52 protein-coding genes (2 of these 52 cut by a window edge) are annotated in these 56,762 nt (G+C 59.6%); 28 read left to right on the plus strand and 24 right to left on the minus strand.

The window, feature by feature from the left end; all coding sequences use genetic code 11:
• The 3 genes from ACP7BN_RS18205 to ACP7BN_RS18215 all read left to right on the plus strand — a co-directional run.
• On the plus strand, nucleotides 1-173 hold the 3' end of the coding sequence (locus tag ACP7BN_RS18205; protein ID WP_420648224.1) for an OmpA family protein. It extends 550 nt beyond the left edge of the window; the window shows 173 of its 723 coding nt (coding positions 551-723); its start codon lies off the left edge, out of view; the stop codon is at nucleotides 171-173.
• 161 nt (nucleotides 174-334) lie between these two features.
• Nucleotides 335-613: a DUF1145 domain-containing protein gene (locus ACP7BN_RS18210; RefSeq protein WP_426205512.1), complete on the plus strand. Its 279-nt coding sequence runs from the start codon at nucleotides 335-337 to the stop codon at nucleotides 611-613.
• Nucleotides 606-1,364 (plus strand): collagen-like protein, encoded by a 759-nt coding sequence (locus ACP7BN_RS18215; RefSeq protein WP_426205513.1) that lies wholly within the window; start codon nucleotides 606-608, stop codon nucleotides 1,362-1,364. The genes ACP7BN_RS18210 and ACP7BN_RS18215 overlap by 8 nt, the downstream gene beginning before the upstream one ends.
• A 200-nt stretch (nucleotides 1,365-1,564) precedes the next feature.
• Here the strand turns inward: ACP7BN_RS18215 and ACP7BN_RS18220 are convergent, their stop codons facing one another.
• Nucleotides 1,565-2,029, minus strand: coding sequence for a CopD family protein (locus tag ACP7BN_RS18220; RefSeq protein WP_426205514.1), 465 nt, complete (start codon nucleotides 2,027-2,029; stop codon nucleotides 1,565-1,567).
• 98 nt (nucleotides 2,030-2,127) lie between these two features.
• On the opposite strand from ACP7BN_RS18220, the gene dinG reads away from it, so the two are divergent.
• The 6 genes from dinG to ACP7BN_RS18250 all read left to right on the plus strand — a co-directional run bounded on the left by dinG (nucleotide 2,128) and on the right by ACP7BN_RS18250 (nucleotide 10,658).
• Nucleotides 2,128-4,272 (plus strand): ATP-dependent DNA helicase DinG, encoded by a 2,145-nt coding sequence (dinG, locus tag ACP7BN_RS18225; protein ID WP_426205515.1) that lies wholly within the window; start codon nucleotides 2,128-2,130, stop codon nucleotides 4,270-4,272.
• 95 nt (nucleotides 4,273-4,367) lie between these two features.
• Complete coding sequence (locus ACP7BN_RS18230; protein WP_426205516.1) at nucleotides 4,368-6,854, plus strand: beta-galactosidase; 2,487 nt, start codon at nucleotides 4,368-4,370, stop codon at nucleotides 6,852-6,854.
• Nucleotides 6,855-6,970: 116 nt separating this feature from the next.
• Entirely contained in the window at nucleotides 6,971-8,116 is a 1,146-nt protein-coding gene (locus ACP7BN_RS18235; protein WP_426205517.1) for a serine hydrolase domain-containing protein, read from the plus strand.
• Between the two features lie 113 nt (nucleotides 8,117-8,229).
• A complete protein-coding gene (locus ACP7BN_RS18240) occupies nucleotides 8,230-9,330 on the plus strand; it encodes an OmpA family protein (protein WP_426205518.1) in 1,101 nt (366 codons plus the stop codon).
• Nucleotides 9,331-9,354: 24 nt separating this feature from the next.
• Nucleotides 9,355-10,002 (plus strand): pyridoxamine 5'-phosphate oxidase, encoded by a 648-nt coding sequence (gene pdxH, locus ACP7BN_RS18245; protein ID WP_426205519.1) that lies wholly within the window; start codon nucleotides 9,355-9,357, stop codon nucleotides 10,000-10,002.
• Between the two features lie 191 nt (nucleotides 10,003-10,193).
• Nucleotides 10,194-10,658: a glycine zipper 2TM domain-containing protein gene (locus ACP7BN_RS18250; protein WP_420648215.1), complete on the plus strand. Its 465-nt coding sequence runs from the start codon at nucleotides 10,194-10,196 to the stop codon at nucleotides 10,656-10,658.
• Nucleotides 10,659-10,971: 313 nt separating this feature from the next.
• Here ACP7BN_RS18250 and ACP7BN_RS18255 read toward each other — a convergent pair whose 3' ends face one another.
• The 5 genes from ACP7BN_RS18255 to nhaA form a co-directional block, all read right to left on the minus strand.
• Nucleotides 10,972-12,156, minus strand: coding sequence for a colicin E3/pyocin S6 family cytotoxin (locus ACP7BN_RS18255; protein WP_426205520.1), 1,185 nt, complete (start codon nucleotides 12,154-12,156; stop codon nucleotides 10,972-10,974).
• 133 nt (nucleotides 12,157-12,289) lie between these two features.
• Nucleotides 12,290-12,787: a hypothetical protein gene (locus ACP7BN_RS18260; protein WP_426205521.1), complete on the minus strand. Its 498-nt coding sequence runs from the start codon at nucleotides 12,785-12,787 to the stop codon at nucleotides 12,290-12,292.
• A gap of 116 nt (nucleotides 12,788-12,903) precedes the next feature.
• Entirely contained in the window at nucleotides 12,904-13,158 is a 255-nt protein-coding gene (locus ACP7BN_RS18265; RefSeq protein ID WP_426205522.1) for a colicin E3-like toxin immunity protein, read from the minus strand.
• A gap of 7 nt (nucleotides 13,159-13,165) precedes the next feature.
• Nucleotides 13,166-14,386 carry an S-type pyocin domain-containing protein gene (locus ACP7BN_RS18270; RefSeq protein ID WP_426205523.1) on the minus strand — a complete coding sequence of 407 codons (1,221 nt, stop codon included), beginning with the start codon at nucleotides 14,384-14,386 and terminating at the stop codon, nucleotides 13,166-13,168.
• A 120-nt stretch (nucleotides 14,387-14,506) separates the two neighbouring features.
• Nucleotides 14,507-15,694, minus strand: a complete 1,188-nt coding sequence (gene nhaA, locus ACP7BN_RS18275; protein ID WP_426205524.1) for a Na+/H+ antiporter NhaA — start codon at nucleotides 15,692-15,694, stop codon at nucleotides 14,507-14,509.
• Between the two features lie 249 nt (nucleotides 15,695-15,943).
• On the opposite strand from nhaA, the gene ACP7BN_RS18280 reads away from it, so the two are divergent.
• Nucleotides 15,944-17,038, plus strand: coding sequence for a PLP-dependent cysteine synthase family protein (locus tag ACP7BN_RS18280; RefSeq protein ID WP_426205525.1), 1,095 nt, complete (start codon nucleotides 15,944-15,946; stop codon nucleotides 17,036-17,038).
• Between the two features lie 151 nt (nucleotides 17,039-17,189).
• Here ACP7BN_RS18280 and ACP7BN_RS18285 read toward each other — a convergent pair whose 3' ends face one another.
• The 3 genes from ACP7BN_RS18285 to ACP7BN_RS18295 form a co-directional block, all read right to left on the minus strand.
• A complete protein-coding gene (locus ACP7BN_RS18285) occupies nucleotides 17,190-18,803 on the minus strand; it encodes an NAD(P)/FAD-dependent oxidoreductase (RefSeq protein WP_426205526.1) in 1,614 nt (537 codons plus the stop codon).
• Nucleotides 18,804-18,898: 95 nt separating this feature from the next.
• Nucleotides 18,899-19,552, minus strand: a complete 654-nt coding sequence (locus ACP7BN_RS18290; protein ID WP_426205527.1) for a COG3650 family protein — start codon at nucleotides 19,550-19,552, stop codon at nucleotides 18,899-18,901.
• Between the two features lie 59 nt (nucleotides 19,553-19,611).
• On the minus strand, nucleotides 19,612-20,211 hold the full coding sequence (locus ACP7BN_RS18295; protein ID WP_426205528.1) for a short chain dehydrogenase: 600 nt from the start codon (nucleotides 20,209-20,211) through the stop codon (nucleotides 19,612-19,614).
• 104 nt (nucleotides 20,212-20,315) lie between these two features.
• Between ACP7BN_RS18295 and ACP7BN_RS18300 the strand changes: the two genes are divergently transcribed.
• Entirely contained in the window at nucleotides 20,316-21,224 is a 909-nt protein-coding gene (locus ACP7BN_RS18300) for a LysR family transcriptional regulator (RefSeq protein ID WP_426205529.1), read from the plus strand.
• On the opposite strand, the gene ACP7BN_RS18305 is transcribed toward ACP7BN_RS18300, so the two are convergent.
• The 4 genes from ACP7BN_RS18305 to ACP7BN_RS18320 are packed head-to-tail and all read right to left on the minus strand — an operon-like array spanning nucleotide 21,173 to nucleotide 23,659.
• Nucleotides 21,173-21,688: a DoxX family protein gene (locus tag ACP7BN_RS18305; RefSeq protein ID WP_426205530.1), complete on the minus strand. Its 516-nt coding sequence runs from the start codon at nucleotides 21,686-21,688 to the stop codon at nucleotides 21,173-21,175. The two genes, ACP7BN_RS18300 and ACP7BN_RS18305, sit on opposite strands and share 52 nt — an antisense overlap.
• Complete coding sequence (locus ACP7BN_RS18310) at nucleotides 21,685-22,443, minus strand: putative DNA-binding domain-containing protein (protein ID WP_426205531.1); 759 nt, start codon at nucleotides 22,441-22,443, stop codon at nucleotides 21,685-21,687. Before ACP7BN_RS18310 ends, ACP7BN_RS18305 begins: the two co-directional genes overlap by 4 nt.
• Complete coding sequence (locus ACP7BN_RS18315) at nucleotides 22,440-23,327, minus strand: DUF692 domain-containing protein (RefSeq protein WP_426205532.1); 888 nt, start codon at nucleotides 23,325-23,327, stop codon at nucleotides 22,440-22,442. The genes ACP7BN_RS18310 and ACP7BN_RS18315 overlap by 4 nt, the downstream gene beginning before the upstream one ends.
• Nucleotides 23,328-23,353: 26 nt before the next feature.
• Complete coding sequence (locus tag ACP7BN_RS18320; RefSeq protein WP_426205533.1) at nucleotides 23,354-23,659, minus strand: DUF2282 domain-containing protein; 306 nt, start codon at nucleotides 23,657-23,659, stop codon at nucleotides 23,354-23,356.
• A gap of 231 nt (nucleotides 23,660-23,890) precedes the next feature.
• Between ACP7BN_RS18320 and ACP7BN_RS18325 the strand changes: the two genes are divergently transcribed.
• Both ACP7BN_RS18325 and ACP7BN_RS18330 read left to right on the plus strand, forming a co-directional pair.
• Nucleotides 23,891-25,294, plus strand: a complete 1,404-nt coding sequence (locus ACP7BN_RS18325) for a DUF2599 domain-containing protein (RefSeq protein WP_426205534.1) — start codon at nucleotides 23,891-23,893, stop codon at nucleotides 25,292-25,294.
• A 34-nt stretch (nucleotides 25,295-25,328) separates the two neighbouring features.
• Complete coding sequence (locus ACP7BN_RS18330) at nucleotides 25,329-26,567, plus strand: DUF2599 domain-containing protein (protein ID WP_426205535.1); 1,239 nt, start codon at nucleotides 25,329-25,331, stop codon at nucleotides 26,565-26,567.
• A gap of 61 nt (nucleotides 26,568-26,628) precedes the next feature.
• Here the strand turns inward: ACP7BN_RS18330 and ACP7BN_RS18335 are convergent, their stop codons facing one another.
• From ACP7BN_RS18335 to ACP7BN_RS18355, 5 genes are all read right to left on the minus strand, one after another.
• Nucleotides 26,629-27,330, minus strand: a complete 702-nt coding sequence (locus ACP7BN_RS18335; RefSeq protein ID WP_420648203.1) for an ABC transporter ATP-binding protein — start codon at nucleotides 27,328-27,330, stop codon at nucleotides 26,629-26,631.
• A complete protein-coding gene (gene livG / locus ACP7BN_RS18340) occupies nucleotides 27,331-28,098 on the minus strand; it encodes a high-affinity branched-chain amino acid ABC transporter ATP-binding protein LivG (RefSeq protein WP_420648202.1) in 768 nt (255 codons plus the stop codon).
• Nucleotides 28,095-29,351: a high-affinity branched-chain amino acid ABC transporter permease LivM gene (locus ACP7BN_RS18345; protein ID WP_420648201.1), complete on the minus strand. Its 1,257-nt coding sequence runs from the start codon at nucleotides 29,349-29,351 to the stop codon at nucleotides 28,095-28,097. Before ACP7BN_RS18345 ends, livG begins: the two co-directional genes overlap by 4 nt.
• Nucleotides 29,348-30,271, minus strand: coding sequence for a high-affinity branched-chain amino acid ABC transporter permease LivH (gene livH, locus ACP7BN_RS18350; RefSeq protein WP_420648200.1), 924 nt, complete (start codon nucleotides 30,269-30,271; stop codon nucleotides 29,348-29,350). The genes ACP7BN_RS18345 and livH overlap by 4 nt, the downstream gene beginning before the upstream one ends.
• A gap of 230 nt (nucleotides 30,272-30,501) precedes the next feature.
• Nucleotides 30,502-31,629, minus strand: coding sequence for a branched-chain amino acid ABC transporter substrate-binding protein (locus ACP7BN_RS18355; RefSeq protein WP_426205536.1), 1,128 nt, complete (start codon nucleotides 31,627-31,629; stop codon nucleotides 30,502-30,504).
• A gap of 353 nt (nucleotides 31,630-31,982) precedes the next feature.
• Between ACP7BN_RS18355 and ACP7BN_RS18360 the strand changes: the two genes are divergently transcribed.
• A complete protein-coding gene (locus tag ACP7BN_RS18360; protein ID WP_426205537.1) occupies nucleotides 31,983-32,288 on the plus strand; it encodes a DUF2288 domain-containing protein in 306 nt (101 codons plus the stop codon).
• 319 nt (nucleotides 32,289-32,607) lie between these two features.
• On the opposite strand, the gene ACP7BN_RS18365 is transcribed toward ACP7BN_RS18360, so the two are convergent.
• The gene (locus ACP7BN_RS18365) at nucleotides 32,608-34,809 is read right to left on the minus strand and encodes a hypothetical protein (protein WP_426205538.1); all 2,202 of its coding nucleotides are present in this window, start codon (nucleotides 34,807-34,809) and stop codon (nucleotides 32,608-32,610) included.
• A 197-nt stretch (nucleotides 34,810-35,006) separates the two neighbouring features.
• Here ACP7BN_RS18365 and ACP7BN_RS18370 point away from each other — a divergent pair, with 197 nt between their 5' ends.
• On the plus strand, nucleotides 35,007-35,903 hold the full coding sequence (locus tag ACP7BN_RS18370; RefSeq protein ID WP_426205539.1) for an NAD(P)-dependent oxidoreductase: 897 nt from the start codon (nucleotides 35,007-35,009) through the stop codon (nucleotides 35,901-35,903).
• On the opposite strand, the gene ACP7BN_RS18375 is transcribed toward ACP7BN_RS18370, so the two are convergent.
• Together ACP7BN_RS18375 and ACP7BN_RS18380 are read right to left on the minus strand one after the other, a co-directional pair.
• Entirely contained in the window at nucleotides 35,794-38,076 is a 2,283-nt protein-coding gene (locus ACP7BN_RS18375; protein WP_426205540.1) for a putative bifunctional diguanylate cyclase/phosphodiesterase, read from the minus strand. The genes ACP7BN_RS18370 and ACP7BN_RS18375 overlap by 110 nt on opposite strands.
• A 147-nt stretch (nucleotides 38,077-38,223) precedes the next feature.
• Entirely contained in the window at nucleotides 38,224-38,592 is a 369-nt protein-coding gene (locus ACP7BN_RS18380; protein WP_426205541.1) for a YkgJ family cysteine cluster protein, read from the minus strand.
• Nucleotides 38,593-38,894: 302 nt separating this feature from the next.
• Between ACP7BN_RS18380 and ACP7BN_RS18385 the strand changes: the two genes are divergently transcribed.
• Complete coding sequence (locus ACP7BN_RS18385; protein ID WP_426205542.1) at nucleotides 38,895-40,244, plus strand: spinster family MFS transporter; 1,350 nt, start codon at nucleotides 38,895-38,897, stop codon at nucleotides 40,242-40,244.
• Nucleotides 40,245-40,443: 199 nt separating this feature from the next.
• Here the strand turns inward: ACP7BN_RS18385 and rapA are convergent, their stop codons facing one another.
• Entirely contained in the window at nucleotides 40,444-43,290 is a 2,847-nt protein-coding gene (gene rapA / locus ACP7BN_RS18390) for an RNA polymerase-associated protein RapA (protein WP_426205543.1), read from the minus strand.
• Nucleotides 43,291-43,531: 241 nt separating this feature from the next.
• Between rapA and ACP7BN_RS18395 the strand changes: the two genes are divergently transcribed.
• The 3 genes from ACP7BN_RS18395 to ccoM all read left to right on the plus strand — a co-directional run bounded on the left by ACP7BN_RS18395 (nucleotide 43,532) and on the right by ccoM (nucleotide 44,431).
• Nucleotides 43,532-43,873, plus strand: a complete 342-nt coding sequence (locus ACP7BN_RS18395; protein WP_426205544.1) for an aspartate-semialdehyde dehydrogenase — start codon at nucleotides 43,532-43,534, stop codon at nucleotides 43,871-43,873.
• 135 nt (nucleotides 43,874-44,008) lie between these two features.
• Nucleotides 44,009-44,167, plus strand: coding sequence for a hypothetical protein (locus ACP7BN_RS18400; protein ID WP_420648190.1), 159 nt, complete (start codon nucleotides 44,009-44,011; stop codon nucleotides 44,165-44,167).
• Nucleotides 44,168-44,317: 150 nt separating this feature from the next.
• Nucleotides 44,318-44,431 (plus strand): cytochrome c oxidase subunit CcoM, encoded by a 114-nt coding sequence (gene ccoM / locus ACP7BN_RS18405; RefSeq protein WP_003222396.1) that lies wholly within the window; start codon nucleotides 44,318-44,320, stop codon nucleotides 44,429-44,431.
• Between the two features lie 972 nt (nucleotides 44,432-45,403).
• Here the strand turns inward: ccoM and ACP7BN_RS18410 are convergent.
• Complete coding sequence (locus ACP7BN_RS18410; protein ID WP_420648189.1) at nucleotides 45,404-46,879, minus strand: inorganic phosphate transporter; 1,476 nt, start codon at nucleotides 46,877-46,879, stop codon at nucleotides 45,404-45,406.
• A 260-nt stretch (nucleotides 46,880-47,139) separates the two neighbouring features.
• The gene (locus ACP7BN_RS18415) at nucleotides 47,140-47,340 is read right to left on the minus strand and encodes a hypothetical protein (RefSeq protein ID WP_420648188.1); all 201 of its coding nucleotides are present in this window, start codon (nucleotides 47,338-47,340) and stop codon (nucleotides 47,140-47,142) included.
• 616 nt (nucleotides 47,341-47,956) lie between these two features.
• On the opposite strand from ACP7BN_RS18415, the gene pcaR reads away from it, so the two are divergent.
• The 9 genes from pcaR to ACP7BN_RS18460 form a co-directional block, all read left to right on the plus strand.
• Complete coding sequence (gene pcaR / locus ACP7BN_RS18420) at nucleotides 47,957-48,799, plus strand: pca regulon transcriptional regulator PcaR (protein ID WP_420648187.1); 843 nt, start codon at nucleotides 47,957-47,959, stop codon at nucleotides 48,797-48,799.
• Nucleotides 48,800-49,069: 270 nt separating this feature from the next.
• A complete protein-coding gene (locus tag ACP7BN_RS18425) occupies nucleotides 49,070-50,416 on the plus strand; it encodes an MFS transporter (RefSeq protein ID WP_420648186.1) in 1,347 nt (448 codons plus the stop codon).
• A gap of 160 nt (nucleotides 50,417-50,576) precedes the next feature.
• Nucleotides 50,577-51,434, plus strand: coding sequence for a CoA transferase subunit A (locus ACP7BN_RS18430; RefSeq protein WP_426205545.1), 858 nt, complete (start codon nucleotides 50,577-50,579; stop codon nucleotides 51,432-51,434).
• A complete protein-coding gene (locus tag ACP7BN_RS18435) occupies nucleotides 51,434-52,213 on the plus strand; it encodes a CoA-transferase subunit beta (protein WP_426205546.1) in 780 nt (259 codons plus the stop codon). The genes ACP7BN_RS18430 and ACP7BN_RS18435 overlap by 1 nt, the downstream gene beginning before the upstream one ends.
• On the plus strand, nucleotides 52,210-53,415 hold the full coding sequence (gene pcaF, locus ACP7BN_RS18440) for a 3-oxoadipyl-CoA thiolase (RefSeq protein ID WP_426205547.1): 1,206 nt from the start codon (nucleotides 52,210-52,212) through the stop codon (nucleotides 53,413-53,415). The genes ACP7BN_RS18435 and pcaF overlap by 4 nt, the downstream gene beginning before the upstream one ends.
• 36 nt (nucleotides 53,416-53,451) lie before the next feature.
• A complete protein-coding gene (gene pcaH / locus ACP7BN_RS18445; RefSeq protein WP_426205548.1) occupies nucleotides 53,452-54,156 on the plus strand; it encodes a protocatechuate 3,4-dioxygenase subunit beta in 705 nt (234 codons plus the stop codon).
• Between the two features lies 1 nt (nucleotide 54,157).
• Complete coding sequence (gene pcaG / locus ACP7BN_RS18450; protein WP_426205549.1) at nucleotides 54,158-54,724, plus strand: protocatechuate 3,4-dioxygenase subunit alpha; 567 nt, start codon at nucleotides 54,158-54,160, stop codon at nucleotides 54,722-54,724.
• Between the two features lie 253 nt (nucleotides 54,725-54,977).
• Entirely contained in the window at nucleotides 54,978-56,273 is a 1,296-nt protein-coding gene (locus ACP7BN_RS18455; protein ID WP_426205550.1) for an MFS family transporter, read from the plus strand.
• A gap of 45 nt (nucleotides 56,274-56,318) precedes the next feature.
• Nucleotides 56,319-56,762 carry the beginning of a 3-carboxy-cis,cis-muconate cycloisomerase gene (locus ACP7BN_RS18460; protein WP_426205551.1) on the plus strand. 921 nt of this gene lie beyond the right edge of the window, so only the first 444 of its 1,365 coding nucleotides appear in the window; it begins with the start codon at nucleotides 56,319-56,321; its stop codon lies off the right edge, out of view.

The raw sequence follows: 56,762 nt of genomic DNA on the forward strand, positions 1-56,762 counted from the left end.
AGGCATTGTCCGAACGTCGCGCGAGCAGCGTGGCTGAATATTTGCTGAGCCAGGGGCTGTCGCCGAGCAAGCTGACCAGTGAAGGGCGCGGTGAAAGCGAACCGGTTGCTGATAACGCCACTGACGAGGGGCGTTCGCAAAACCGTCGGGTAGAGTTGCACATCAATCGTTAGGATTTGTCTGTAGTACGCAGGCTAGAGCTGTCGGGCGCCGATCATCGGCGTGCCGGCAGCCTTCTGGCGATCGTAAGGGATTTTTATTTTTGCCTCTGGCTTATCGCCCGCAGAAGCGTTTACTGTGCGCCCAAAGAATAATTCGCAACACGGGGGCGCGTATGAAGGTTTTCTGGGGACTGGGGCGGTTGTTGACCCTGCTGTTCTGTTGTGTGGTGCTGGTCAATCAACTGGTGCCATTTGTCCATCCGCTGCACCTGCTGGTCAATCTGGCTGGCGGTCTGTTGTTGCTGATCCATGTATTCGAAGTGCTGCTGTGCAATCGCAGCCTCAAAGGTCGTCCGCATCCGTGGCGCGATCGTGGCCGAATTCTGCTGTTCGGCGTTTTCCACTTGCAAACCATCCCGGCCCCGGCCGCTCCGGAGGCTTCCCATGCGTAAACTTTGCCTGCTCGCTGCATTCATCAGCCCTTTGGCCTGTGCTCAAGTGGTCAGTGTTGAAACCAACTCGCTGATGCGTTTGCCCAACACCGCCAGCACCCTGCAGCTGGAAAGACTCGAAGTCGCCGATTACGGCACGCTGCTGGTTCCGTCGAATGTCACTGAGCTGAATGTGGGTGAATTGCGTCTGGGCCATGAGGCGCGGATTGCCATTGTGCCGAGTGAACAGGCGCTGGACATGAAGGTTGTGCGTGCCGAGTTGAGCGAAGGCAGCCAGATCACCGCGCGCGGTGCGCCGGGGACTTATCTGAAGGCCGCGCGCTCGGGGCGCAATCTGAACCTGCAATTCAAGGCGTTGAAAGCGCCGCTGTTGTTGGTGGATGCCCGAGGCGGCACCGGGGCGCCGGGTTTTGTCGGACTCGACGGCGCGAATGGCCAGGAGCCGGGTTGCACTTGGGGCCAGGCAGGTCGCGGGTTCGATGGTAGCAACGGCAGCGATGGCCAGCCGGGTGCTGCGGGCGCGTTGGTGCGACTGGAAGTGCCGCGTGATTTCCCGGCGGAATTGATCAAGGTTGACGTCGCTGGCGGTGCCGGTGGCGCGGCGGGTCCGGGCGGTAAGCCGGGGGCGGGGGGCAAGTCCAAGGGATGTGTGGTTTATCGGGCCGATGGTGGCAAGAGTGGCAAGCCTGGGGTGGATGGGCAGCCGGGGCCTGCGGGTGCGGCGGGTTCTGTGACCGTGCAACGCCTCTAGACGCTTGCCCTCACCCCAGCCCTCTCCCGGAGGGAGAGGGGGCCGACCGAAGTGTCTGGCGTCAAACATAGACCTGAAAAATCGTGGCGATTATGGATTCGGCAGATTTCATTCAAGTCGGCGTACTTCCTGAATATCCCCCAATCAGTTCCCTCTCCCTCCGGGAGAGGGCTAGGGTGAGGGGCTTTTGCTTTTGATTGTCAAAACATCGGCCGCGCACCAGCCATCGCCACCAACACCACCCCCACCAACAAATTAATCCCCACCACCCGCCGAATCCGCCCGAGCACCGCCGCACCCGCCGGCCAGTCCTTCGCTTCAACCGCCACGCGCAACTCCGGCAGCATCAAGCCCTGAATCCGGATGAACAGCGCCGTCATGACGATGTACAGCCCGATCATCACCTGCACATATTTCGGCGCGGTCTCAAATCCGACGCCCTGCAAATGCAACATGCCCACGCCGCTGATCGGCAACACGATCACCGCGACCCACACCCAACGGAAAAAACCTTGAAACACTTGCACCCACAGCGTCAGTCGGGCGGGGCCGTCCAGAGCCTTCATAGCCGCGGGGCGCAAGACCATCCAGGCGAAAAACATGCCGCCGACCCACACCAGCGCCGCCAGCAAATGGATCGGATAAACGATGCTAAAAGGTGTCATTGGGGTACTCCGTTCTGCGCAGGATCGATTCGCGGGGTATGATAGCCGCCGATCCGAACCACTGAAAATTTATCCAGCGTTTTTGCGCCCGACGACACATGATCAGCACTGAACTCAAAACCACGATCCAGGGCGCCTATTCGCGTTTTCTTGAAGCCAAGAGCCTCAAACCGCGTTACGGCCAGCGCCTGATGATCGCCGAAATCGCCAAAGTCCTCGGGGATATCGACACCGACGACGAAGGCCGGCGCAGTGGCGACCCCGCGATTGTCGCGGTGGAAGCCGGCACCGGTACCGGCAAGACCGTGGCCTACAGCATGGCGGCGATTCCTACGGCCAAAGCCGCCGGCAAGCGTCTGGTGATTGCCACCGCGACCGTCGCCCTGCAAGAGCAGATCGTCTACAAGGATCTGCCCGACCTGATGCGCAACAGCGGGCTGAATTTCACCTTCGCCCTGGCCAAGGGCCGTGGCCGTTACATGTGCTTGTCCAAACTCGACATGTTGCTGCAGGAAGGCCACGCACAAACCGCCACCGCGCAGCTGTTCGAAGAAGAAGGCTTCAAGATCGAGGTCGACGAGGCCAGTCAGAAGCTGTTCACCAGCATGATCGAGAAGCTCGCCGGCAATAAGTGGGACGGCGACCGCGACAGTTGGTCGACCGCGCTGGAAGACGCCGACTGGGCGCGCCTGACCACCGATCACAGCCAGTGCACCAACCGCCATTGCCCGAACTTCGGCCAGTGCGCCTTCTACAAGGCCCGCGAAGGCATGGGCAAGGTTGACGTGATCGTCACCAACCACGACATGGTGCTGGCCGACCTGGCCCTCGGTGGCGGGGCAGTGTTGCCCGATCCGCGCGACACCATTTACGTGTTTGACGAAGGCCACCATTTGCCGGACAAGGCCATCGGTCACTTCGCCCACTACACGCGCCTGCGCTCGACCGCCGACTGGCTGGAAACCACCGCCAAGAACCTCACCAAATTGCTCGCCCAGCATCCGCTGCCGGGTGATCTGGGCAAGTTGATCGAGCAAGTGCCGGAGCTGGCGCGCGAGATCAAGACTCAGCAGCAATTCATGTTCAGTGCCTGCGAGCAGGTCGCCGATTTCAAGCCCGGTGAAGACGTCGAAGGCCGCGAGCGGCCGCGCCACCGCTTTGTCGGCGGGGTGATCCCTGACCATATGCGCGAAATGGGCATCGAGCTGAAAAAGGGCTTTTCCCGTCTCACCGATCTGTTTACGCGTCTTACCGACCTGCTCAAGGAAGGCATGGACGGCGAGGTCAACATCGGCATCGCCAGCAATCAGGCCGAGGAATGGTATCCGCTGTTCGGCAGCCTGCTGTCGCGCGCCTCCGGCAATTGGGAGTTGTGGACGGCGTTCACCGTCGAAGACCCGGAAGACAACCCGCCGATGGCGCGTTGGCTGACCTTGGCTGAAAGCGGTTCGCTGTTCGACATCGAGGTCAATGCCAGCCCGATCCTTGCGGCGGAAATGCTCCGGCGCAATCTGTGGAACGTGGCGTATGGCTGTCTGGTGACCTCGGCGACTCTTACTGCCTTGGGCACCTTCGACCGCTTCCGCATGCGCGCCGGTCTGCCGAAAAAAGCTGTCACCGCTGTCGTGCCGAGCCCGTTCCATCATGCTGATGCCGGCGTGCTGCGGGTGCCGGATCTGAAGGCCGATCCGCGCGATGCCGCCGCGCACACCGCGGCGATCATTCGTGATCTGCCGGATCTGGTCGAAGGCTCGCGCGGCACGCTGGTGCTGTTCTCTTCACGCAAACAGATGCAGGACGTGTTCGACGGCCTCGACCGTGACTGGCGCAAGCAAGTGTTCATTCAAGGCAACCTGTCGAAACAGGAAACCCTGAACAAGCACAAGGCGCGGGTCGATGGCGGCGATTCCAGCGTACTGTTCGGCCTCGCCAGTTTTGCCGAAGGCGTCGACTTGCCCGGCGCCTATTGCGAGCACGTAGTGATCGCGAAGATCCCGTTCTCGGTGCCGGACGATCCGGTCGAAGCCGCGCTGGCCGAGTGGATCGAAGCCCGTGGCGGCAATCCGTTCATGGAGATCTCGGTGCCGGATGCCTCGCTGAAACTGGTTCAGGCCTGCGGCCGACTGCTGCGCACCGAAGAAGATCGCGGCACCATCACCTTGCTTGATCGGCGGCTGGTCACCCAGCGCTATGGCAAGGCGATCCTCAATGCATTGCCTCCTTTCCGTCGTGAAATATCCTGAGACATCGGTGGGCAGTTTTGCCCGCCGCGTTGTCTATCTCTCTGCCATCGCTTTTCCATTGGCCATTGTTGGTCGTTAGGGAGAACTCCGTTCTTATGATCCGCCGTTCGCTGCCTGCCGTTTTTGCCTTGATCTTCGCCGCCCCTCTGCTGGCAGCGCCTGCCGCTCAGCAGACGCTGTTCAACTTTGTGCGCCCGGCCGATGTGGTCAAAGTGGTCACCGAAAACGCCGATCTGCCACAGGCCAATGCCGAGCAGACCGCCGAGGGCGAAGTGCTGCGCCGGGTCACGTTCAATCCGGTCGAGCGGCCAACCTTGCGTCTGACGCCGCAGACTGGTGCGTGGGACTGGTCGCAGTCGGGGATGATGAGTCTGCGTGTGCAGAGTGCGATGAACTGGGCGGTGACGGTTTACGTGCAGATTCAGAGCAACGATGGCAAGACCTTGGTCAGCCGCGTCGATCTGCCGGCTGGCCCGGCGCAGACGTTGCTGGTGCCATTGGTTGCGAACTCGCCGCTCAGCCAGGGGATGAAGGCCGGGCCGCCGATGCCGATCACCCTCGATGGACAGCGGATTTTGCTGGCAAGCAGCAGCGGTGAACTGGATCGCAGCAATGTGGTGTCGGTCAGCCTGTGGATGGATCAACCGAAAGCCGCGCAGAGTCTGCTGCTCGAGCGCTTCGGCGTGCAGGACGGCGATGCGGTGATCAAAGCTGCGTATGGCAATCTGGTCGACGCCTACGGTCAGTCGACCCGCAGCAAGTGGCCGGAAAAAGTCGCCAGTGACGAACAACTGAAATCCGCCGCCAGCAAAGAACAGCAACAGCTGAAAACCTGGCTGGCCGAGCGCGAAAAATCCTCGCTGGACAAGTTTGGCGGCTGGAGCAAAGGCCCGGCGTTCAAGGCCAGCGGCTTCTTCCGTACGGAAAAACGTGACGGCCGCTGGTATCTGGTGACGCCGGAAGGCCATCCGTTCTATTCCCTTGGCGTGAATACCGTCAGCCCTGAGGTCAACCAGACTTTCGTGGCCGGGCGCGAGTGGATGTTCGAATCACTGCCCAAAGCCGATGAGCCACTGGCCAGCCACTTCGGCGAAGGCGACAACCGTGGCGGCAACGGCGTCGATCAGGGGCGCAGCTATAACGCCGGGCGCTGGTACGATTTCTACGGCGCCAACCTGCAACGCCTGTATGGCGAACCGTGCAAATCCGATAGCGACAGCAAGGCCGGGGTTGCCGCAGCGGCCGAGGCCAGCGCGGTCGAGGAAACGGCGGTCAACGCCGCCGAGCCGGTGGCCGCGTCTGAACAACCGAATGCCGGAGTCGCCGAGTCGGCCAAGACTGCGACACCTCAGCCGCCCGCCGCCGCGCCGTGCAAAGCCACGTTCGACGAACCGCGCTGGACCCATCACACCCTTGATCGCTTGCAAGCCTGGGGTTTCAACACCGTAGGCAACTGGAGTGAGGAAACGCTCGGCGACGCCGAACGCGTGCCTTACACCTTGCCGCTGTCGATCGTCGGCGACTACACCAGCATCAGCACCGGCAACGACTGGTGGGGGGCGATGCCTGATCCGTTCGACCCGCGCTTCGCCATGGCCACCGAACGCGCCGTGGCCATCGCCGCCCGCGATCACCGCGACGATCCGTGGCTGATCGGTTACTTCGCCGACAACGAGCTGGCCTGGGCCGGCGCGGGCGACGATCCGAAAGCCCGTTATGCGCTGGCTTATGGCACCTTGAAGATGACCACCGACGTGCCGGCCAAGCGTGCGTTCCTCAAGCAGTTGCGCGACAAGTACCGCAATCAGGCGGGATTGTCCAAGGCTTGGGGCATCGATCTGCCGGCGTGGGAATTAATGGAAGATCCGGGCTTCGTGCCGCCGCTGCCGAGCGCCGAACACCCGGAAATCGAAGCCGACTTCAAATACTTCCAGCAGGTATTTGCCGATACCTACTTCAAGACCATTTCCGACTCGCTGAAATGGCACGCACCGAATCAGTTGCTGCTCGGCGGCCGCTTCGCCAGCAGCACCCCGGAAGCCGTGAACGCCTGTGCGCAATATTGCGACGTGCTGAGTTTCAACATGTACACCCTGCAACCGCAGGACGGTTACGACTTCGCCGTGCTGCGCAATCTGGACAAACCGGTGCTGATCACCGAGTTCAACTTCGGCTCGACTGATCGTGGTCCGTTCTGGGGCGGCGTGACGCAATTGGCCAAAGAAGAAGATCGTGGCGCGGCCTATGCGAACTTCCTCAAGCATGCCTTGAGTGAACCGTCGATTGTCGGCGTGCACTGGTTCCAGTATCTCGATCAACCAGTGACCGGGCGTTTGCTCGATGGCGAGAATGGCCACTTTGGCCTGGTGGGCGTGACCGATCTGCCGTTCCAGAGCTTTGTCGAGGCAGTGCGCAAGAGCAATCTGGCGACGGTCGATCAGTTGGCGAAAGAAGCTGAAAAAGCCGCGCAGACCGCCGACAAGGCCAGCCACGACGCCGAGGGCGGACGCAAAGCCGACGCCGGAAAGGGCCCGGGGCAGGGTGCCGGGCACGTCGGTGGGCATTCGGGCAAAGGCCACTGATCACAAATGGCGCAGGCTCAGGCCTGCGACCGCCCGGCCCACAGCTGTTCCCAAAACCCTCAAGGGCTGGAACAATGCGGGCCACTTTGTAGAGCGTTTTCGAAGGGGAGTTGCGGGTGCAGATTCAGGGACATTACGAGCTTCAGTTCGAAGCAGTGCGCGAAGCTTTCGCCGCACTGTTCGAAGATCCCCAGGAACGCGGTGCAGCCTTGTGCATTCAGGTTGGCGGGGAAACTGTACTCGACCTCTGGGCCGGCACGTCCGACAAGGACGGCGCCGAGGCCTGGCACAGCGATACCATCGCCAATCTGTTCTCCTGTACCAAGACTTTCACTGCCGTCACCGCGCTGCAACTGGTCGCCGAAGGCAAGCTGCAACTCGACGCTCCGGTCGCTCGTTATTGGCCGGAATTCGCTGCTGCCGGCAAAGAATCTGTAACCCTGCGCCAATTGCTCTGCCACCAGGCCGGACTGCCAGCCCTGCGTGAACTGCTGGCGCCAGAAGCCTTGTACGAGTGGCAAACCATGGTCGATGCCCTCGCGGCCGAAGCGCCATGGTGGACGCCGGGTACTGGTCATGGTTATGCCGCGATCACTTACGGTTGGCTGGTCGGCGAATTGTTGCGTCGCGCTGATGGCCGTGGGCCGGGCGAATCGATCGTCGCGCGAGTGGCCAAACCGCTGGGGCTGGATTTCCATGTCGGCCTGGCTGACGAAGAATTCCACCGCGTGGCCCACATCGCCCGCGGCAAGGGCAATAGCGGCGACGCCGCGGCCCAGCGCCTGTTGCAAGTGACCATGCGCGAACCGACTGCCATGACTACCCGTGCCTTCACCAATCCGCCTTCAGTGCTCACCAGCACCAACAAAGCGGAATGGCGGCGCATGCAGCAACCGGCGGCCAACGGCCACGGCAATGCGCGCAGTCTGGCCGGGTTCTACGCCGGTCTGCTCGATGGCAGCCTGCTGGAAAGCGAAATGCTCGACGAGCTGACCCGCGAACACAGCCTCGGCGCAGACAAGACTTTACTGACGCAGACACGCTTCGGCCTCGGCTGCATGCTCGATCAACCTGACGTGCCAAACGCGACTTACGGCCTCGGCCCGCGCGCGTTCGGTCACCCGGGGGCGGGCGGGTCCATCGGTTTTGCTGATCCGGAGCATGATGTCGCCTTCGGTTTCGTGACAAATACCCTTGGGCCATACGTTTTGATGGATCCGCGTGCGCAGAAGCTTGCGCGGGTACTTGCCACTTGTCTGTAAAGTTTCAACTGAGGCTCCAGGGCCGGAACCTCATGCAGTTTTTCGATTCAAAGCGTCTGTTTATCCGGGCGAAAGTGCTCTGATTTTCCTTTACTTCATTTTGTGGGTTTCCAATGTCGTCCAAACAAACTCTCGCCCTGGCCCTGTGTTTTGCGATTACCGGTTGTGCTCAGACCCCAGCGAATGACGCCGATGGCGGCAGCTGGTGGCCGTTCGGTTCTTCCGACAAGGTCGCGGCCAAAGAGCCAGCAGCGACTCCGGCTCCGCTGAAGCCTGCCGCTACCGCGCCTGTGGCCAAGGCTGAAAGCAGCAATCCTTGGTACTGGCCGTTTGGTTCGGACGACACAGCAAAGGCCGATGCCAAGCCTGAAGTGAAACCCGAAGCCCAACCGGTCGCCGTCGCCAAGGCTGAAGCCGACGCCGGTGGCAAATGGTGGTGGCCGTTCGGTGGTAAAGATCAGCCGACCGCCAAAGTCGTGCCGATGCCGGATCCGAAAGTTACCCAAGCCTGGCTTGACGATTACGAGCCGCGTCTGCGTACCGCGATCAAGGACAGCAATCTGCAGCTCGAGCGCCGTGACAACGTGCTGGTGGTGACTGCGCCGGTCGAAGGCTCGTTCAACCCGGACCGCCCGGCCATGCTGCTGCCGGTCACCCTTGGCCCGTTCACGCGCGTGGCAAAAATCCTTGAAGCCGATCCGAAAACCGCGGTACTGGTGCTCGGTCACAGCGACAGCTCTGGCGCGGCACCGGCCAACACTAAATTGAGCCAGGAGCGTGCCCAGGCCATCGCGGCGATTTTCCGTCTCAGCGGCTTGCAGCGTGATCGCCTGATGTTGCGTGGCATGGGTTCCGAAGCGCCGCGTGCGGCCAACGACAGCGTTGAAGGCCGTGCCCTGAATCGTCGAGTCGAATTGCTGGTAACCCCGCAAAACACCATGGTTGCGCTGCTCAGCAAGTACAACATGCCAGCCCCGAAACCAGTGACCATGGTCGCTGCGCAGGACGTCAAGCCAGTCGCCAAACCAGTGACCCCGGCACCGGCCGTCAAGAAAGCCGCTGTGCCAGCCACGAAAAAGGCTCCAGCGAAGAAGGCCGCAGCCAAGGCTCCAGCCAAGAAGGCCCCGGCCAAAGCGCCAGCGAAAAAGACCGCTCCAGCCAAAGCCGCCGCGACCGACAAGAAAGTCGCCGCTGCCGATGCCGCGAAGAAGTAATCCGCTAACGAAAAGGAATGCGCCATGACCCAGGCCCTGGCAGATATGCGTCGTGATTACACCCGTGATGGCCTGACCGAGGCGCAAGCCCCGGCCGAGCCGTTCGCGCTGTTTCACCAGTGGTTCGCCGACGCGGTGAAAACCGAACAGGCGCCGGTGGAGGCCAATGCCATGACCTTGGCCACGGTCGATGCGGACGGGCGTCCGCATTGTCGCATTCTGCTGCTCAAGGGCCTGGACGCGCAGGGCTTCACGTTCTTCACCAACTACGAAAGCGCCAAGGGTCAGCATCTGGCGGCCAATCCGTTTGCCGCCATGACGTTCTTCTGGCCGACGCTGGAACGTCAGGTGCGCATCGAGGGGCGGGTGGTCAAGGTCACGCCTGAAGAGTCCGATGCTTATTATCAGGTACGCCCGCTGGGCAGCCGTCTCGGCGCCTGGGCTTCACCGCAGAGCCGGGTGATCAACGGCCGTGGTGAACTGGAAGATCTGCTCAAGGCTACCGAGCAACGCTTCAGCGATACCCAGCCCGACTGCCCGCAACATTGGGGCGGGTACCGTTTGCTGCCTGAGCGCATCGAGTTCTGGCAGGGCCGTTCGAGCCGCCTGCATGATCGCCTCAACTACCGCTCGCAGGGCACCAACTGGATTCTTGAACGACTGGCACCCTGAGCAGTCTACCGAGCGGGATAGCCTTAACAGCGGCTCGCAACGGTGCAGGTTGTCGAATTTGGCGCTACTGTTGGGTGACTTCGTGCAAGGCCCTGTACCAGGCCTGAATGAAACCCATTTTATCCGCGCAGCGCCGTGACACGCGCCAAGCTGCGGAGTTTAATGAATACCTGTCCTTTGGAGTTGATGCTATGCGTAAGTCTGTTCTGCTGGTTGCTTCTTTTTCCACGATGGCGATGTTGCTCACTGGCTGCCAATCGAGCCTGACCGGTGACTCCTATTCCCGTGACGAAGCGCGTCGTGTGCAGTCGATTCGCATGGGCACCATCGAATCCCTGCGACCGGTAAAAATCGAAGGCACCAAGACTCCGATTGGCGGCGCAGCCGGTGCAGTGGTCGGCGGCGTTGGCGGCAGCGCCATCGGCGGTGGTCGCGGCAGTATCGTTGCAGCGGTGATCGGCGCAGTGGCCGGTGGTCTGCTGGGTTCGGCTACCGAAGAAGGCCTGACCCGCACGCAAGGCGTGGAAATCACCGTGCGCGAAGACGACGGCAGCATGCGCGCCTACGTGCAGCAGGTTCAGGAAAATGAAGTGTTCCGCGTTGGCGAGCGGGTACGGATTTCGACTGTTGACGGGACCAGCCGCGTTTCGCACTAAGCGGGAACGAGCGGTAAAAGAAAACCCCGATCAGGTGACTGGTCGGGGTTTTTGTTTGTTCAAGCTTTCGATGTCAGTGAGTATCAGTCCGCTCAGAGTTGTGATGTTAGGTACAAGTCAAGATCTGGCGGAAGACTCAAGGCGCATGCTTTTTCAATATCAATAATCTGTTGTGACGTCAGTTTGTAGTCATGCAGAGAATCCTCATCATCCCTCCAACCCATAATTCGCTTCAGGTCCAAAGTAGCGATGGAGATGGTCTGCTCATAGAGAGGAAAATCCTCCCCCGTTTTAACTCCCATTATTCGATGTGTCATGGTTCTACCCACCTCGTCGGATCCGCTGGTTTCGTCTGTTCTCCTGTTTCGTGGTTGAACTCACCCAAATGTTTTCCACGCTTTGTGTATTTTTCAATTGCCCCATGTCGAAAGTCCCATTCATAAATTATGCCGCCTCTATCTTTCCAGCGCGGACGTAACCCACCACCACCTTTTATTGGCGTTTTTGGAGTAGCCCAGCGGGCATCGGGATATGCAGGCAAGTTGTTGGGTTTTTGGTGGTAGTCGCCATGTGACAAATTCACCACAATGTAAACCGGCCGAACTCCTGATCCCACCGGAAAAACCAATATGAAATCCCGGTACTCCGGCGGATAAACCGGATTAACCAGAATCCCGTCCGCCGCCTTCGTCGGCGGATAAACCCAGATATGCGGCGCTTGCGGAGCCGCTTCGAGGGCGGGGATGCCGAGGATGTCTGAGCCATCCACAGCAGGCGTCCAGATCAGTTCGATGCCTTCGCCAAGGTTGGCGATGAACCGGTTGCCGTGCTCGGTGAACTGCACCACATCGACCATTTCCCAGTCGCGATTCTTGCCGGTGTAGAAGCCGTAGCCTTTCAGGCTGCCGTCGGTTTGTTGTTCGACGCGCAGGCGTACGCGGCTGCGGGCTTGTTTGAGGGCGAGCAGTTGGTCGTCGGTATAGAGCGCGCTGTCATCCAGGCTCGACGGCATGAACAACGCCACCAGCCCGACCAAAGGTGTGATAACCGCAGCGGAAGCTATGGTAGGCAATGCCTTGAACGCCTCACCGGCAAGCGCGAAAGTGCCCAAACCTGCCGGAATGGCGGTACCGCTGATCTTCGTGAGAGGAACTCCGCCGTTTTCATCGGCCTCGCGGGCGCCCAGCAGGATCAGATCGCCGTAGTCCTTCAGGCTGTCAGTCGGCACCATCCCCGAAGGATTCGAGTAATCGATGATCGCGTCCGGCAGTTTGCAGGACTTGGCAAACACGCAGCCGGCGCGCTCCGGCGCAGGCTTTTTCGCCGCTATCTCGCGGCTGCGCTCGAAAGCTTCCTGCCGTGCCAGCATGGCGTCATAGGTGTTTTGAAGTTGTTCGCGCTCGGCCAGTTCGCTGGCCGTCATATAGCGGTGGGTGACGAAATGTCCGTCGCCCTCACCGGGTTTGGGGATGCGGGGAATGTCCTTTTGACCAGCCACTGATTGTCCTTTCGTTCATGCATCGGCAACCCCTCGGAAGGGGCTGCACGACGTTAACGAAGCGGGAAATCTGTGGCTGTAGGACGCGTCTCTAAAGACGTGGGGATTGTTCGACTTGTTGTCGTGTGGGAGGTCAGGTCGACGGTGTGATGTAATTTCTAGCAGAGCCCTGTTCCTTCAAAGCAATATCGATCACTTGCTCCGGTGTCAGCTCCCGCATGTTGTCTCCGTCGCCGAAATACTCCCCAGGCCAGTAAATAAGGTCACTGATTCGTTCGTTGGGCAGGTTGAGTTCAAGCATGTTCAACCAAAAGCCAATTGCGTGCTCAGCGCCATCACATTCCATAATCCTTCGAGCGAGCTCTACCAGCTCAGGCACGGTGATGTCTGTCAGGTGTTTCTCATAGGGTTGAGCGAGAATCTGACGGACCCATGTGTCGTGATCCTGCCCTCCATATATGCCCTGAAAGTCTATGAACCTCAGGTTTGTCATTGCCCGCCGATTGAACTCTGCTAACTTAACGACGGTTTGGTGTTCACATCCACCATCAATCTCGGCTGCAAGTTCTGCGAGCTCCGTTACGGCCGATTCATCGAGCTGTGGTGGCATTAACTCAAGACGTAGTTCCATTACCTATCCTTACGTTTTACCAGGTTTCGCTGTATTCATAGCGTCTTCGCATTAAGCGGGAGCAAGCGGTGCAAGAAAATCCCGATCAGGTGACTGGTCGGGTTTTTTTTTGATTCCTACCAACGATCGCGATAGACAAACGATATCTGGTAGTCGTAAGACGAAAATTCGATTGCATGCTTGAAGTGGGTCTGGAGAACATCGATCCATTCGTTTTTAACATTAAATCCGCCAATGTTGATGTTATTGGCGATCGGCAGCCCCAATGCTTCGATCAAAGAGCCATCGTCACCAAAATCTTTGGATAACTCTTCTCCTTCCCCTATCTCGGTTTTCTTGTCGTACCACTCAAGTCTGGCTTTGAGTCCCATGTATTCCTCACAAGTATTTTTTGATACTGCGGTTCTTTTTTGGCGGATCTATTTGCTCGCCGGTTATGTGGTCGAAGGAACCCAAGTGGCTGCCATCACTTGAGCGGTAGGCTTCAAGTTCTCCATGCAGATAGTCCCATTCGTAGATTATTCGGCCCTTTGCATTGATCCAGCGATCACGAAGCCCACCGTTGAAAGGTGTTTTCTTTTTTGCTCTTTTCAAGTCAGGAAATGCGGTGATTTCCTCCGTTTCTGGGGCCGGATGATAGGTGTGTCCCGCCTCTGCGGTGCCCTTCGCCCGAGTGTTAACAACAATATAAAGCGGCCGCACCCCCGATCCCACCGGAAAAACCAGTATGAAATCCTTGTACTCCGGCGGATAAACCGGATTAACCAGAATCCCGTCCGCCGCTTTCGTCGGTGGATACACCCAGATATGCGGCGCTTGCGGAGCCGCTTCGAGGGCGGGGATGCCGAGGATGTCGGCGCCGTCCACGGCGGGTGTCCAGATCAGTTCAATACCTTCGCCAAGGTCTGCAACAAAGCGGCTGTCGCGTGGCGTGAAATGCACCACATCGACCATTTCCCAGTCGCGATTCTTACCCGTGTAGAAACCATAGCCCTTGAGGGTGCCGTCAGCCTGTTGTTCGATCCTCAGGCGAACGCGTGTCCGCGCCTGTTTCAGACTGCGCAGTTGCTCTTCGGTATAGAGGGCGCTGTCGCCAAGGGGTGGCGCCCAGAACAAAGCGACCAGACCGGCGAGTGCAGCGGCTCCGCCTGCGCCGAGCGCTGCAATGTTTGATGTTGCGAGCGCCGGGGTTCGCAGGGCGAGCCTGCCGAGTTCCAATGGAACGGTGCTGCCACTGATCGCTTCCAGGTTCAGCAGGCCCGCTTCATCCACTTCGCGGGCGCCGAGCCAGGCGATTTCGCCGTAGTCTTTCAGGCTATCGGTCGGCACCATCCCTGAAGGATTCGAGTAATCAATGATCGCGTCCGGCAGTTTGCAGGACTTGGCAAACACGCACCCGGCGCGCTCCGGCGCAGGCTTTTTCGCCGCTATCTCGCGGCTGCGCTCGAAAGCTTCCTGCCGTGCCAGCATGGCGTCATAGGTGTTTTGACGTTGTTCGCGCTCGGCCAGTTCGCTGGCCGTCATATAGCGGTGGGTGACGAAATGTCCGTCGCCCTCACCGGGTTTGGGGATCCGGGGAATGTCCTTTTGACCAGCCACTGATTGTCCTTTCGTTCATGCATCGGCAACCCCTCGAAAGGGGCTGCACGACGTTAACGAAGCGGGAAATCTGTGGCTGTAGGACGCGTCTCTAAAGGCGTAGGGATTGTTCGCTAGAGATCAAGAAAGCCGCGCTGTGTTCTTTCGACTCGCCGCCGCCGTCACCGCATAACCAATCAACGCAGCGAATAGCGAGCCGGTCAAAATGCCCATCCGATCCATCCCGGCAAACTCGCTGACGCCGGGCACGAAGGCCAGGGAGCCGACAAACAGGCTCATGGTGAAGCCAATGCCGCAGAGGATCGCCACGCCCAACACCTGGCCCCAGTTGGCGCCTTGGGGCAGGGAAGCGATACCGATTTTGACCGCGAGCCAGGTCAGGCCGAACACACCGACGGTCTTGCCCAGCAGCAGGCCGACGGCAATGCCCATCGGCACATGATGGGTGAAGCTTTCGACGGTCACGCCGCTCAGCGACAGGCCGGCGTTGGCGAAGGCGAACAGCGGCAGAATGCCGTAAGCGACCCACGGATGCAGCGCGTGTTCGAGTGTCAGCAGCGGCGAAGGCTCGGCGTTTTTCGTGCGCAGCGGGATGCAGAATGCCAGCGTCACACCGGCCAGCGTGGCGTGGACGCCGCTCTTCAATACGCAGACCCATAGAATCAGACCGATGATCATGTACGGCCCGAGCTTGACCACCCCGAGCCGGTTCATCGCCACCAGTGACGCGATGCACGCCGCCGCCAGGCCCAGCGACAGGGTCGATAGTTCACCGGAGTAGAAGATTGCGATGATCACGATGGCGCCGAGGTCATCGATTATCGCCAGGGTCATCAGGAACAACTTCAGCGACACCGGTACGCGCTTGCCGAGCAAAGCCAGCACGCCAAGGGCGAAGGCGATGTCTGTCGCGGTCGGGATCGCCCAGCCATCGAGGGCCGCCGGATTGTGGCGGTTGAGGAACCAGTAGATCAGCGCCGGCACCAGCATACCGCCAATTGCCGCTGCGCCGGGCAGGACGATCTGCGACGGTTTCGACAGCTGTCCGTCAAGCACTTCGCGCTTCACTTCGAGGCCGATCAGCAGGAAAAACAGCGCCATCAGGCCGTCGTTGATCCACAGCAGCAGGGGTTTGGCGATCTTCAACGCACCGATCTGCGCCACCACCGGGGTGTCGAGCAGGCCGTTATACAACCACGACAACGGCGAGTTGTTGATGATCAAAGCCAGAATGGCCGCGGCGATCAGTAATAGACCGCTGGCAGCTTCCAACTGAAAGAAACGCGTGAAAGTGCTACGCAGAGGCAAGGTCGCTCTCCATCGATTAAGGCAAAAGGTGGCACACCCTAACCCGTACCGTTAGTTGTTAAAACAAAAGTTATATTCTTTTTTGTTATATGCCGTTACAGAGCATCAGGTCGATGTGCAGCAGAGCCTAGCAGTTGCCAAAGGTATTGAAGCTCAGCTGTATCTGTCGTTGCTGCAGGTTTTTTCCTAAGCTTGTTGGCTGAGCCTGTGACGAGGCGCCTCCTGCCCGATTCAACGAGAACAACCGCCATGAGCGACAACCGACAGTGGGCCCGCGAAGCCATCCGCATCATCGAAGCCGACTTCCAGCGCAGCGCCGACACGCATTTGATCCCGTTGCCGCTGCCGGGTTTTCCCGGTATCGAGTTGTACTTCAAGGATGAGTCGAGCCATCCCACCGGCAGCCTTAAACATCGGCTGGCGCGATCGCTGTTTCTCTACGCCTTGTGTAATGGCTGGCTCAAACCCGGAGCGCCGGTGATCGAGGCATCCAGCGGTTCGACGGCGATTTCCGAGGCGTATTTCGCGCGCATGCTCGGGCTACCGTTTATTGCGGTGATGCCAGCGACCACCTCGAAAGAGAAGATCGCGCAGATCGCTTTCTACGGTGGCAAAAGCCATCTGGTGGATGATCCGACGCAGATCTACGCCGAATCCGAACGACTGGCCCGCGAGCACGATGGCCACTTCATCGACCAGTTCACCTACGCCGAGCGTGCCACTGACTGGCGGGCGAACAACAACATCGCCGAGTCGATCTTCCAGCAGATGCGCTATGAGCAACACCCGGAACCGAGCTGGCTGATTTCCAGCCCCGGCACCGGCGGCACCACCGCGACCCTCGGCCGTTACGTGCGTTATCGCCAGCATTGCACTCGCGTGCTGTGCGCTGATGCCGAGCGTTCGGTGTTCTTCGACTTCTATCGGACGGGAGACGCGAGTTTGCGTCTGGACCACGGTTCGCGGATTGAAGGCATTGGCCGGCCACGGGTGGAAGCGTCGTTCCTGCCCAAGGTGATCGATGCGATGGTTAAAGTGCCGGACGCCTTGTCGCTGGCGGCCATGCATTATCTGGCGCAGCGGCTGGGGCGGCATGTCGGCGGGTCAAGCGGGACCAATCTGATTGGCGCATTGATGGCCGCGCAGCAGATGAAAGCGGCGGGGGAGTCGGGGTCGATCGTGGCGATTCTGTGCGATGGCGGCGAGAGGTATGCCGACACTTATTACGATCAGGATTGGCTCAAGGCTCAGGGATATGAGTTGAGCGGGTTGATCGCTGCGGTGGCGGCGAGTGCGGAGCGTGGGGAAGCACTGCCGATTTCAGTGTTGCGCGCGAATATCTGACAAACCCTATAACTAAATGTGGGAGCTGCGGTGCGACGATTCGACTTGCCAGCGATAGCGGAGGATCAGTCAACATCAATGTTGAATCTGAGTCCGTCATCGCTGGCAAGCCAGCTCCCACAGGGTTTTGTATTGCTTCAAAGCTTGTGTATCAGGCGTCCAGGCCCAAAATATCGCGAGCCACTGCTTCAGCAATGCGAATCCCGTCAACACCCGCCGACAGAATCCCGCCCGCATAACCGGCGCCTTCACCCGCCGGGAACAGACCTTTCACATTCATGCTCTGCAACGTCGCATCACGAGTAATGCGCAGCGGCGAGGACGTGCGCGTCTCGATCCCGGTCAGCACCGCATCGTGCAGCGAATAACCGCGAATCTGCTTCTCGAACGCCGGCAGGGCTTCGCGGATTGCTTCGATAGCGAAGTCCGGCAGCGCCAGGGCCAGATCGCCCAGCGAAACACCGGGTTTGTACGATGGCTCGACTTCACCAATGACGGTCGATGGCTTGCCGGCAATGAAGTCGCCGACCAGTTGCGCCGGGGCTTTGTAGTCGCTGCCGCCGAGAATGAAGGCGTGGGATTCCAGGCGCTCCTGCAACTCGATCCCGGCCAGCGGGCCACCCGGGTAATCGACTTCCGGAGTGATGCCGACGACGATCCCGGAGTTGGCGTTGCGCTCGTTACGCGAGTACTGGCTCATGCCGTTGGTGACCACACGGTTCGGCTCGGACGTCGCCGCCACCACGGTGCCGCCCGGGCACATGCAGAAGCTGTAGACCGAACGGCCGTTCTTCGCGTGATGCACCAGTTTGTAATCGGCGGCACCGAGTTTCGGGTGGCCGGCGTATTTGCCCAGACGTGCACGATCGATCAACGATTGCGGATGTTCGATGCGAAAACCTACCGAAAACGGTTTGGCTTCCATGAACACGCCACGGCTGTGCAGCATGCGGAAGGTGTCGCGGGCGCTGTGACCGAGGGCCAGCACCACATGTTTCGAATGCAGGGTTTCGCCGCTGGCCAGTTCGACGCCGACGAGTTGGCCGTTTTCGATCAGCACGTCGGTGACGCGTTCCTGGAAACGCACTTCGCCGCCCAGAGCGCGGATCTGCTCGCGCATGTTCTCGACCATACCGGTCAGGCGGAAGGTACCAATATGCGGCTTGCTGACGTAAAGAATTTCTTCCGGCGCGCCGGCCTTGACGAATTCATGCAGGACTTTGCGACCGAGGAACTTCGGATCCTTGATCTGGCTGTACAGCTTGCCGTCGGAGAACGTACCCGCGCCGCCTTCGCCGAACTGCACATTGGACTCGGGGTTAAGCACGCTTTTGCGCCATAGGCCCCAGGTGTCTTTGGTGCGTTGGCGCACTTCGGTGCCGCGTTCGAGGACGATCGGCTTGAAGCCCATTTGCGCCAGCAGCAGGCCGGCAAAAATCCCGCACGGGCCAAAACCGACCACGATCGGCCGTTGGCTCAGGTCGCTCGGCGCCTGGCCGACGAATTTGTAGCTGACATCCGGCGCCGCGTTGACGTTACGGTCGTCGGCGAACTTGGCCAACACCTTGGCCTCATCGCGCACTTCGAGGTCGATGGTGTAGATGAAGCACAGTTCGGAGGATTTTTTGCGCGCATCGTAGCTGCGCTTGAACAAGGTGAAATCGAGCAGGTCATCGCTGGCGATGCCCAGGCGCTGCACGATGGCAGGGCGCAGGTCTTCTTCGGGATGGTCGATCGGCAGCTTGAGTTCAGTGATTCGTAACATGACAGGATCCGGTTCGCGGGGCGCACAACTGCGCCAGGGCGTTTGAAGGCGGCGATTATAAGCCGCAACGGCCGGATCCCGTGAGGGTAAAACGATCAGTCGTTACGCGAACCGCCGAAATACCCGCAACCACGCTGTACCTGGCCGTCGATGCGCAGTTCGGCGCTCATGTGCTGCACGCTGCCGGTGCTGCTGTCGACACAGCGCTGCGGTGCGACCCACAATTCGATGCGCTGATTGTTGGCTTCGCTGCTCAGATTGAAACGGCCATCGCCCGATTGCTCTTCGACGTAGGGCACGGCGAGCGGAGGCTGACCATCACGTTCGATGACCATGCCTTTACCACTGACTTTGACGTTCCACTCGGGGCCGTGACCGGCGGCTTTCAAGATGAGTTGTTTGAAATTCTGATCGTCGCAAGCCGTGCCGGAGCGTTCGACGCGGTATAGCTGCGCCAAGTCGAGACGGTCACCGCTGATTTTGCCGCGCACGTCGGCAAACAGCTTGCCCTGCTCATCGGCGAGGGTCGCGGCCTCTTGCAGGACGCTGGTGCCGCCGATGTCATTGACGATGAACTGGCGCTGCTCGTGGCAGGGCTGGAACAGCAGTTTGCCGTCGGCAGCGGTCAGTTGACCCTGCATGCGGGTCTGGCCGACATGCGAGGCGCTTTCGCGCTGGCCATCAAACAATTGGCAGGCGGCAAACAATGGCAGCAAGGCAGCAACGATCAGGCAACGGGCAACACGCATCTTCGGCTCTCCAGACAAGTGCCGCCACGTTACGCAGCCTGACCGTTCATCACAAGGGTTTAGCCCACGTGAAACGTCTGACCTGTCTGCAAGCCTTCGACACTTTTCGCGTAGGCCAACGCCACATCGGCTGCGGGAACCGGCTTATAGCCGCGGAAATACGGCGCGTAGCTGCCCATCGCTTCAAGCAGAACGGTCGGGCTGATCGAGTTCACGCGCAGGCCGCGCGGCAGTTCGATGGCCGCCGCGCGCACAAAGCTGTCGAGCGCGCCGTTGACCAGTGCGGCGGAGGCACCACTGCGGATCGGGTCGTGGCTGAGCACGCCGGTGGTGAAGGTGAACGAGGCGCCGTCGTTGGCAAATTCGCGGCCGATCAGCAGCAGGTTGACCTGGCCCATCAGTTTGTCCTTCAGGCCCAGTGCAAAGCTGTCTGCGCTCATTTCGGCCAGCGGCGCGAAGGTCACATTGCCGGCCGCGCAGATCAGCGCGTCGAACTTGCCGGTCTGTTCGAACAGTTTGCGAATCGATGCGCTGTCGCTGATATCCACATGGAAATCGCCGCTGTTGCGACCGATGCGAATCACTTCGTGACGTTGTGACAGTTCTTTGTCCACGGCCGAACCAATGGTGCCGCCAGCGCCGATCAACAGGATTTTCATTGTGCTGTGCCTCAGGTGTTTGAATGAGGTTTCAGTCTAGAGTGGTTTTTTCTGTTGATAAGCGCACTAATGGGCAACCTTTGGTTTTCAAATGGAAACAATCCATGAGCGAAATGGATGATTTGGCGGCGTTCGCCGTTCTGATTGAAGCGGGCAGTTTCACCTTGGCGGCACAGCAATTGGGTTGCAGCAAGGGCCAGTTGTCCAAGCGCATCAGCCTGCTTGAAACGCGTTTTTCCGTGGTCTTGCTGCAACGCACCACGCGGCGACTGAGTTTGACGGCGGCGGGCGCGGCGCTGTTGCCGCAAGCCCAGGCACTTGTAGTCCAGGTGGAACGCGCGCGTCAGGCATTGGCGCGATTGAAGGACGATATGGCCGGGCCGGTGCGTATGACGGTTCCGGTTTCGCTGGGGGAATCCTTCTTCGATGGTCTGCTGCTGGAGTTTTCGCAAAAGTATCCCGAGGTGCAGATCGAGCTGGAGCTGAATAACAGCTATCGCGATCTGTCCCGCGACGGTTTTGATCTGGCGATTCGCAGTGATGTGGCGAATGACCAGCGACTGGTAGCCAAGCCGTTACTGGCGTGGCAGGAAATGACCTGCGCCAGCCCGGCGTATCTCGAGCGCTTTGGCGAGCCGCTGACCCCTCAGGCGTTGAGCGAACACCGTTGCCTGCTCAACAGCCATTACAGCGGTCGCGAGGAATGGCTGTATCACCAGCAGCACGAATTGCTGCGGGTGCGGGTTTCCGGGCCGTTCGCCAGTAATCATTACAGCCTGCTGAAGAAAGCTGCACTGGCGGGCGCCGGTATCGCGCGCCTGCCGTCTTATCTGCTGCAAGCGGAATTGGCTGACGGCCAATTGCGCTGGCTCCTGCGCGATTATCAGACGCGGCGCATGCCGATGTACCTGGTGCACCCGTATCAGGGTGGTTTGCCCAAGCGTACGCAAGTGCTCGCGGATTACTTGATCGGCTGGTTCAAGCGCAGCGGCGAGGCGCTGGATCGGTTGTAATGTCTTGCGATCAGATGATCGATCGACAGCTTTCCGGGACCTGTGGCCATCAAATACAGCAACACCGCCGCCCAGGTACCGTGGGTTGGATACGCTTCCGGATACACGAACAGTTGAATGGTCAGAGTCATCCCGAGCAACGCCAGCGCCGAAAACCGTGTGGCGAGGCCGACAAGAATCAGGACAGGAAAGAAGTGCTCGGCGAATGCCGCCAGGTGCGCAGCGATCTCTGGCGAGAGCAACGGCACATGGTATTCGCTCTGGAATAACGGAATGGTCGAGTCCGCCAGATGCGGCCAGCCGAGTTCGAAGGTGCCGTCGAACAGGTCAATGGCCAGCCCTTCGATTTTGGTTTGCCCGGACTTCCAGAACACCGCCGCAATCGAAAAGCGCGCGATGAAAGCGATCAGGCTGTGGGGGATTTTTTCCAGCAGGGCGATGGCGCGGGCGATGAGGTTGTTCATGGCGAAACCTTATGGTGCAAGTGGGTGATGGCGCTGTGGGTGATCAACAGCGCCAGGGTCTGGCTCAGATCGAAGGCCTCGACCGATTCCAGTGCCTGCATCAGGGGCTGGCCAAGGCGGAGGTTTTGAATGAATTGCCCGGCAGCGTGATCGAGGGCAAAGACTTCAACTTCCAGGCCGTAACGCAGCACCAGTGCAGTCTGCGGACAAGAAAGATCGATCCCGGCCAGCGTTGCTTCTTTCTGGTGTGCCGCCCAGACATCCACTACGGCGAATGCTGAATCGAGCAAGTGCAGCGAGGAATGCAGGCCGATGCACAGGTCGTTCAGTAACAGGGGATCAGCGAATGTCGTCGCTATCTGTGACTGGCTCAAAGGTGCAGCGTCGGCAGCGTGATAAGCCACGGTGCGCAGGCGCTCCAGTCGTGCGATGTCGGCCAGATAAGGCACGCTCGATGCCGGTTCGAACTCATTGATGAATTGCGCGAAACCCTCACCGTAATTACTCATCAATGCACTACGGGGCGGGTTGCTCTGTACGAAAACTCCGACCATGGCGCGGAAGAATTCCTCGCCGACCAATTGCCCTACGACCGGATAGCAATCAGCCAGTGCGTCAATCAGCGAGCTCTGTACGTTATTGCGATACACCGCAAAACGGCTCGCCGGGTCAGCACCGTTGGCGCTGCATAAACCCTCGGGGCAGGGCAGGCGGATATCGATCAAGGCAGCTGCGAAATCGGCCTGATTGCTCATGACCGATCTCCCGCACGGATCAGCAAAGCTTCGGCGTGTTGCGCTTCGGCCAGCAACACATCGAACGTCGGCACCTGATTGTCTCGCTCGATCAGGGTTGCCACTGGCCCGACGCGTGCTAACACCTGCCGATACAAGGCCCATACAGCCTGATCAATCGGCGCACCGTGATCGTCAATCAGCAGTCGATCACCGAGGCTGTCGGAATCTTCGGCAAACCCCGCCAGATGAATCTCACCGACAGCGTGCAGCGGCAGCGCATCCATGTAGGCCAAGGGATCGCGCTGATGGTTGACGCACGAAACGTAGACATTGTTCACGTCCAGCAGCAGGCCACATCCAGTGCGCTGAATCACTTCACGGATGAACTCGGGTTCATCAATCGTCGAGCGCTGAAACGCCAGATAAGTCGCCGGATTTTCCAGCAGCATCGGGCGTTGCAATGTGTTCTGCACCTGATCGATATGCTCGCAGACACGCTTCAGCGTCGGCGTGTCGTACGCAAGTGGCAACAGGTCATTGAGGAAAACCGGGCCGTGGCTCGACCAGGCCAGGTGTTCGGAAAAGGAGTGGGGTTGATAACGCTCGATCAGCTCGGTGAGGCGTTGCAGATGCTGTGCATCCAGTGCGCCTTCGGCACCGATCGACAGCCCGACGCCATGCATCGACAGCGGATACTGTTCACGAATCAAACCCAGAAAATGATGAAACGGGCCGCCGGCCACCATGTAGTTTTCGGCGTGGACCTCGAAGAAGCCAAGGTCCGGGCGGGAGTCGAGCACTTCGTTGAAGTGCCCGGTCTTGAGCCCCAGCCCCGCACGGGGCGGAAGCCCGGCGCGGGCTGCCTGAGTGCGGGGGAGGGCATGTTCGCGAGTCGGGATCATGATCGACACTCAGGCAGACGACGGGATCAGGACTTGGCTTTGAACGCTTCGAGCTGACCGAAACCGGTCGGCGAGGTTTTGCTTTCGGTGGTCGCGCAGGTGCCTTTCGGAACCAGTTTCCAGGCATTGGCTTGATAGTCCATTTTCGCCGTGCCGGCACAAGTGGTACCAGCGCCTGCTGCGCAATCGTTCTTGCCTTTCATGGCCACGCCGAAGCATTTTTCCATGTTGTCGTCGGCGGCGTGCACGGTGGAAACGGCAGCCATGCTCAGCGCAGAGCCAAGGGCCAGAACCAGGGCGGTGGCGGACAGGGTGCGAGTGGTAGCAGTCATGATGTTTCTCCGATGTGTAGCTGGATTGAACAAGCGAATGCGCTTGCTTGCTCCACTAGAGAAACGACATGCAGATGCGTTACAGCCCCTGCAATTTTTTTTCAGACAATACGCCGCAACGTGCAGAGCAGCTTTTCGGCAGTTGCTGCGCCAGCCGAGGCGACTTGTTGCGTGTGTTCTATAGTCATCTCAGCGGCCACTTCACAGGCCTATTTACCAGGACGGTATCTCATGACCAAGGATCGCTCAGATTGCGCTGTGCTATTGCGCTGGACTTCATCTATCGCGCTGGCCTGCACACTTCCCTTGCTGTGCAACACAATTGTTGCTCAACCGCTGCTTGATCCGCAGGACACCCTCAAACGTATCAACCACAACTACAACACCCTCAAGCAAGAGTGCCAGGAGCCGGATACCGGTGCCGCGCGTGGCCTCTACTATTGCAGCGGCGTGACCTTGCGCATGGTCAACGACGGGCCCTTCAATCCTTGGGACTACAGCCCCTACGCGATCAAGATAGGTGCGACTTCCTACTCCTGGATCCGCAAGGATCTGAGCACGCGAATCCTCATCCATCCGGCCGGTCTGGTCCTGCGCAACCCGAGCGATGCAGCGGTTTTGAGTCTTCCGGTCAAGCAGCAGGGATTCACCTGCATCTACGCTTTCGATGGCGGTACCGGGCCGGAGCGCAAGTGGTACGGCTGCGGCTTTTTCGACAGCCGCGAACCGCCACGTGCAGCACAAAGCGTGATGAATAATCGCAATGCAGCCCTGGCCTACGGCACCTGTGCTGAAGCCGGGGTCAGCACCGCCGAGCAATGGACGCAGAAATACACCGGATTGATGAAAGGCCCGATCCAATACAGTCAGTGCTCCTGGAACGCGGAAAAACCCAGTGACTGGAACGCCATGATCCGTGTGCACGAGTCCCGACCGAACACCACCAACAAGGATCCCTTCGCGTTCAGTGGCCAGGTCAATGAGTTCATGTTGAAAAATGCCACGTCGACCAACGACGGCAGCGACAACATGAAGTACATCGATGCCTTCATCTACAACGTCAACAGCACGCAGAACTTCGCCACCCGTGGTGATCAGGCTCCGCCAAAACCGGAAGACGGCCTGACCAGTGCGCGCAACTTCCAGAAAAAACTTCAGGCCCGCGGCTACAGCGTGCCGATCCTGAGGCTGGACTTCACCAAACCAGCGGAGCAGCGCTTCAGCTATGTTGCGGCCGATCAGGCGATCGACCTGACGGCTGCTGGCGGTGAGCCGTCAACTCCACCGCCAACGCCGACGGCGCCTGCACCCAGCTACATCGCCTCCGCCAACTGGATCAAGCGCTACGATCCGGGCACTCGCCGGGATGAATGGAGTTTGAGCGTGGTGCCCACAGCGGTCGGGCGGGCTTTGCCCAACGAGCAGGTCGGCGCTTTTTACGACCAGTTGCTCGCCGTCAAGGGCGCCGACAGCAATTGGCGTGACAACGAAAAATCGATCGGCAGCATGCGTCAGCAATTGGGCTGCGTTCTGGTCAATTACCGCAACAAGACGCCGTGGAATCTGGAGCCTTTCCGCCCGGCGTTATCGGACAACGAGACGCGGGCGGCGGGTTGCAATCCAGTCCCGCGTTGAAGGTGTGTTTTGGCTAATCAAGGAGATGCAAGCCATGCAGAAACGATTGAACAGGATCGCTCCATTTCTCATATTCCCGCTGCTGGTACAGGCGACATGGGCCAATGCCGAGTCTTGCGATGAAACGCTGAGAAAGGTTGAGTCGTTGTACAACAAAACCGTCGACAGCTGCGGTCAGGATCCCGCCTCGGACTGTTCGGGGTTGTTGGTTCGCGGCACGCACCGCGCCGACCCGGCCAAAGGGCAAAAATGGGATGTCTGGAATCCCAGTCCGAAAGCCGTTGAGCTGGGCACTTTTGCCGCCTCGTACATGCGCGCCGACGGCATCAGTTATGAAGACCCGGGAATGAGTACGCAGAACGGCTATCTCATTACACCAAGGGACCTGATACGCGACCCCGAGACACCGGTGCATGTCTATTGCGCGTTTCCCAACGATGCCTGGACTGACTTTCGCAATGACCGCGGCTGTGGCGACAACAAAAACACCGCGCCGACCGAGGCTGTTTGCCAGGCAATGGCGCCACCAGTCCTGAGCGCCAATGCCTGGGTGACGCATTTCACCAAATTCAGCAACAACCGGCAGCAGGACCAGTTGCAGTGCGGCTTCAACATGCGCAATCCGTTGAGCAGCAAGGATCGGGTCGATGCCTTTCGCAACTTCATGGGCGCGCGCAAGGTCATCAATAGCCGTGAATTTCAAACCCAGACCGAGTTGCGACTGGGTAACCCGAAAGAAGATGAGCTGCCGATTCTGGCGTTTTTCTACAGCGATCAACGTGGCTTGAACGACGCCATGGCTAATCAGCGCGATTACAAAGCGAAGACGGGCAAGGATCGCAACATCATCAAGATCGATTTCCCGAGAACCCCGGTCGCCAAGGCGTCTTTTTCGTGTGTCCAGAGTTCGGCGCCACCGGCGCAACAGTTCTGTAGCCAATACATCGAGTCGAGTAGCTGGGTACAGCGTCCCGACCCGGTTCTGGGGCCAAAGACCTGGTCACTTTCTGTAGTGCCGACCGTGTGCGGCCGGGCGATCAAGGACGATCAGACCGACCGCATGTTTGCCGAGCTGTACAACAAACACAAAAACGATGAGCAATGGCGTCAGTACAGCGTCAATGGCGGCTCGCTGCGTCGGCAAATGGTGTGTCACCTGGCGGCCACCTACGACGGCAAACCGGTCAGAAACAAGCCTGAATGGAACCTTGAGCCGGCACGGCCCTACGTCGATCAGGCGACAGCGGTAGCGCAACACTGCAATCCATTCTGATTCCGTCAGTGGCAAAACAAAAAAACGGCCCGCAGGCCGTTTTTTTGTTGGGCGAAATACATCAACCGCCGAGATACGCCTCGCGCACTTTCGGATCGGTCAACAGCGCTTCACCAGTGCCTTGCATCACCACCCGGCCGTTCTCCAGAACGTATGCGCGGTCAGCAATTTTCAGCGCCTGGTTGGCGTTCTGCTCGACCAGGAACACCGTCACGCCGTCCTTGCGCAGTTGTTCGATGATGTCGAAGATCTGCTGGATGATGATCGGTGCCAGACCCAGCGATGGCTCGTCGAGCAGCAACAGTTTCGGCTTGCTCATCAGCGCCCGGCCGATGGCGAGCATTTGCTGTTCGCCGCCGGACATGGTGCCGCCGCGTTGCGCAAAGCGTTCTTTCAGGCGTGGGAAAAGTCCGAGAACCTTGTCCATCTGTTCCTGATAGTCGCCCTTGTCGGTGAAGAATCCGCCCATGGCGAGGTTTTCTTCCACGGTCAGACGGGCAAACACCCGGCGACCTTCCGGCACGACTGCGATGCTCTTGCGCATGATCTGCGACGAGTCCTGGCCGATCAGTTCCTCACCCATGTAGCGGATGCTGCCGCTGTGCGCCTGCGGTGAACCGCAGAGCGTCATCAGCAGCGTGGACTTGCCGGCACCGTTGGCGCCGATCAGGGTGACGATTTCGCCCTGACGGATCTCGACGTTGACGCTGTGCAGCGCCTGGATCTTGCCGTAGAAGGTGGAAACGTTTTCGAATTGCAGCATTTACGCTTCCCCCAGATAGGCTTTGATCACTTCAGGATTGTCGCGGATCTGCTCCGGCGTACCGTCGGCCAGCGGTGTGCCCTGGTTGATCACGACGATGTGATCGGAAATGCTCATGACCAGTTTCATGTCGTGCTCGATCAGCAGCACGGTGACGTTGTGCTCTTCACGCAGCATGCTGATCAGCGCTTTGAGGTCTTCGGTTTCCTTCGGGTTCAAACCGGCGGCCGGTTCGTCGAGCATGAGGATCCGCGGACGGGTCATCATGCAGCGAGCGATTTCCAGGCGCCGTTGCTGACCGTAAGCCAGGGTGCCGGCGGTACGGTTGGCAAACTCCGTGAGGTTGACCTTGTCCAGCCAGTACTCGGCAAATTCCATCGCCTCGCGCTCGCTTTTGCGGAACGCCGGGGTCTTGAACAGGCCGGAGAGGAAGTTGGTGTTCAGGTGCCGATGCTGGGCGATCAACAGGTTCTCGACCGCCGTCATGTCCTTGAACAACCGCACGTTCTGGAAGGTGCGCACCACGCCTTTGAGCGCGATCTTGTGGCCCGGCAGACCCTGGATCGGCTCGCCGTCCAGCAGGATACTGCCGCCCGATGGCTGATAGAAACCGGTCAGGCAGTTGAACACGGTGGTCTTGCCCGCGCCGTTCGGCCCGATCAGTGCCACCACTTGTTTCTCTTTGACGGTCAGGGCCACGCCGTTGACCGCCAGCAGGCCACCGAAGCGCATGCTCAGGTTTTCGACTTTAAGGATCTCGCGGCTCATTTTCGCAACTCCATGTGTGGGCGTTGCATCGGCAGCAGACCTTGTGGACGCCAGATCATCATCAACACCATCAGCGCACCGAACATCAACATCCGGTATTCACTGAACTCACGCATCATTTCCGGCAACAGGATCATCACAACGGCCGCGAGAATCACGCCCAGTTGCGAGCCCATGCCACCCAGCACCACGATGGCGAGGATGATCGCCGACTCGATGAAGGTGAACGATTCCGGTGTGACCAACCCCTGACGCGCAGCGAAGAAGCTACCGGCGAAACCGGCGAACGCAGCACCGAGGGTGAAGGCTGACAGCTTGATCACCGTAGGATTGAGACCCAAAGCGCGGCAGGCGATTTCGTCTTCACGCAGCGCTTCCCACGCACGGCCGATGGGCATGCGCAGCAGACGGTTGATCACGAACAGCGCCGCCAGCGCCAGCAACAACGCGACCAGGTAGAGGAAGATCACCTTGTTGATCGAGTTGTATTGCAGGCCGAAATACTCGTGGAAGGTTTGCATGCCTTCGGCGGCTTTACGTTCAAAGGTCAGGCCGAAGAACGTCGGTTTCTCGATGTTGCTAATGCCGTTCGGGCCACCGGTGATGTCCGTCAGGTTGCGCAGGAACAGACGGATGATCTCGCCGAAACCGAGGGTTACGATCGCCAGATAGTCACCGCGCAAACGCAGTACCGGGAAGCCGAGCAGGAAGCCGAATGTGGCCGCCATCAAACCGGCAATCGGCAGGCAGATCCAGAAGCTCAGGCCATAGTAGTGCGACAGCAGCGCATAGCTGTAGGCGCCGACGGCGTAGAAGCCGACATAACCGAGGTCGAGCAGACCGGCCAGACCTACCACGATGTTCAGGCCGAGGCCGAGCATCACGTAGATCAGGATCAGCGTCGCGATATCCACCGCGCCACGCGAGCCGAAGAACGGCCACACCAGCGCAAGGAGGATCAGCGCAATGATGAAATAGCGCTGGGTGGTTGGCAGCGTCAGGAAGTTGCTGGCCTTGGCCGGAATCAGCGGCATGTCCGGCGACGAACGCCAGGCCTTGCTGATCTGCTGGTTGAACAGCACGCGCAGGAACATCAGCACCGAACAAATGGCGATGGTCGCCAGAATGGCCGGGCTGGTGTTGTGCACTTCCAGGTTGATGCCGACGATGGTCAGTTTCAGTCCGAGCACAGGATACGCAACTGCCCAAACCAAGAGCGCACTGAACAGCGCCTGTTTAAGATTCTTAGTCATACCTTCTCAACCTCCGGACGGCCCAGAATGCCGGTCGGACGGAACAACAGCACCAGAACCAACAAGCCGAATGCCACGACGTCCTTGTACTGGTCGCCGAAGATATCAGCGCCAAAGGCTTCCGCTACACCGAGCACCAGCCCGCCGAGCATCGCGCCGGGGATGCTGCCGATGCCGCCAAGTACCGCAGCGGTAAAGGCCTTGAGGCCGACGAGGAAACCAGCGTTGGGGTTGATCACACCGTATTGCATGCTCAGCAGCACCGCCGCGACGGCCGCCAGTGCAGCACCGATGACGAAGGTCAGGGCGATGATGTTGTTGGTATTGATACCCAGCAGGTTGGCCATCTTGATGTCTTCGGCACAGGCGCGGCAGGCGCGACCCAGGCGTGAACGCGAGATGAACAGCGTGAGGCCGAGCATGGCGATCAGCGTCACCACGAACACCACGATCTGCATGTAGGAAATCAGCACTTCATGTGCGCCACCTGGACCGAAGGCAATGTTGCCCGGAATCAGGTTGGGGATGGCTTTGTCCTTGGAGTCTTGCGCCAACAGAACCGTGTTCTGCAGGAAGATCGACATACCGATGGCGGAAATCAGCGGGATCAGACGGTTGCTGCCGCGCAACGGGCGGTAGGCAATGCGTTCGATGCTGTAACCGAAAGAACTGGTGACAACGATGCTGGCGATGAACGCCGCCGTCATCAACAACGGGACACTGTCTAGTCCCATCATGGTCAGCCCGGCGATGGCGATGAACGCCACGTAAGAACCGATCATGTACACCTCGCCGTGGGCGAAGTTGATCATTCCAATGATGCCGTAAACCATCGTGTAGCCGATGGCGATCAGGGCATACATGCTGCCAACGTTGAGGCCGTTAACCAGCTGTTGGAAGAAGTGATAGATGTCAGGCATTACAGCGCTCCTAAAAACCTGATACGCATTTCACTGGTGGAGTCATTTTCCCGCCCGGCCCCGTGGATCTATATCCACTTCGAATCCGGGGTTTGCCAGCGAACCGCTGATGACGGTTTTGAGATTTTCAGGTGGGGAGACTGGCGGATCACGCCAGCGCGGCCCTTACATTCGTAAAACAAAGCCCACGGCACGCCGTGGGCTTTATTGGCAGTCAGTCAGGCAAGGCCTTACTGAGGCGCTACTTCAGTTTTAGGTTTGCCGTTGTGCCACTCGTAGACCACGAATTTGAAGTCTTTCAGGTCGCCCTTGGCATCGAAGCTCAGGTCGCCAGTCGGGGTCTTGAAGGTGCCAGCGTGGATGGCTTCAGCCACTTTGGTCGCGTCTTCGGATTTGGCCGCTTTGATGCCTTCGGCAATCACGGTCACAGCCGAGTAGGAAGGGAATACGAACGGACCGCTCGGATCTTCCTTCTTCGCCTTGAATGCATCAGCCAGGGCAACGTTGGCCGGATCCTGGTCGAAGGATTTCGGCAGGGTTACCAGCAGGCCTTCGGCAGCGTCTTTGGCGATCTGGGTGATCGAGTCGTTACCCACGCCTTCCGGACCCATGAACTTGGCTTTCAGGCCTTTTTCCTGGGCTTGACGCAGGATCAGACCCAGCTCCGGGTGGTAGCCGCCGTAGTAAACGAAGTCGACGTTGGCTTGCTTGAGTTTGGCGATGATCGCCGAGAAGTCTTTGTCGCCGGCATTGATGCCTTCGAACACGCCGACTTTGACGTTTTTGCCTTCGAGGGTTTTCTTCACCGCAGTCGCGATGCCTTCACCGTATTGTTGCTTGTCGTGCAGCACGCCAACGATTTTCGGTTTGACGTGATCGGCAATGTAGTTACCGGCGGCAGGGCCCTGGGCGCTGTCGAGACCGATAGTACGGAAGATCATTTTGTAACCACGGGCGGTGATGTCCGGGCTGGTGGCAGCCGGGGTGATCATGATCACGCCTTCGTCTTCGTAGATGTCCGAAGCGGGTTGAGTGGAGCTGGAGCACAGGTGACCGACCACGAACTTGACGCCGTCGTTGACGACTTTGTTCGCTACGGCTACCGCTTGTTTCGGATCGCAAGCGTCATCGTATTCAACGGCTTCGAGTTTCTTGCCGTCTACGCCGCCCTTGGCGTTGATCTGCTCGATGGCCATTTTTGCGCCACTGAACTGCATGTCGCCGTATTGGGCTACAGGGCCGGTTTTAGGGCCGGCGATGCCGATCTTGATGGTGTCAGCTGCGAACGAATGGCTGGCAACCCCGGCCAGAACCATAGCGGCAAACAGTTTGGAAATCTGCTTAGTAGCCTTAGTCATAGTGCTCCACTCTTGATGTTGTATTTTTTTAGAGTCCTGACGCCGTAGCAGCAGAACCGGGACAGATATCTTGGCGATACCCTCCGGAAAAGCCCCCGGCAACTGTACCGGTACAGTGTAGAGCGCCGGTTGTTGGCCTGGGAAGCTGGGGCCGAGGGGCAAAACCTGAGGGTGTCGCTATTTTGAAAGAAAAAGACAGAATTGCGGCGGGGCGTTCCCGGGGCTTATGCCCCAATCAGCAGCATTCCTTGGCGTTCCTGCTCTTTTCGTTCGGATCAAGCATTTGCAACCGGGTTTTGCTGCCGGACTACCAACGTTATTATTCGCGCTGATTTCTTTTCCGGACACTTCCCATGAATCAAGAACCTAGCACCCTCTATGCCAAGCTGCTTGGTGAGACTGCATCTATTACCTGGAAGGAGCTCGAACCGTTCTTCGCCAAGGGTGCCCTATTGTGGGTCGACGCCGGCCTGGATCTGATCGCGGTCGCCGAAGCCGTAGCGTCGGATGAAGGCGAGAAAGTCGCTGCCTGGCTGGCCGAAGACAAGGTCGCCAAGCTGTCTGAAACGCGGGCGCTGGATCTTTTCGAGCGTGATCCACTGATGTGGGCGGTGGTGGTCAGTCCGTGGATTCTGATCCAGGAAAGGGCGGCTGAATGATTGCTCGCACCTTGTTGGTGCGCGCCGTCGGCGGGGGAAAGTGTGTAGCCGAGTAGCGTGATGGCAGGTTGCCGTAGAGAAATGCCACAGGCCTGGGTGGCATAACGGTGACGTAAACGTAACGGGCACAGTTTAGTAAGCAGCCTAACGGCTGCTTAATTGTTTCTGGATGTTGGAAGGGCTGAAATCTGCAGCGAATTTCCGGGCCTCATCGCTGGCAAGCCAGCTCCCACAGGTCCGGTGTCGTACACAGATTTTGTGTTCCACACCGACACTGTGGGAGCTGGCTTGCCAGCGATTGGGGCGCCTCGGTCTCGGATCAGACCGAGAAAGTCTTGCCAGTATGGTTATTCAGCGAAATAACCTTGGTCTTGCCAATCCGGTGACGATAGATCTCACGCAAGTACTTGATCGACTTCTTCACACAATCACGCGACAGGCGAATGTCGTTGATCGAGACAAACTTCTCCTTGTCGTTGATCAGCTCGCGGTACTTCTTCTCGTACATCGGTTTGATCGCGTACCAATTGGTATCGAGGATCTTCGCCGGGTTTTCGAACTCGTTGAGCAGTTCGTCGATGCGGTCTTCGTCGAATTCTTCGTTGATGATGAAGTCGAGTATCGAGTTGTCCAGCGTCTCGTCGAAACGGTACGGGTTCTTCGCGAAGCAGCGTTTGATGAACGCCACGATCAACGTCAGGAAGTCGTCCGACAGGCACGGGCTCTTGGCGATCAAGGTGGTCAGCGACAAGTTGGCCGAGGCGCCGATCACCAGCGCATAACGCTTGAGCGTGGTGTTCGGGAACAGGCTGTTGAGATGGGTCTTCAGCCGGTTCAGATCCATGTACGACAGCTTGTAGTCTTTCGGTAGCGAGACGATCGAAACCACCGACGAGCAGTTCTTGAAGAAGTGCAGGTCGTGCAGCGCGGCGGCGTCGTAGCCGGAATTCTTGTACTGCTCCAGCGACGCGCGATAGCGCTTGGATTCGATCGGCAGCAGGCTGATGCCTTCAATAGCCTGCGTGACCTTGTTGAAGTGCGGCAGGTCGATCGAGCGGAAGAACAGGTCGTCGATGTTCAGGCGCTGCGGCTCTTTGTCGAACACCTTGAACTTGTCGCTGCTCGGCGGCGGGGTTTCCGGCACCACCGATTCGGCGTAGGCAATTGCCACCGGGCCGGCCAGACTCATGAACAAGTCGTTGGCGTCGAGGCGGATGGTTTCGCCGATGTCGATGCCGGCGCGGCGGAAATAGTTCTGGTCGTAGTCAGTCGTGACCGCTTGCGCCGTCAGAATGTTGAAAATCTGCTGCGAGATGTACTGGTTGGCGTGCTTTTCCATCGCGTTGACATCGATGTTCTGAATGTTGCCGTCATCGCTTTCTTCGGCGTAACGCATGATGTCGTTGGAGATCAGCATCATCGCGTTCCATGGGCGGATACGGCCCATGACGCTGGCTTCGCTGCTGTCTTCGTTGGCGAAGTTGTAAGAGAAATCCCATTCTTCCGAGAGGTATTTGCACAGCAGGCGTCCGGCGTTGATGTGCAGCGCCTCGGACATTTCGCTGCGGTGGTCGGAAATGTTCGGCAGCACGCAGATGCCGCTGGTGAAGATCGGCTCGAACACAAACGAATGACCGCTCTTGCCGTCGTGCTCGTCCATCGGCTTGGTGTCGAACGTCTTGTTCATGTACGAGTGCTGCTGGGCCAGACCGAATTCCGAGGCCATGCCCGAGCCGGTACCGCCGCCGGCACTGAAAATCGAGAAATACAGGCGCGACTGGTTGGCTTTGATCCCGCAGCTGTCGATCAGGTACGAGTGGATCATTTTCCAGTCAGGGCTGGAGAAGCGCTGGGTGTCCTTGTTGAGGATGATCTTCGCCAGGTACTGACCGAGGATCGGCGCGTTACCGGCGCCACCGGCGTGGACTTCCGACAAGTCCATGATCTTCATCTTGCTGTAATCGCGCAGGAAACCGCTTTTCTCGCCCTTGCGCGAGAAACGGATGCGCCCGGCGATGTCCTTGTCGAGGTCGCCGAGCATCACCAGCGGCTCAACCAGAAACACCGGTTTGCTCGCCTTGTTGTTACCCAGGCGCAGGTTGTTCTTGATCCACTGCGCCGGGCTGTAGCCCTTGTCGGCCGAACGTCGGTCGCTGGCCGGGCGATCTTCGTTGTTGAATTCGTTGAGGTAGAACTTGCGCGCGTTGTACACCAGCTCCGCCACATCGAGGGCGATGTTCGAGCCGCAGCGACCGAGGCCGATCAGGCACACCGAGGGGAATTCCTGCTCGCTGTGCTGCTCGTTATCGCCTTCCAGGTGCGGTGGGCGCGGGAACACCATGTCACGCAGACCGTCGAGGTTGTCGAGGATGCGGTCGGTGTTGGTTTCGGTGAAGTACAGGTATTGCTGAGTGTTCAGCGGGCGCGCGGGCGGCGATGGCTTCAGCGGTGCCGGGCTGTTGGCGGCTGGGCTCAAAGTCAGATCGGATACCGCAGTGGCCGGATTATTTTTAGAAGTCATGGTGCGCCATATACCTGGACTGGTTGGCACGACGACCGTTGTCGTCGAGCCTCACGGAAATAGAGATCTCGCGTCTTTTACTGCGCGTGTTTTGCCCGTGCGCAAGGCAATGAGCCTGAATGTCGCGCGGGGGAATCCTTTCCTGATTGATGATGGATCGGCCATTATTCGGCGATCTTTAATCAAAAGAAGGCTAAATGATGTCAACGCTACCTTCGTTGGGGTTCGCCGGAATCGGCTTGATGGGCTTGCCAATGTCCCGACGTTTGTTGGCTGCGGGTTACCCGCTGACGGTGTGGAACCGCAATCCGGGCAAGTGCGCAGCGCTGGTCGAAGCGGGCGCGCGACAAGTAGCGACGTCTGCCGAACTGTGCGCACACGCGGAGGTAGTGATGCTGTGCCTGGCCGACACGGCGGTGGTGCGCGAGGTGGTGTTTGGCGCAAACGGAATCATCGAAGGTGCCCGCAAAGGCCAGTTGCTGGTGGATTTCTCCAGCCTCGAACCGACCGCCACCCGTGAGATGGCCACCGAGCTGGCCGCGCGAACCGGCATGGCCTGGCTCGACTCGCCCGTGTCCGGCGGAGTCGTCGGCGCCGAGGCCGGCAGTCTGGCGATCATGGTCGGCGGGGCGGTGGCGGATCTCGAGCGCGTACGTCCGATCCTGCTTAATCTCGGTCAGCGCGTCACGCACATGGGCGGCGTCGGTGCCGGTCAGGTGACCAAGGCGTGCAATCAGATGATCGTCGCCTGCAATGCGTTGGTGATTGCCGAAGTGGTGGCGCTGGCCGAGCAGGCCGGGGTCGACGCGGGCCTGATCGCCGAAGCACTGGCCGGCGGGTTTGCCGATTCCAGACCTTTGCAGATTCTCGCGCCGCAAATGGCCGAGAGCCGTTTCGAACCGGTGAAGTGGCACGTGCGTACGTTGCTCAAGGATCTGGATACGGCGGTGAAGTTTTCCCGCGAAGTCGGGTCGGCCACGCCCATCAGCGGATTGGCCGCACAACTGATGCGCCTGCACGGGGCGCAAGGCTTTTTACAGCAGGATCCAGCGACACTGGTGCAAATGTACCGCGCGCCAGACTCAACGGATTGACCGCGTGCGAGTGCTTGCGCTGATTGATCTCCTCGAGCACCGCGCGTAATTCGTCCAATGGCACGGGGCGGCTGAGCAAATAGCCTTGAATGAAGTCGCAGCCGGAGCGCTCGAGGAATTCGTACTGTTCGAGGGTTTCCACGCCCTCGGTGACCACCTGCAAATGCAGGGTGTGCGCCATGACGATGATCGCCTGCACGATCTCCATGTCGGCAGTGGCTTTGGGGATATCGAGGATGAACGAGCGATCGACTTTCAAGGTGTTCAGCGGCAGGCGCTTGAGGTAGGCCAGCGACGAGTAGCCGGTGCCGAAATCGTCAATCGACAATGACACGCCCAAGGCGCGAATCTGCCGCAACAACACGAGGGTGTCGGCGATGTTGCCCATCAGCGCGTTTTCGGTGACTTCCAGTTCCAGCCTTTCAGGTGCCACACCAGCAGTGCGTAAGGCGCGCTCGATTTCGTCGGCCAGTTCTTCGCGGGCCAGATTCAGCGGCGAGCAGTTCCAGGCGATTTTCAGATCGGCGCAGCCGTGGCGCGACAGTTCGCCGAGGTCTTCGCAGGCTTTGCGCAGCACCCAGTTGTCCAGCTCGGCGATCAGCCCGTTGTTCTCGGCGATGGCGATAAAGCGATCCGGTGTCAGCAGTCCGTGTACCGGATGTTGCCAGCGAATCAATGCTTCGAGCTTGGTCACACGGCCGGTTTTCAGTTCGAAGATCGGCTGGTAATACAGCATCAAACCGTTTTCCTCGCGCAGGGCGTGGCGCAGTTCTTCTTCGATTTGCAATTCTTGGCTGGCGCGGTTTTTCAGGGACGAATCAAAAAAATGCACGCCGTTGCGCCCGGCGCCTTTGGATTGGTACAACGCCAGATCCGCGTGCTTGAGCAGTTCATCGCAGGTGCTGCCGTCCTCGGGAAACAGGCTGATGCCGATGCTGGTGGTCATCACCATGCGTCGGCCGGCCAGCTCGATCGGTTCTTTCATCTTGAGCATGATGCGCTGCGCCAGGTTGCGCGCTTCTTCACGGTCACGCAGGCCGATGAGGATGCAGAACTCATCGCCGCCGAAGCGCGCAACCACGTCTTCATGCCCGCGCACCGAGCCTTTGATCTGCTGCGCAATGACCTTGAGCAGCTCATCGCCGGCGTCATGCCCGAGGCTGTCATTGATGCGTTTGAAGTGGTCGATGTCGAGAAACATCACTGCGAGCATTCCGCCTTCGCTGGTTTTCTGGCTGAGTTTCTCGGCAAAGATCTGATTGAAACCACGGCGATTGATCAGGTTGGTCAACGCATCGTAGTTGGCTACGTGTTGCAGCGACATGCGCGCCTGATCGAGCTGGCTGAGCAGGGCGTTGACCCGGCGCAGATCGTCGTCCTTGTGTTGCAGTTTCTTGTCGGCCAACGCGGCGCTGACGGCGCTACCGAGGATCAGCAAGGTAATCAGTGCGACGGTCAGGCCCAGTTGCAGGCTGCCGGTGCCCGTGCCGAGTGTCGGGAAACTTTCCTCTGGCAGCACCAGATTGAGCGCGGCCATTGCGGTGAAATGCATGCTGATGATGCCTGCGCCGAGAATCAGCGCGGCGAGGTATTTGAGCATCTGGATATGCAGTCCGCTGCCCTCGCGTAAATAGCTGGCGACCCACAGCGCAGCGAAGCTGGCCGCGATGGCGATTACAATGGATAACACAAAAAGGGTCGGTTGATAGTAGGCCGTGGCGGCGGATTCCATGGCCGCCATGCCGACGTAATGCATGCCCGCGATGCCGAGGCCGATGACCAGAGCGGTCTTGAAGTATTGCAACAGACTTGGCTTTGGTTTGCTCAGGGAGTGCATGGCCAGCCAGGAGGCGAGCAGGGCGATCAGCAGCGAGAAGAAGGTGATGGGCAGGTCGTACTGAATGTCGATCGGCGCCTGGAACGCCAGCATGCTGATGAAGTGCATGGCCCAGATGCCGCCAGCCAGGCAGGTTGCACCGATCCAGCGCCATAGCCGTTGCGAACTTCGGTCTTCGGCATGGCCGACCCGTTCAGCCATGTCGAGGGTGGCGAAACTCGCGGCGCAGGCGACCAGATAGGCCACCAGCACCAATAATGGGTTATGTGTGCAATCGAGAATGAGCTGTCCGCTCTCCGGTAGCTCGGTAACAAACTGCAAACCCAGCCACTCCATAGCATGCTCCGTCTCAGAGACATCCTGCCCGCGTCATGTGCGCGGGCGAATTTCTGGAGTATAGAGGCGGATTTTGCCGAGCATGCGGTGATGGCATATTGGTGCTAACCATTTTGGAATTAGCGTCATAACGATTGGCGCTAAAGGTCAGGCACTCCGGTCGAAAGGGATCAGATTCCAGTCCGATTCCAGCGGCAGCAAGCCGAAGCGCGCGCGGGCGGCATCACAGTCGGTGTTTTGCTCGCCGCTTTCCCACGAGGCTTCGAACTCGCGGCACGGGCTGGAGCGTTGCTCATAAATCGTGCATTTCACTTCACTGCCGACTTCACCTTCCAGCGCGATGCAGCGCGGTGATTTGCAGTCGGTGCCGTTCATCGCCACGCGGCTTGGCGTGATCTGCGTCACCAGATCATCGGGCACCGTCCCACCGGAGGACGCACACTCACCCCAGAAAAAAGACACGCGAAAATGGGAACAACAGGCACCGCAATTCAGACACGGACTGACTTCGGACATGGGGAGGGCATCAAAGGGATTGATCGGCTGGATCTGGACAGATCCGGCGGCCATTCTAGGCTTCGCCACGGACTTGGGAAGGGGGGCGCTGAAGTATTTTTTCGTTGCCGGGTTTTGCCGGAAAAGCCCCTGTTTTTGGGCGATTCGAGGCTTTTCAAGGGCTTACGTTTCTTTACAGTGCAATGGGTCTATATCAGTCAGACGAATGATCACAGACAGCCCCCGCGCGGCTGACTAAATTGCCAGTTCCGGGCTCGGATGCGTTGGCAGTGAAGCCCTAATAACAATAAAGAGACGGACCCATGCAGAACTCGACCCAAGCGGCGAATGCCTGGCGCATTCTGTTCCTGCTGTTCCTTGCCAACCTGTTCAATTTCTTCGACCGCACGATCCCGGCGATCATCATCGAGCCGATCCGCATGGAATGGCACCTCAGCGACTTTCAGTTGGGGATCGTCGGCACTGCATTCACCATTGTTTACGCGATCGCCGGCCTGCCCTTGGGGCGCATGGCCGACACCGGCTCGCGCGCCAAACTGATGGGCTGGGGCCTGGCGACCTGGAGCGCGCTGACGGCGGTCAACGGGCTGGTCGGCAGTTTCTGGAGTTTCCTGATCGTGCGCATGGGGATTGGCATTGGCGAGGCCAGTTATGCGCCGGCCGCCAACTCGTTGATCGGCGACCTGTTCCCGGCGCATCGCCGGGCGCGGGCCATGGGCATTTTCATGCTCGGCTTGCCATTGGGCTTGCTGCTGGCATTCTTCACCATTGGCTGGATGGTCAAGGCGTTCGACAGCTGGCGCGCGCCGTTTTTTATCGCTGCGGTGCCGGGGTTGTTGCTGGCGGTCTTCATGTTTTTCATCAAGGAGCCCAAGCGCGGTGCTGCGGAGGCCGTGCAGGTGTCGCAGGAGAAAGTCGACAAACCGATGCGCCGGATTCTCGCGGTGCCGACCTTTCTGTGGCTGGTGATGGCCGGGTTGTGCTTCAACTTCGCGACCTATGCCTGCAACTCGTTTCTGGTACCGATGCTGCAGCGCTATTTTCTGATGCCGTTGCAGGAAGCGGCGGTGGCTACCGGGGTGATTGTGGGCGTGACCGGGCTGGTTGGCCTGACCCTCGGCGGCTGGATTGCTGACAAGATCCACCAGCGGGTGGCCAATGGGCGGCTGCTGTTTGCGGCGTTCAGTCTGATTGTTTCGACGGTGTGCACCGCATGGGCGTTGCATGCGGGGCGGATTGAGATCGGCTTGTTTGTGGCGGTGTTCAGTCTGGGGTGGTTGTTTGCTTACAACTTTTATACGTGCGTTTACACGGCGATTCAGGACGTGGTCGAGCCGCGCCTGCGCGCCACGGCGATGGCGCTGTTCTTTGCCGGGTTGTATCTGCTCGGTGGCGGTTTGGGGCCGGTGGTGGTTGGTGGTTTGTCAGATCACTTTGCCAAATCGGCGATGGTCGCGGCGGGGGCGGAGCAGATGACGGAAGCGTTCAAGGCTGTCGGCTTGCATGACGCGATGTACCTGATTCCGGTGGCGCTGTTTCTGACCATGGTGTTTCTGTTTCTGGCGGCGCGGTGTTTTGTGCGCGATGCGCAGCGTATGAAAGAGGGGTTGGTGGCTGTGGTTGAGCCAGAGGTTGCAGCGGTGACTGCTTAACCGCTATCGCTGGCAAGCCAGCTCCCACAGTGACCGAGTCGTACACATAATCTGTGTCCAACCCGAAACCTGTGGGAGCTGCGGTGCGACGATTCGACTTGCCAGCGATGAGGCCATCAGCGGCAGCTGAAAATAGCAGACAAACAAAAAGGCCCGCATCGCTGCGGGCCTTTTCATTTACGACGCCAGAGCAGGGGAGTTAACCCGCCACCAACACCCGAATCGCTTCCAGTCGCAACGCCGCTTTATCCAGCATCGCCAGACCTTGCTCACGCTGATTGCGCAGGGCGACCAGTTCGCTGTCACGCACGGTCGGGTTGACCGCTTGCAACGCGGTCAGGCGCGCCAGTTCTTCGTCGGTGTCGGCCGCCAGACGACGGCGGGCCTCGGCCACGCGCTCGGCGTGACGCGGGGCGATCTTCTCTTCACCGGCGTTGATCCGTGGCGTCAGCTGATCGCGCTGGGCCTGGATGAACTTGTTGGCGCTGGCGCGTGGCACGCTTTCCAACTGATCGTTGAGGGTTTCGAAAGCCACTCGCGACGACAGATCGTTGCCATTGGCATCGAGCAGGCAGCGCAGAGCGGCCGGTGGCAGGTAACGGCCCAGTTGCAGCGAGCGCGGGGCAACCACTTCGCTGACGTAGAGCAATTCCAGCAGCACCGTGCCCGGCTTGAGCGCCTTGTTCTTGATCAGCGCGACGGCGGTGTTGCCCATCGAACCGGACAGCACCAGATCCATGCCGCCCTGCACCATCGGGTGTTCCCAGGTGATGAACTGCATGTCTTCACGCGACAGCGCCTGGTTGCGGTCGTAAGTGATGGTCACGCCTTCGTCGTCGCCCAGCGGGAAACTGGCGTCGAGCATCTTCTCGCTCGGCTTGAGGATCAGGGCGTTTTCCGAATGGTCTTCGCTGTCGATGCCGAACGCGTCGAACAGGGTTTCCATGTAGATCGGCAGGGCGAACTGATCGTCTTGCTCGAGGATGTCCTCGACCAGCGCATCACCTTCGCCAGCGCCGCCGGAGTTGAGCTCCAGCAGGCGGTCGCGACCGGTGTGAAGCTCTTGCTCCAGACGCTCGCGCTCGGTGCGCGCTTCGTCGATCAGCGCTTGCCACTCGCTGTCGTCGGCTGCTTCGAGCAGCGGCAGCAGGCGCGGGCCGAACTGATGCTGCAAGGCGTTGCCGGTCGGGCAAGTGTTGAGGAACGCATTCAACGCTTCGTGATACCACTGGAACAGCCGCGCTTGCGGGCTGGTTTCCAGGTACGGCACGTGTACTTCGATGATGTGCTTCTGGCCGATCCGGTCGAGACGCCCGATACGCTGTTCGAGCAAATCCGGGTGCGACGGCAGATCGAACAGGACCAGGTGATGGGCGAACTGGAAGTTGCGACCTTCACTGCCGATTTCCGAGCAGATCAATACCTGGGCGCCGAACTCTTCATCAGCGAAGTAAGCGGCGGCGCGGTCACGCTCAAGGATGTTCATGCCTTCATGGAACACCGTGGCCGGGATGCCGGAACGCACGCGCAGTGCGTCTTCCAGGTCCATTGCGGTTTCGGCGTGGGCGCAGATCACCAGCACTTTGGTTCGCTTGAGCATTTTCAGCTGATCGATCAGCCACTCGACGCGCGGGTCGAATTTCCACCAGCGCTCTTCTTCGCTGGCATCCGGCTGGGCCTGGAAGCTGACTTCCGGGTACAGCTCGGCGTGATCGCCCAGCGGCAGTTCGAGGTATTCGTCCGGGCACGGCAGCGGGTACGGATGCAGTTTGCGCTCGGGGAAACCCTGCACGGCGGCGCGGGTGTTACGGAACAGCACGCGGCCGGTGCCGTGGCGGTCAAGCAGCTCACGCACGAGGCGTGCGCTGGCTTCGGCATCGCCATCGTTGACGGCGGTCAGCAAGGCTTCGCCTTCGTTGCCGAGGAAACCGTGAATGGTTTTGTGCGCGGCGGGTGACAGGCGACCTTTGTCCATAAGTTCCTGAACGGCTTCAGCCACCGGGCGATAGTTTTCGCTCTCGGCGCGGAATGCGGCCAGGTCATGGAAGCGGTTCGGGTCGAGCAGACGCAGACGCGCGAAGTGGCTGTCCTGACCGAGCTGTTCCGGGGTCGCAGTGAGTAGCAGCACGCCCGGGATCGTTTCAGCAAGCTGCTCGACCAGGGTGTATTCCGGGCTGGCTTTCTCTTCGTGCCAGACCAGGTGATGCGCTTCGTCGACCACCAGCAAATCCCAACCGGCGGCGAACAACGCGTCCTGCGCCTTCTCGTCGTCGACCAGCCACTCCAAAGCTACCAGGGCAAGCTGTGTATCTTCGAACGGGTTGGAGGCATCGCTTTCGATGAAGCGTTCTTCGTCGAACAGCGCCACTTGCAGGTTGAAGCGGCGGCGCATTTCCACCAGCCACTGGTGCTGGAGATTTTCCGGAACCAGGATCAACACGCGGTTGGCGCGGCCGGAGAGCAGTTGACGATGGATCACCAGACCGGCTTCGATGGTTTTACCCAGACCCACTTCGTCAGCCAGCAATACGCGTGGCGCAATACGGTCAGCGACTTCACGGGCGATGTGCAACTGGTGCGCGATGGGCTGCGCACGCACGCCACCCAGACCCCAGAGTGCCGATTGCAACTGGCGGCTGGTGTGTTCGAGGGTGTGGTAACGCAGGGAGAACCAGGCCAGCGGGTCGATCTGCCCGGCGAACAGGCGGTCGCTGGCCAGACGGAACTGGATGAAGTTCGACAGCTGGGTTTCCGGCAGGGTGACCACTTCGTTTTGCGCATTGAGGCCGTGGTAAACCAGCAGGCCATCGACGTCGTCGACTTCCTGAACCGTCAGCTTCCAGCCTTCGAAGTGAGTGATCGAGTCGCCCGGCGAGAATCGCACGCGGGTGAGGGGCGCATTCCGTAGCGCGTACTGGCGGGTTTCGCCAGTGGCCGGATAGAGCACGGTCAACAAGCGGCCGTCCTGTGCCAGAACGGTGCCTAAACCCAGCTCGGCTTCGCTGTCACTGATCCAGCGTTGCCCCGGTTGATACTGCTGCGCCATGCTGCCTGTCTCCCACCTTGAAAAAGCGGGCTATCTTAACGGAATGAGGGGCTCAGGGCCAAAGGATTAGGTGTTGCGACGTGCTTTAGCTGCGAGCTGCAAGCCTGAAGAAATGCGGTCATCTGTCAGTTTTACGTGGGGGCAGGGCACCAGTGAGTGCCAACCCGGTCACAAGTTTGCGACCGATGGCTCAAGGCACCCCCGCCGCAGCCGATAGCCTGCCGACAGGAGAACCTTCTATATGCTGCCACCGATGCTCCCCCTGAGTGCCGTGCCGGTCACTTCCCAGCAGGATCCGGTTCGACCACGGCCGGAGATCCCGCCGGTGGTGCCGGTGCAGGAAAGCTCCAACGAAAGCACGATCGACCTGCAAAAACGCGACCCGGAAGAGGCGGGATTCCAGCTGCGCGAAGAACAGCGACGTCAGCAGGAACGGGAACGCCGGCGCCGCGAAGCTGACAACGATCCTGAAGAACATCTTGCCGTGCCTGGTGACGAGCTGAATGCCGACAATACCGTGCCGGTGGTGCCGCTGATGGAAGATCAGCCGCGTCAGGGTTTGTGGGTCGATATTCAGATCTGAGTCCGCTCATTTACATGAATTGTTGTAGAGCGTTTATCTCGATGGCTGGTCAGCGCTTGCGTCAGGCGGCATGATTGGCGCAGTCCTGCCTGTGAAGCGGCAGTTGTGATTCTGACCAGCGATGTACCGAACGCCATGAGCCAAGACGACAAACTGATCGACCTCAATTCCGAACGTGCCAAGCGTGTGCACGACCTCAACGACAAGCGCCTGAATGAAGTGCGTCAGGCGTTCGAGCAGGCGATGCCGTTGGGCAAAACCAAGAAAAAGTCGAAGAAACCGAAAAAGCGTTGATCCCCCTCCCTGCATCTTTTGATGCAGGTCAGTTGTATTCCCTCCTTCTTCCCTCGCTTATCGTCCGGCATTGATCCTGGTCAATTGCTGTGCCTGCGTGATTGGTTAACTTAGCTCCATCGCAGCAGAGCAGGGGCCAGGAGGCCAGTCATGTTTTTCGATAACGTGGTGTTTGCCGGGGTGCTGACAGTTGGCCTCATGGTTCTGTTTTTTGCAGGGTTTGGATTTTTTATCTGGAAGGATGCGAATAAGCGCAAGAAGTAGTTCTTCTGGATTTTATGAGCACGCAAGGCATTTTGGGGCGACTTCGGTTGCCCCTTTTTTTGTTTTTGTTTTGGGGGTTTATCCGTTGCTTCGGGTGCTGCGGCTGACGGTTCCGCCCTTACGGCGGGTCACCTTTTCCAGACGCCGAAAAGGTAACCCAAAAGGCTTTACCCTGACGTTCGGCCCTCGCTTAGGCTCGGGTTCCTTCGCTCCGGGATTGATCCGGGGGCATCGCCTCCGGTTTGCTGCGCTGCACCTCCTCTCGATGTGTTCGACTTCGTCGAACGGTCGCTACGCTCCCACCCCCGGATCAATCCCTCCACTCAGCCTGCCGACGGGCGCTTGAGATCAAAAGCTGCACTCGAGCTAACGCTCATTGTGTTGAGTGGTGAGGGGCGGGTGTTCGGCTTTGGTTTTGCGGTGGATTCACCCCTCACCCCAGCCCTCTCCCCGAGGAGAGGGAGCCGATTTGTGGTCTTTTCATAGCCTGAGTTCGGCTTGGTATTTCACGTCGGCGCACCTCTGCCAAACCACTCGGTCAGTTCCCTCTCCCTCTGGGAGAGGGCTAGGGTGAGGGGCTCTTGATCCGGCTTTTGATGTGACTTTTGATCTCAAGCCCCATCGGCAGGCCGAGCGTAGGCGCTCATCAGGGGTAGGCGCGCAGCGCCGTGCGGCGAAGCCGCATACATCGAGAGGAGGTGCAGCGAAGCAAACCGGAGGCGATGCCCCCTGATGGGCGCCGTAGCGAGGGAACACTGAGCTTAAGCGAAGTGCCGTACGCCAGGGAGAAGCCTTTTGGGTTACCTTTTCGGCGTTTGGAAAAGGTGACTCGCTGTAAGAGCGAAACCGCCAGCAGCCGCTACCAAAAAAAACGGATATGCCCCCAACCCCCAACCCCCAACCCCCAACCCCCATTCCCAACAAAAAAGGCGCGATCCTCTCGAATCACGCCTTCTTCAACACAACTATCTATCAGCTACCCAACGCCTTCGACGCCAGCCAGAACAACCCGGCCGAGAGGCCAACCGTAGCCGGCAGGGTCAGCACCCAAGCCAACAGGATGGTCTTCACCGTGCCACCTTGCAGACCGCTTTTGTTCGCGACCATGGTGCCCGCCACGCCCGAGGACAGGACGTGGGTGGTCGACACCGGCAGACTGAAGATGTTGGCCATGCCGATAAGAGTGGCTGTGGTGATCTGCGCCGACATGCCTTGGGAGTAGGTCATGCCTTGCTTGCCGATCTTCTCGCCGATGGTCAGTACTACGCGTTTCCAGCCGACCATGGTGCCCAGGCCCAAGGCCAGTGCCACTGCCAGAATCACCCAGAACGGGGCGTATTCGGTGGTGGTGGTCAGGTCTTTGCGCAGTTTGTCCAGATCAGCCTTTTCACGGGCAGCCAGGCCAGGCAACTTGCTGACTTTCTTCGCGGTGTCGTCCAGGCAGAGCAGGTAGCGACGCACTTCTATACGGCTTTCCGAGGACAGCGAGTGGTAATCCGCTACACCTTTAAGTGTATCGAGGAGGGCGGAGATAGTCGGTTCGGTCTGTTGCGGGTTGCAACGGAATTTCTCCGGCAGATCGCCTTCGACGCTTTTGCCCAGCGCGAGGAACTCACCCAGCGTGTCGCCGTTGCGCTTGTAGAACTGGCTCAGGTGCAGGGTCGCGTCGCGGGTGCGTTCGATCTGGTAAGTGGTGCTGCCGAGATCGAGTACGAATTGCGCCGGGACGATACCGATCAGTACGAGCATGATCAGGCCGATGCCTTTCTGGCCATCGTTGGAACCGTGCACGAAGCTCACGGCCATGGCCGAGATCACCAGGACCAGACGATTCCAGAACGGTGGGTGCTTCTTGTCGTCGATCTTGCGGCGCTGTTCCGGGGTCTTGTGCATCTTGGACAGCGGACGCCACCATTTCAGACCGATCAGGATCAGTGCGGCAATCAGGAAACCGGCCATCGGCGAGAACACCAGCGAGGCGCCGATATCGATCGCTTTCTGCCAGTTGACCCCGTCAGCCAACGGAATGTCGTTGATCAGCGCATTGGCCAGGCCGACACCGAGGATCGAACCGATCAGCGTGTGCGAACTGGAGGCCGGGATACCGAAGTACCAGGTGCCCAGGTTCCAGGTGATCGCGGCGGCGAGCAACGAGAACACCATCGCCAGACCGTGGCCGGTGTTGACGTTGATCAGCAGCTCAACCGGCAGCAGGTGAACGATGGCATACGCCACGCCAACCCCGCCCAGCAGCACGCCGAGGAAATTGAAGACACCGGAGAAGAACACCGCCAGGTGGGGCGGCATCGCTTTGGTGTAGATAACAGTGGCTACCGCGTTAGCGGTGTCATGAAATCCATTGATGAACTCGAAGGCGAGGACAAACGCCAGGGCGAGCAAGAGGCTCACAAGCACCCAAGCATCCAGTCCGCTGAATAAATCGATCATGAAGGTTTTCTGACCCGGTCATAAGGGGGCGCGATTATGCCAGAAAAGACTGGAAATCGATGCCCTACCTGCTCATCGGTAACAATCTTCATCGAATTAATTTGTGGCAAAGCGTAACCCCCGAGTGTTTTACCCGGTTTTACAAGTCTTTGATTGGCTTGAAAAAATAGCCACGTCGCAAGCGCAACACCCCGTGCTGCGGGGGCTTGAACGCCTGTGCGAAAAATCTCGGAAACGGGTCACAACTCAGCGCCAGAGGCTCACGGCTCTTCTGGTTTGAGTTCCTCTTCCATTTTTTTCAGTTCCTGCTGGAAGACCTGATCCTGAACGGTAGGGCGTTTACGCCAGGCTTTGCGTTCAGGTTCTGGCTGGGCGGCGTAGGTGGTGACTTCCCCGCCGTAAACATCCTTGTAACGTTGTTCCTGGCGCTCAAGTTCCGCGCGCAGTTCGTCTTTCGTCACAGTGCTACCTGTTTGAGTTGAGTTGAAGGTCTGGTGAACACACTGCAACGAATCAATTGAACCAATTCACCGACACGACGCAACCTGAACAGGCAGCGGGGCAATCGGCGGGGTCAAGACTTCCGTGTTGCAGGCGGCTACGGCACCAGATTAAAACTGACGCAGCATCAGCTTCCTGTTTCAGCGAGCGCGCTGGCGGTGCATGAATAATGAGCATCAGGCGCTGGCTGGGGCTGACAACAATGGACATCGCGTCAGCCGGCGGCACTCTCGGCAAGTAATTGCGCAGCGCCACTGAAGTGCATTATAGCGGCCGATTCGGGAATGACTATCTTTGCCAAGTTAAAAACGGTTCGGGATGTGTGATTGTTTTGTGACCCGTAACTTTTTGCAGTAGTTACACCGATGTTGCGAAGCGGTGTGTTTTTGGCGCCATTTAGTCGAACAACTTAATAGCGCAGCTCAAGTTCAGATGCAGGCTCGGCGAGCGGGGCCGGGCGGTTGCGATAATCGGTCGACGGTTCGATAATCGCCCAATCTTGGTGGCCCGATGCTTGTGCATTGCGCCGTGAGCAGCTTGTATAGCCGCAGATCCGCACAGGACAAAGGACCCGAAATGAACGATCAGATGCGCAACTCCTTCACTTCAGTGGCGCCGCCGATCGTGGCCTCGCCGGCCAAACGCATTCAGGCGCTGACCGGTGACCCGGACTTCATGACGTCGCTGGCCCGTGGTCTGGCTGTGGTGCAGGCGTTTCAGGAGCGCAAGCGCCACCTGACCATCGCGCAGATCAGCCACCGCACGGAAATTCCCCGCGCCGCCGTGCGCCGTTGTCTGCATACACTGATCAAACTCGGCTACGCCACCACCGACGGCCGCACTTACTCGCTGCTGCCGAAAGTCCTGACCCTCGGCCACGCCTATCTGTCTTCGACACCACTGGCCGTTTCCGCCCAGCCGTATCTCGACCGCATGAGCGAGCAACTTCACGAAGCCTGCAACATGGCCACGCTGGAAGGCGACGACATTCTGTATATCGCGCGTTCCGCTACCACCCAACGGCTGATCTCGGTCGATCTGTCGGTGGGCGGGCGCCTGCCGGCCTATTGCACGTCGATGGGGCGGATTCTGCTGGCGGCGCTGGATGACACCTCACTGCGCGAATACCTCGATCACGCTGAACTGGTGGCCAAGACCAGCCGCACCATTCACACCGCCGACACGTTGCTCGAATGTTTGCAGGAAGTCCGGCAGCAGGGCTGGTGCATTGTCGATCAGGAACTGGAGCAAGGCCTGCGTTCGATTGCCGTGCCGGTCTACGACGCATCCGGCCAAGTGGTCGCGGCGCTCAACGTCAGCACCCACGCCGGGCGCGTCAGCCGCACCGAGCTGGAACAACGCTTCTTGCCCGGCTTGCTCAGCGCCAGCCGCGACCTCAGCGCCCAACTTTTCGCCTGAGGAAGCTGTTCGATAAACGCACAGAGTTGCGTTTATCGAATTGACGCTCAAACCTCCGGATCATTAATGTCGCGGCAGCGTCATCCGGTACATGCTCCTTTCGGCAACCGGATGCTGGCGCTCCAATAATAAAGACAAGAGGCAACTCCCGATGCGCACGTTCCCCTCTGGCCCGCCCAGCAACGCCTGATTTCAACCTTCTATTCTTGTGTCCGTGCCTGAATTGAGCCGGCCGCCGTTCGACTGCGTTTTTTGCGTGGAATAAAAATAATGAACCAGCCCCAGTCCGCTGTCGGTAACTGCCTCGACGTGCAGTCCTTCATCAATGCCCAACCGATCTCGCGCTACCAGTGGCGGGTGGTGATCCTGTGTTTTCTGATTGTCTTCCTCGATGGCCTCGACACCGCAGCCATGGGTTTCATCGCCCCGGCGCTCTCGCAGGACTGGGGGATCGACCGCGCCAGTCTCGGCCCGGTGATGAGCGCCGCGCTGATCGGCATGGTCTTCGGCGCACTCGGCTCCGGGCCACTGGCTGACCGCTTCGGGCGCAAAGTCGTACTGGTCGGCGCGGTGTTTCTGTTCGGCGCTTTCAGCTTGGCCTCCGCTTACGCCACCAACGTAGACCAACTGTTGGTGCTGCGCTTCCTCACCGGATTGGGTCTCGGCGCCGGCATGCCCAACGCCACCACGCTGCTCTCGGAGTACACCCCGGAGCGCAAAAAGTCGCTGCTGGTGACCAGCATGTTCTGCGGTTTCAACCTCGGTATGGCCGGTGGCGGGTTTATCTCGGCCAAGTTGATTCCGGCGTTCGGCTGGCACAGCTTGCTGCTGATTGGCGGGGTTCTGCCGCTCATCCTCACCGTGGTGCTGCTGTTCTGGCTGCCGGAATCGGCGCGCTACCTGGTAGTGCGTAACCGTGGCACCGACAAAGTGCGCAAGACCCTCGCACCGATTGAACCAAGCATCGTTGCCCAGGCCTCGAGCTTTAGTGTGCCGGAGCAGCAAACCGTCAAGGCGCGCAATGTATTCGCGGTGATTTTCTCCGGCACCTACAGCACCGGCACGTTGTTGCTATGGCTGACCTATTTCATGGGCCTGGTGATCGTTTACCTGCTGACCAGTTGGCTGCCGACCTTGATGCGTGACAGCGGCGCGAGCATGGAACAAGCGGCGTTCATCGGCGCGTTGTTCCAGTTCGGCGGGGTGTTGAGCGCGGTCGGCGTAGGCTGGGCGATGGACCGCTTCAATCCGCACAAGGTCATCGGCATTTTCTACCTGCTGGCCGGGGTGTTTGCCTACGCGGTCGGTCAGAGCCTGGGCAACATCACCTTGCTCGCCACGCTGGTTTTGGTCGCCGGCATGTGCGTCAACGGTGCGCAATCGGCCATGCCGTCGCTGGCGGCGCGGTTCTATCCGACTCAGGGCCGCGCGACCGGGGTGTCGTGGATGCTCGGGATTGGCCGCTTCGGCGCGATTCTCGGTGCGTGGATGGGGGCGACGTTGCTTGGCTTGGGCTGGAATTTCGAGCAAGTGCTGACCGCGTTGGTAATCCCGGCCGGATTGGCGGCAACGGCGGTGGTAATCAAGGGCTTGGTCAGTCACGCGGATGCGACCTAAGTAGGTCGATAGGCAGACAACAATCTGTTCGATAAACGAACGCTCAGTCGATTATCGGATTGTTTGGCAAATTTCAGCGGCTTAATCTGCAGTGACTCCGGCGCTGAACCTCGCGCCTTTTTATCACTGGCGATTCATTACAAAAACGGGAGCCCGCTCCATGGCTGAGATCCTTTCGCTGCACGACGCGGTGAAGCAATTCGTCAACGACGGTGACACCGTTGCGCTCGAAGGCTTCACGCACCTGATCCCTACGGCGGCAGGTCATGAAATCATTCGGCAGGGCAAGAAAGATCTGACCCTGGTGCGGATGACGCCTGACCTGATCTACGACCAACTGATCGGTGCCGGATGTGCACGCAAGCTGATTTTCTCTTGGGGCGGCAACCCTGGCGTGGGTTCGCTGCACCGTCTGCGTGATGCGGTCGAGAAGCAGTGGCCACAGCCACTGGAGATCGAAGAACACAGCCACGCCGACCTGGCGAATGCCTACGTCGCCGGCGCTTCCGGCCTACCGTTCGCGGTGCTGCGGGCCTACGCCGGTTCTGACTTGCCGAAGGTCAACCCGCTGATCAAAACCGTCACCTGTCCATTTACTGGTGAAGTGCTCGCGGCAGTGCCGTCGGTGCGTCCGGACGTGACCGTGATCCACGCGCAGAAGGCTGACCGCAAAGGCAACGTATTGCTGTGGGGCATTCTCGGCGTGCAGAAAGAAGCCGCGCTGGCCGCCAAACGCTGCATCGTCACCGTCGAGGAAATCGTCGATGACCTCAAAGCACCGATGAACTCCTGCGTCCTGCCGACCTGGGCCTTGAGCGCGGTTTGCCATGTGCCCGGTGGCGCGCATCCGTCCTACGCCCACGGTTACAACCAGCGCGACAACCGCTTCTACCAAGCGTGGGACGCGATCGCTCGCGACCGTCAGACGTTTACCGCGTGGATCGAAGAATACATCCATGGCTGCGCTGATTTCAGCGAGTTTCAGGCCAAGCTGGCCGCTGCTTCGGAGGCCAAGTAATGACTTACACCACCAATGAAATGATGACCGTCGCCGCCGCCCGCCGGTTGCAAAACGGCTCGGTGTGTTTCGTCGGCATCGGCCTGCCCTCCAAAGCCGCCAACCTCGCACGACTGACCTCGTCGCCGGACGTGGTGCTGATCTACGAATCCGGCCCGATTGGCGCCAAGCCAAGCGTATTGCCACTGTCGATCGGCGACGGCGAACTGGCGGAAACCGCTGACACTGTGGTGCCGACCGGTGAGATTTTTCGCTATTGGTTGCAGGGCGGACGCATCGACGTCGGTTTTCTCGGCGCGGCACAGGTCGATCGTTTCGGCAACATCAACACCACCGTGGTCGGCGATTACCACGCGCCGAAAGTGCGTCTGCCGGGTGCCGGTGGCGCGCCGGAAATTGCCGGTTCGGCGAAAAGCGTGTTGATCATCCTTAAACAGTCGGCACGTTCGTTTGTCGACAAGCTCGATTTCATCACTTCGGTCGGGCATGGCGAGGGCGGCGATTCACGCAAGCGTCTGGGCCTGCCGGGCGCTGGCCCGGTCGGCATCATCACCGACTTGTGCATCATGGAACCGGAGGCGGGCACCCACGAATTCGTGGTCACCGCACTGCATCCGGGCGTGACTCGCGAGCAGGTAATCGCTGCCACTGGTTGGGCGATCCGTTTTGCCGAGACCGTCGAGCAAACCGCTGAACCGACCGAGATTGAGCTGACTGCACTGCGCGACCTCGAAGCGCGCACCGCAGCCGCCCACGGCCAGGCACCGGGAGAAGCATGATGCGTGACGTCTATATCTGCGACGCGATTCGCACCCCGATTGGCCGTTTCGGCGGTGGACTCGCCAATGTGCGTGCCGATGATCTGGCCGCTGTACCGATCAAAGCGCTGATGCAGCGCAACCCGTCGGTGGACTGGACCGCAGTCGACGAAGTATTCCTCGGCTGCGCCAACCAGGCCGGCGAAGACAACCGCAACGTCGCGCGCATGGCGCTGCTGCTGGCCGGGCTGCCGGAAACGGTGCCGGGCGTAACCCTCAATCGCCTGTGCGCTTCCGGAATGGACGCCATCGGCACCGCGTTCCGGGCCATCGCCAGCGGCGAGATGGAGCTGGCGATTGCCGGCGGCGTCGAGTCGATGTCGCGGGCGCCATTCGTAATGGGCAAGGCTGACGCGGCGTTTTCGCGCAACATGAAACTCGAAGACACCACCATCGGCTGGCGCTTCATCAACCCGTTGATGAAGGCGCAGTACGGCGTCGATGCGATGCCGCAGACCGCCGACAACGTGGCCGACGACTACGAAATTTCCCGCGAGGATCAGGACGCTTTTGCTCTGCGCAGTCAGCAACGGACTGCCGCCGCGCAAGCCGCCGGCTACTTCGCTGAAGAAATCGTCGAAGTGCGCATCGCGCACAAGAAGGGCGAAACCGTAGTCAGCCAGGACGAACATCCGCGTGCCGACACCACGCTTGAAGCCTTGACCAAATTGAAACCGGTCAACGGCCCGGACAAAACCGTCACCGCCGGCAACGCCTCAGGCGTCAATGATGGCGCCGCTGCGCTGATTCTAGCCTCGGCCGAAGCGGTGAAAAAACACGGTCTGACCGCCCGCGCCAAAGTGTTGGGTATGGCCAGCGCCGGTGTTGCGCCACGGGTGATGGGCATCGGCCCGGTGCCGGCAGTGCGCAAACTCACTGAACGCCTCGGTGTGGCGGTCGGCGATTTCGACGTGATCGAACTCAACGAAGCCTTCGCCAGCCAAGGTCTGGCGGTGTTGCGCGAGCTGGGTCTGGCTGACGATGCCCCGCAGGTCAACCCGAACGGCGGCGCAATCGCCTTGGGTCACCCGTTGGGCATGAGCGGTGCGCGTTTGGTGCTGACCGCGCTGCACCAGTTGGAAAAAACTGGCGGCAAGAAAGCGCTGGCGACCATGTGCGTCGGTGTTGGTCAAGGTCTGGCCCTGGCCATCGAACGCGTCTGACGCACCGCTGCGAATATAAGAATCGAGGAAAGCGAAATGACTGACAAGCCTGGTTACCGTCGCCCACAGGAAGGCACCCAGCCGCCGTACCTGCACCCGACCTATCAATCCACCAACCTGCGCTCGCCGTCGAAGCCGTTGGTGTTTCTGCCGCATTCGCTGTCGGAAATCACCGGGCCGACCATCGGTGCCGAGCGTGTGGCTGACACCGATAACGATTTGACTGCCCAGCACCCAGGCGAGCCTTTGGGTGAGCGGATCATCATCCACGGCCGGGTACTTGATGAAGACGGTCTGCCGGTGCCGGGGATTCTGGTGGAGATCTGGCAGGCCAACGCCGCCGGTCGCTACAACCATGCCCGCGACCTGCACGATGCGCCGCTCGACCCGAATTTCACTGGCACCGGCCGCACCGTTACCGATGCTGACGGCTGGTATCAATTCCAGACGATCAAGCCCGGCGCTTATCCGTGGGGCAACCACCACAACGCCTGGCGTCCGGCGCACGTGCACTTTTCGCTGTTCGGCCCGAGCATTCTCACGCGTCTAGTTACGCAAATGTATTTCCCGGGTGATCCGTTGCTGCCCTACGACCCGATCTACAACTGCGTGCCGGACACCTCGGCCAAGGAACGCCTGATCGCCGCGTTCGATCTGGAAAAAACCATTCCGTCCTACGCCCTCGCGTATCGCTGGGACATCGTGCTGCGCGGGCGTGAAGCCACGCCGATGGAGAAATAAGATGACTCTGAATGCGACCACGTCCCACACCGTCGGGCCGTATTACCACATCGGCCTGACCTGGCTGAACCGCGAAAACCTCGCCAACGAACTGACCCTTGGCGAGCGTGTGGCGATCACCGGGCAAGTGGTGGATGGCAACGGCGATGTCGTCAACGACGCGATGCTCGAAGTCTGGCAAGCGAATGCCGCCGGCAAGTACGACCATCCGGAAGATGAGCAAGCCAAACCGTTGGATCCGAACTTTGAAGGTTTTGGCCGGGTGCCGGTGGATGCTGAAGGGCGTTTCCGCTTTACCACGATCAAACCGGGTACGGTTGAAGGCTTGAAGGGGTCGACTCAAGCGCCGCATCTGGTGGTGTTGGTGTTTGCTCGTGGCTTGGTCAAGCACTTGCTGACGCGGATTTACTTCGAAGGCGATCCGGCCAACGTCGACGATCCATTGCTGGAATGCGTGCCGGCCGAGCGCCGCGCGACTTTGTTGGCGAAGCAGGATGCGGCGGGGGTTTATCAGTGGAATGTGATCTTGCAGGGCACTGATGCCGAGACGGTGTTCTTCGATTACTGATCGGTACATCAGTGGTCAGCGATCACCTGTGGCGAGGGGATTTATCCCCGTTGGGCAGCGAAGCGGCCCCAAAACCAGTCAGCGCGTTGTTTCATATAAATCGCGTGCCTCTGATTTGCGAGTGCTTCGCACTCGAACGGGGATAAATCCCCTCGCCACAAAGGCTGCCCAAGAGCTGGGTGCTGATCCATTGCGGAACGGGACTGTTACTAAGTGTGTCTAGACTCTCACTGTCCCCACAGAGTAAAAAACAATGACAACCCTGGCCTCGCATTACACCGGTGAAGAGCGCAGCAAGCGCATCTTCGCGATTGTCGGCGCCTCGTCCGGCAACCTGGTCGAATGGTTCGACTTCTACGTCTACGCCTTTTGCGCGATCTATTTCGCCCCGGCGTTTTTTCCCTCCGACAATCCCACGGTGCAATTGGTCAACACCGCTGGCGTGTTCGCCGCCGGGTTCCTGATGCGGCCGATCGGCGGCTGGATTTTTGGCCGGGTGGCGGACAAGCACGGGCGCAAGAATTCGATGCTGATCTCGATTCTGATGATGTGCTTCGGCTCGCTGCTGATTGCCTGTCTGCCGACCTACAAGGACATCGGCGTCTGGGCGCCGGTGCTGTTGCTGTTCGCACGTCTGCTGCAAGGCCTGTCGGTCGGCGGCGAGTACGGCACCACCGCGACTTACATGAGCGAAGTTGCACTGAAGGGCCAGCGCGGGTTTTTCGCCTCGTTCCAGTACGTCACCCTGATCGGCGGGCAACTGCTGGCGGTGCTGCTGGTGGTGATCCTGCAACAGTTCCTCAGCGAAGATGAATTGCGTGCCTACGGCTGGCGGATTCCGTTTGTGGTCGGCGCGGCTGCGGCGTTGATCTCGCTGTTCCTGCGTCGCACGCTGAAAGAAACCACCAGCAAGGAAATGCGCGACAACAAGGACGCCGGCAGCATCCGCGCGTTGTTCCGTGACCACAAAGCCGCGTTCATCACCGTGCTCGGCTACACCGCTGGCGGCTCGCTGATTTTCTACACCTTTACTACGTATATGCAGAAATACCTGGTGAACACCGCCGGCATGCACGCCAAGACCGCCAGCTACATCATGACCGGCGCGCTCTTCCTTTATATGTGCATGCAACCGCTGTTCGGCATGCTCGCCGACAAGATCGGCCGCCGTAATTCGATGCTGTGGTTCGGCGCGCTGGGTACGCTGTTCACTGTGCCGATTCTGCTGACCCTGAAAAGCGTCAGCAGTCCGTTTCTCGCATTGGTGCTGATCACCGTGGCGCTGGCGATTGTGAGTTTCTACACCTCGATCAGCGGCCTGGTGAAAGCCGAAATGTTCCCGCCGGAAGTCCGCGCGCTTGGCGTCGGTCTGGCCTATGCGGTGGCTAATGCGATCTTCGGCGGTTCGGCGGAATACGTGGCGTTGAGCCTCAAGGCTGGCGGCATGGAAAACTCGTTCTACTGGTACGTCACGGTGATGATGGCGGTGGCGTTCCTGTTCAGTCTGCGCCTGCCCAAACAAGCCAAGTATCTGCACCACGACCTTTAAACCGATGCGCGCGGGCCACCACGGCCCGCGCGCGCAAGGACTTTTATGACTCAGCGACCGGGCAATCAACTGTTCGATGCCTATTTCACTGCTCGCGACATGCGTGAGGTGTTCTGCGATCAAGGCCGGGTGCAGGCGATGCTCGATTTCGAAGCCGCGCTGGCTCGGGCTGAATCGCGGGTTGGATTGATTCCGGCGTCTGCGGTCGCACCGATCGCAAATGCCTGCCGCGCCGATCTGTACGATTTCGCAGCGTTGGGCGAGGCGATTGCCAGCGCTGGCAATTCGGCGATTCCGCTGGTCAAGGCGTTGGGCAAGCAGATCGCGGCGGCGGATGCCGAAGCCGAGCGCTATGTGCATTTGGGCGCGACCAGTCAGGACGTGATGGATTCCGGGCTGGTGCTGCAATTGCGTCAGGCGCTGGATCTGATCGAAGGCGAACTGGCGCAACTCGCCGATTCACTGGCGACCCAGGCACAACGTCACGCC

This window comes from Pseudomonas sp. TWP3-1 (genome assembly GCF_049896625.1).
Classification (GTDB): Bacteria; Pseudomonadota; Gammaproteobacteria; order Pseudomonadales; family Pseudomonadaceae; genus Aquipseudomonas.

Bases quoted from the DNA above. Each gene is read 5' to 3' on its own strand.
- ACP7BN_RS18210 (WP_426205512.1), top strand. From the start codon at position 335: ATGAAGGTTTTCTGGGGACTGGGGCGGTTGTTGACCCTGCTGTTCTGT.
- ACP7BN_RS18400 (WP_420648190.1), top strand. From the start codon at position 44,009: ATGAGCCAAGACGACAAACTGATCGACCTCAATTCCGAACGTGCCAAG.
- ACP7BN_RS18280 (WP_426205525.1), top strand. From the start codon at position 15,944: ATGAGCGACAACCGACAGTGGGCCCGCGAAGCCATCCGCATCATCGAA.
- livG (WP_420648202.1), bottom strand. From the start codon at position 28,098: ATGAGCCGCGAGATCCTTAAAGTCGAAAACCTGAGCATGCGCTTCGGT.
- ACP7BN_RS18455 (WP_426205550.1), top strand. From the start codon at position 54,978: ATGACAACCCTGGCCTCGCATTACACCGGTGAAGAGCGCAGCAAGCGC.
- pcaH (WP_426205548.1), top strand. From the start codon at position 53,452: ATGACTGACAAGCCTGGTTACCGTCGCCCACAGGAAGGCACCCAGCCG.
- ACP7BN_RS18300 (WP_426205529.1), top strand. From the start codon at position 20,316: ATGAGCGAAATGGATGATTTGGCGGCGTTCGCCGTTCTGATTGAAGCG.
- ACP7BN_RS18430 (WP_426205545.1), top strand. From the start codon at position 50,577: ATGGCTGAGATCCTTTCGCTGCACGACGCGGTGAAGCAATTCGTCAAC.
- ACP7BN_RS18290 (WP_426205527.1), bottom strand. From the start codon at position 19,552: ATGCGTGTTGCCCGTTGCCTGATCGTTGCTGCCTTGCTGCCATTGTTT.
- ACP7BN_RS18240 (WP_426205518.1), top strand. From the start codon at position 8,230: ATGTCGTCCAAACAAACTCTCGCCCTGGCCCTGTGTTTTGCGATTACC.
- ACP7BN_RS18375 (WP_426205540.1), bottom strand. From the start codon at position 38,076: ATGGAGTGGCTGGGTTTGCAGTTTGTTACCGAGCTACCGGAGAGCGGA.
- pcaG (WP_426205549.1), top strand. From the start codon at position 54,158: ATGACTCTGAATGCGACCACGTCCCACACCGTCGGGCCGTATTACCAC.
- ACP7BN_RS18330 (WP_426205535.1), top strand. From the start codon at position 25,329: ATGCAGAAACGATTGAACAGGATCGCTCCATTTCTCATATTCCCGCTG.
- ACP7BN_RS18260 (WP_426205521.1), bottom strand. From the start codon at position 12,787: ATGGAACTACGTCTTGAGTTAATGCCACCACAGCTCGATGAATCGGCC.
- ACP7BN_RS18385 (WP_426205542.1), top strand. From the start codon at position 38,895: ATGCAGAACTCGACCCAAGCGGCGAATGCCTGGCGCATTCTGTTCCTG.
- dinG (WP_426205515.1), top strand. From the start codon at position 2,128: ATGATCAGCACTGAACTCAAAACCACGATCCAGGGCGCCTATTCGCGT.
- ACP7BN_RS18215 (WP_426205513.1), top strand. From the start codon at position 606: ATGCGTAAACTTTGCCTGCTCGCTGCATTCATCAGCCCTTTGGCCTGT.
- livH (WP_420648200.1), bottom strand. From the start codon at position 30,271: ATGCCTGACATCTATCACTTCTTCCAACAGCTGGTTAACGGCCTCAAC.
- ACP7BN_RS18365 (WP_426205538.1), bottom strand. From the start codon at position 34,809: ATGACTTCTAAAAATAATCCGGCCACTGCGGTATCCGATCTGACTTTG.
- rapA (WP_426205543.1), bottom strand. From the start codon at position 43,290: ATGGCGCAGCAGTATCAACCGGGGCAACGCTGGATCAGTGACAGCGAA.
- ACP7BN_RS18435 (WP_426205546.1), top strand. From the start codon at position 51,434: ATGACTTACACCACCAATGAAATGATGACCGTCGCCGCCGCCCGCCGG.
- pcaF (WP_426205547.1), top strand. From the start codon at position 52,210: ATGATGCGTGACGTCTATATCTGCGACGCGATTCGCACCCCGATTGGC.
- ACP7BN_RS18250 (WP_420648215.1), top strand. From the start codon at position 10,194: ATGCGTAAGTCTGTTCTGCTGGTTGCTTCTTTTTCCACGATGGCGATG.
- ACP7BN_RS18315 (WP_426205532.1), bottom strand. From the start codon at position 23,327: ATGATCCCGACTCGCGAACATGCCCTCCCCCGCACTCAGGCAGCCCGC.
- ACP7BN_RS18320 (WP_426205533.1), bottom strand. From the start codon at position 23,659: ATGACTGCTACCACTCGCACCCTGTCCGCCACCGCCCTGGTTCTGGCC.
- ACP7BN_RS18355 (WP_426205536.1), bottom strand. From the start codon at position 31,629: ATGACTAAGGCTACTAAGCAGATTTCCAAACTGTTTGCCGCTATGGTT.
- ACP7BN_RS18370 (WP_426205539.1), top strand. From the start codon at position 35,007: ATGATGTCAACGCTACCTTCGTTGGGGTTCGCCGGAATCGGCTTGATG.
- ACP7BN_RS18265 (WP_426205522.1), bottom strand. From the start codon at position 13,158: ATGGGACTCAAAGCCAGACTTGAGTGGTACGACAAGAAAACCGAGATA.
- ACP7BN_RS18395 (WP_426205544.1), top strand. From the start codon at position 43,532: ATGCTGCCACCGATGCTCCCCCTGAGTGCCGTGCCGGTCACTTCCCAG.
- ACP7BN_RS18305 (WP_426205530.1), bottom strand. From the start codon at position 21,688: ATGAACAACCTCATCGCCCGCGCCATCGCCCTGCTGGAAAAAATCCCC.
- ACP7BN_RS18295 (WP_426205528.1), bottom strand. From the start codon at position 20,211: ATGAAAATCCTGTTGATCGGCGCTGGCGGCACCATTGGTTCGGCCGTG.
- pcaR (WP_420648187.1), top strand. From the start codon at position 47,957: ATGAACGATCAGATGCGCAACTCCTTCACTTCAGTGGCGCCGCCGATC.
- ACP7BN_RS18360 (WP_426205537.1), top strand. From the start codon at position 31,983: ATGAATCAAGAACCTAGCACCCTCTATGCCAAGCTGCTTGGTGAGACT.
- ACP7BN_RS18325 (WP_426205534.1), top strand. From the start codon at position 23,891: ATGACCAAGGATCGCTCAGATTGCGCTGTGCTATTGCGCTGGACTTCA.
- ACP7BN_RS18380 (WP_426205541.1), bottom strand. From the start codon at position 38,592: ATGTCCGAAGTCAGTCCGTGTCTGAATTGCGGTGCCTGTTGTTCCCAT.
- ACP7BN_RS18230 (WP_426205516.1), top strand. From the start codon at position 4,368: ATGATCCGCCGTTCGCTGCCTGCCGTTTTTGCCTTGATCTTCGCCGCC.
- ACP7BN_RS18285 (WP_426205526.1), bottom strand. From the start codon at position 18,803: ATGTTACGAATCACTGAACTCAAGCTGCCGATCGACCATCCCGAAGAA.
- ACP7BN_RS18425 (WP_420648186.1), top strand. From the start codon at position 49,070: ATGAACCAGCCCCAGTCCGCTGTCGGTAACTGCCTCGACGTGCAGTCC.
- pdxH (WP_426205519.1), top strand. From the start codon at position 9,355: ATGACCCAGGCCCTGGCAGATATGCGTCGTGATTACACCCGTGATGGC.
- ACP7BN_RS18220 (WP_426205514.1), bottom strand. From the start codon at position 2,029: ATGACACCTTTTAGCATCGTTTATCCGATCCATTTGCTGGCGGCGCTG.
- ccoM (WP_003222396.1), top strand. From the start codon at position 44,318: ATGTTTTTCGATAACGTGGTGTTTGCCGGGGTGCTGACAGTTGGCCTC.
- ACP7BN_RS18345 (WP_420648201.1), bottom strand. From the start codon at position 29,351: ATGACTAAGAATCTTAAACAGGCGCTGTTCAGTGCGCTCTTGGTTTGG.
- ACP7BN_RS18410 (WP_420648189.1), bottom strand. From the start codon at position 46,879: ATGATCGATTTATTCAGCGGACTGGATGCTTGGGTGCTTGTGAGCCTC.
- ACP7BN_RS18335 (WP_420648203.1), bottom strand. From the start codon at position 27,330: ATGCTGCAATTCGAAAACGTTTCCACCTTCTACGGCAAGATCCAGGCG.
- ACP7BN_RS18310 (WP_426205531.1), bottom strand. From the start codon at position 22,443: ATGAGCAATCAGGCCGATTTCGCAGCTGCCTTGATCGATATCCGCCTG.